General features: G+C 69.1%; 51 protein-coding genes, 2 tRNA genes and 6 pseudogenes (2 of these 59 running past the window's edge). 40 read left to right on the top strand and 19 right to left on the bottom strand.

Going from position 1 to position 56,922, the window contains the following annotated elements; translation table 11 throughout:
* Positions 1–142 carry the 5' end (the start) of a nicotinate phosphoribosyltransferase gene (locus tag AC2W7K_RS09190; RefSeq protein ID WP_198498238.1) on the bottom strand. Its footprint begins 1,178 nt before the window's first position, so 142 of the gene's 1,320 nt are visible here — the first part of the coding sequence; it begins with the start codon at positions 140–142; the stop codon falls past the left edge of the window.
* Positions 143–194: 52 nt separating this feature from the next.
* Here AC2W7K_RS09190 and clpS point away from each other — a divergent pair, with 52 nt between their 5' ends.
* The 11 genes and pseudogenes from clpS (at position 195) to AC2W7K_RS09135 (ending at position 10,081) form a co-directional block, all read left to right on the top strand.
* Entirely contained in the window at positions 195–500 is a 306-nt protein-coding gene (gene clpS, locus AC2W7K_RS09185; RefSeq protein WP_140955566.1) for an ATP-dependent Clp protease adapter ClpS, read from the top strand.
* A 3-nt stretch (positions 501–503) separates the two neighbouring features.
* Entirely contained in the window at positions 504–1,088 is a 585-nt protein-coding gene (locus AC2W7K_RS09180; protein WP_198498239.1) for a DUF2017 family protein, read from the top strand.
* On the top strand, positions 1,085–1,414 hold the full coding sequence (locus AC2W7K_RS09175) for an MBL fold metallo-hydrolase (RefSeq protein ID WP_486006033.1): 330 nt from the start codon (positions 1,085–1,087) through the stop codon (positions 1,412–1,414). The genes AC2W7K_RS09180 and AC2W7K_RS09175 overlap by 4 nt, the downstream gene beginning before the upstream one ends.
* 107 nt (positions 1,415–1,521) lie before the next feature.
* Positions 1,522–1,902, top strand: coding sequence for an MBL fold metallo-hydrolase (locus tag AC2W7K_RS09170; protein WP_486006032.1), 381 nt, complete (start codon positions 1,522–1,524; stop codon positions 1,900–1,902).
* A gap of 119 nt (positions 1,903–2,021) precedes the next feature.
* Positions 2,022–2,747 carry a ribonuclease PH gene (gene rph, locus AC2W7K_RS09165; RefSeq protein WP_198498241.1) on the top strand — a complete coding sequence of 242 codons (726 nt, stop codon included), beginning with the start codon at positions 2,022–2,024 and terminating at the stop codon, positions 2,745–2,747.
* Positions 2,744–3,349, top strand: coding sequence for an RdgB/HAM1 family non-canonical purine NTP pyrophosphatase (rdgB, locus tag AC2W7K_RS09160; RefSeq protein WP_198498242.1), 606 nt, complete (start codon positions 2,744–2,746; stop codon positions 3,347–3,349). Before rph ends, rdgB begins: the two co-directional genes overlap by 4 nt.
* A 145-nt stretch (positions 3,350–3,494) precedes the next feature.
* Positions 3,495–4,994: an ABC transporter substrate-binding protein gene (locus AC2W7K_RS09155; RefSeq protein WP_198498243.1), complete on the top strand. Its 1,500-nt coding sequence runs from the start codon at positions 3,495–3,497 to the stop codon at positions 4,992–4,994.
* A gap of 12 nt (positions 4,995–5,006) precedes the next feature.
* Positions 5,007–5,954, top strand: coding sequence for an ABC transporter permease (locus AC2W7K_RS09150; RefSeq protein WP_198498244.1), 948 nt, complete (start codon positions 5,007–5,009; stop codon positions 5,952–5,954).
* Positions 5,951–6,859 (top strand): ABC transporter permease, encoded by a 909-nt coding sequence (locus AC2W7K_RS09145; protein ID WP_198498245.1) that lies wholly within the window; start codon positions 5,951–5,953, stop codon positions 6,857–6,859. The genes AC2W7K_RS09150 and AC2W7K_RS09145 overlap by 4 nt, the downstream gene beginning before the upstream one ends.
* A 1-nt stretch (position 6,860) precedes the next feature.
* A complete protein-coding gene (locus AC2W7K_RS09140) occupies positions 6,861–8,639 on the top strand; it encodes a dipeptide ABC transporter ATP-binding protein (protein WP_198498246.1) in 1,779 nt (592 codons plus the stop codon).
* A gap of 24 nt (positions 8,640–8,663) precedes the next feature.
* Positions 8,664–10,081: pseudogene (locus tag AC2W7K_RS09135) on the top strand (amidase).
* A gap of 112 nt (positions 10,082–10,193) precedes the next feature.
* Here the strand turns inward: AC2W7K_RS09135 and AC2W7K_RS09130 are convergent.
* Complete coding sequence (locus AC2W7K_RS09130; protein WP_232623532.1) at positions 10,194–12,431, bottom strand: hypothetical protein; 2,238 nt, start codon at positions 12,429–12,431, stop codon at positions 10,194–10,196.
* A 59-nt stretch (positions 12,432–12,490) separates the two neighbouring features.
* On the opposite strand from AC2W7K_RS09130, the gene AC2W7K_RS09125 reads away from it, so the two are divergent.
* Entirely contained in the window at positions 12,491–13,768 is a 1,278-nt protein-coding gene (locus AC2W7K_RS09125) for a cell division protein PerM (RefSeq protein WP_486006031.1), read from the top strand.
* A 113-nt stretch (positions 13,769–13,881) separates the two neighbouring features.
* Here the strand turns inward: AC2W7K_RS09125 and AC2W7K_RS09120 are convergent, their stop codons facing one another.
* Positions 13,882–14,334 carry a hypothetical protein gene (locus AC2W7K_RS09120; protein ID WP_137826783.1) on the bottom strand — a complete coding sequence of 151 codons (453 nt, stop codon included), beginning with the start codon at positions 14,332–14,334 and terminating at the stop codon, positions 13,882–13,884.
* 94 nt (positions 14,335–14,428) lie between these two features.
* Between AC2W7K_RS09120 and purN the strand changes: the two genes are divergently transcribed.
* The 4 genes from purN (at position 14,429) to AC2W7K_RS09100 (ending at position 17,391) form a co-directional block, all read left to right on the top strand.
* On the top strand, positions 14,429–15,091 hold the full coding sequence (purN, locus tag AC2W7K_RS09115) for a phosphoribosylglycinamide formyltransferase (protein ID WP_198498249.1): 663 nt from the start codon (positions 14,429–14,431) through the stop codon (positions 15,089–15,091).
* Positions 15,088–16,635 (top strand): bifunctional phosphoribosylaminoimidazolecarboxamide formyltransferase/IMP cyclohydrolase, encoded by a 1,548-nt coding sequence (purH, locus tag AC2W7K_RS09110; RefSeq protein WP_486006030.1) that lies wholly within the window; start codon positions 15,088–15,090, stop codon positions 16,633–16,635. The genes purN and purH overlap by 4 nt, the downstream gene beginning before the upstream one ends.
* A 91-nt stretch (positions 16,636–16,726) precedes the next feature.
* Complete coding sequence (locus AC2W7K_RS09105; protein ID WP_232623533.1) at positions 16,727–16,978, top strand: hypothetical protein; 252 nt, start codon at positions 16,727–16,729, stop codon at positions 16,976–16,978.
* Positions 16,979–17,208: 230 nt separating this feature from the next.
* A complete protein-coding gene (locus AC2W7K_RS09100; protein ID WP_137826786.1) occupies positions 17,209–17,391 on the top strand; it encodes an antitoxin in 183 nt (60 codons plus the stop codon).
* Between the two features lie 115 nt (positions 17,392–17,506).
* Here AC2W7K_RS09100 and AC2W7K_RS09095 read toward each other — a convergent pair whose 3' ends face one another.
* Both AC2W7K_RS09095 and AC2W7K_RS09090 read right to left on the bottom strand, forming a co-directional pair.
* Entirely contained in the window at positions 17,507–19,894 is a 2,388-nt protein-coding gene (locus AC2W7K_RS09095) for a 3'-5' exonuclease (protein WP_486006029.1), read from the bottom strand.
* Between the two features lie 276 nt (positions 19,895–20,170).
* Entirely contained in the window at positions 20,171–20,599 is a 429-nt protein-coding gene (locus AC2W7K_RS09090) for a hypothetical protein (protein WP_486006028.1), read from the bottom strand.
* Positions 20,600–20,665: 66 nt separating this feature from the next.
* On the opposite strand from AC2W7K_RS09090, the gene AC2W7K_RS09085 reads away from it, so the two are divergent.
* The 7 genes and pseudogenes from AC2W7K_RS09085 (at position 20,666) to pth (ending at position 26,055) form a co-directional block, all read left to right on the top strand.
* Positions 20,666–20,737: transfer RNA gene (locus AC2W7K_RS09085), tRNA-Gln, on the top strand.
* A gap of 35 nt (positions 20,738–20,772) precedes the next feature.
* Positions 20,773–22,230, top strand: coding sequence for a bifunctional UDP-N-acetylglucosamine diphosphorylase/glucosamine-1-phosphate N-acetyltransferase GlmU (gene glmU / locus AC2W7K_RS09080; protein WP_137826788.1), 1,458 nt, complete (start codon positions 20,773–20,775; stop codon positions 22,228–22,230).
* Positions 22,223–23,193, top strand: a pseudogene (locus AC2W7K_RS09075) (ribose-phosphate diphosphokinase). The gene glmU and the pseudogene AC2W7K_RS09075 overlap by 8 nt, the downstream one beginning before the upstream one ends.
* 204 nt (positions 23,194–23,397) lie before the next feature.
* Complete coding sequence (locus tag AC2W7K_RS09070; RefSeq protein WP_486006027.1) at positions 23,398–24,201, top strand: alpha/beta fold hydrolase; 804 nt, start codon at positions 23,398–23,400, stop codon at positions 24,199–24,201.
* On the top strand, positions 24,159–24,449 hold the full coding sequence (locus tag AC2W7K_RS09065) for a hypothetical protein (protein ID WP_486006026.1): 291 nt from the start codon (positions 24,159–24,161) through the stop codon (positions 24,447–24,449). The genes AC2W7K_RS09070 and AC2W7K_RS09065 overlap by 43 nt, the downstream gene beginning before the upstream one ends.
* A gap of 136 nt (positions 24,450–24,585) precedes the next feature.
* Complete coding sequence (locus AC2W7K_RS09060; protein ID WP_198498254.1) at positions 24,586–25,233, top strand: 50S ribosomal protein L25/general stress protein Ctc; 648 nt, start codon at positions 24,586–24,588, stop codon at positions 25,231–25,233.
* 219 nt (positions 25,234–25,452) lie between these two features.
* A complete protein-coding gene (pth, locus tag AC2W7K_RS09055) occupies positions 25,453–26,055 on the top strand; it encodes an aminoacyl-tRNA hydrolase (RefSeq protein WP_198498255.1) in 603 nt (200 codons plus the stop codon).
* A gap of 101 nt (positions 26,056–26,156) precedes the next feature.
* Here pth and AC2W7K_RS09050 read toward each other — a convergent pair whose 3' ends face one another.
* The gene (locus AC2W7K_RS09050; protein WP_486006025.1) at positions 26,157–26,684 is read right to left on the bottom strand and encodes a rhomboid family intramembrane serine protease; all 528 of its coding nucleotides are present in this window, start codon (positions 26,682–26,684) and stop codon (positions 26,157–26,159) included.
* Entirely contained in the window at positions 26,618–26,872 is a 255-nt protein-coding gene (locus AC2W7K_RS09045) for a hypothetical protein (protein ID WP_486006024.1), read from the bottom strand. Before AC2W7K_RS09045 ends, AC2W7K_RS09050 begins: the two co-directional genes overlap by 67 nt.
* Positions 26,873–27,176: 304 nt before the next feature.
* Between AC2W7K_RS09045 and mfd the strand changes: the two are divergent.
* The 4 genes and pseudogenes from mfd to eno all read left to right on the top strand — a co-directional run bounded on the left by mfd (position 27,177) and on the right by eno (position 33,469).
* Positions 27,177–30,709: pseudogene (gene mfd / locus AC2W7K_RS09040) on the top strand (transcription-repair coupling factor).
* 7 nt (positions 30,710–30,716) lie between these two features.
* The gene (locus tag AC2W7K_RS09035) at positions 30,717–31,244 is read left to right on the top strand and encodes a MazG nucleotide pyrophosphohydrolase domain-containing protein (RefSeq protein ID WP_232623534.1); all 528 of its coding nucleotides are present in this window, start codon (positions 30,717–30,719) and stop codon (positions 31,242–31,244) included.
* On the top strand, positions 31,241–32,083 hold the full coding sequence (locus tag AC2W7K_RS09030; RefSeq protein ID WP_198498258.1) for a tyrosine-protein phosphatase: 843 nt from the start codon (positions 31,241–31,243) through the stop codon (positions 32,081–32,083). The genes AC2W7K_RS09035 and AC2W7K_RS09030 overlap by 4 nt, the downstream gene beginning before the upstream one ends.
* Positions 32,084–32,192: 109 nt before the next feature.
* Positions 32,193–33,469 (top strand): annotated as a pseudogene (eno, locus tag AC2W7K_RS09025) (phosphopyruvate hydratase).
* A 421-nt stretch (positions 33,470–33,890) separates the two neighbouring features.
* On the opposite strand, the gene AC2W7K_RS09020 reads toward eno, so the two are convergent.
* Entirely contained in the window at positions 33,891–34,994 is a 1,104-nt protein-coding gene (locus AC2W7K_RS09020; protein WP_198498259.1) for a DUF559 domain-containing protein, read from the bottom strand.
* 640 nt (positions 34,995–35,634) lie between these two features.
* Between AC2W7K_RS09020 and AC2W7K_RS09015 the strand changes: the two genes are divergently transcribed.
* From AC2W7K_RS09015 to AC2W7K_RS08990, 6 genes and pseudogenes are all read left to right on the top strand, one after another.
* Complete coding sequence (locus AC2W7K_RS09015) at positions 35,635–36,135, top strand: FtsB family cell division protein (protein ID WP_198498260.1); 501 nt, start codon at positions 35,635–35,637, stop codon at positions 36,133–36,135.
* A pseudogene (locus AC2W7K_RS09010) lies at positions 36,135–36,629 on the top strand (DUF501 domain-containing protein); the annotation flags it as partial. The gene AC2W7K_RS09015 and the pseudogene AC2W7K_RS09010, both read left to right, overlap by 1 nt.
* Before the next feature lie 123 nt (positions 36,630–36,752).
* Positions 36,753–37,691, top strand: a complete 939-nt coding sequence (locus AC2W7K_RS09005; protein ID WP_198498261.1) for a Ppx/GppA phosphatase family protein — start codon at positions 36,753–36,755, stop codon at positions 37,689–37,691.
* Positions 37,688–38,998, top strand: coding sequence for a S8 family peptidase (locus tag AC2W7K_RS09000; protein WP_198498262.1), 1,311 nt, complete (start codon positions 37,688–37,690; stop codon positions 38,996–38,998). Before AC2W7K_RS09005 ends, AC2W7K_RS09000 begins: the two co-directional genes overlap by 4 nt.
* Positions 38,999–39,064: 66 nt before the next feature.
* Positions 39,065–40,441: an NAD(P)/FAD-dependent oxidoreductase gene (locus tag AC2W7K_RS08995; protein WP_486006023.1), complete on the top strand. Its 1,377-nt coding sequence runs from the start codon at positions 39,065–39,067 to the stop codon at positions 40,439–40,441.
* 166 nt (positions 40,442–40,607) lie between these two features.
* Complete coding sequence (locus AC2W7K_RS08990; RefSeq protein WP_198498264.1) at positions 40,608–41,471, top strand: hypothetical protein; 864 nt, start codon at positions 40,608–40,610, stop codon at positions 41,469–41,471.
* A 10-nt stretch (positions 41,472–41,481) separates the two neighbouring features.
* On the opposite strand, the gene AC2W7K_RS08985 is transcribed toward AC2W7K_RS08990, so the two are convergent.
* Positions 41,482–42,102: an NAD(P)-dependent oxidoreductase gene (locus tag AC2W7K_RS08985; RefSeq protein WP_198498265.1), complete on the bottom strand. Its 621-nt coding sequence runs from the start codon at positions 42,100–42,102 to the stop codon at positions 41,482–41,484.
* Between the two features lie 92 nt (positions 42,103–42,194).
* Here AC2W7K_RS08985 and AC2W7K_RS08980 point away from each other — a divergent pair, with 92 nt between their 5' ends.
* Positions 42,195–42,578 carry a winged helix-turn-helix transcriptional regulator gene (locus AC2W7K_RS08980; protein ID WP_198498266.1) on the top strand — a complete coding sequence of 128 codons (384 nt, stop codon included), beginning with the start codon at positions 42,195–42,197 and terminating at the stop codon, positions 42,576–42,578.
* Between the two features lie 54 nt (positions 42,579–42,632).
* On the opposite strand, the gene AC2W7K_RS08975 is transcribed toward AC2W7K_RS08980, so the two are convergent.
* The gene (locus tag AC2W7K_RS08975) at positions 42,633–43,124 is read right to left on the bottom strand and encodes a hypothetical protein (protein ID WP_198498267.1); all 492 of its coding nucleotides are present in this window, start codon (positions 43,122–43,124) and stop codon (positions 42,633–42,635) included.
* Positions 43,125–43,164: 40 nt separating this feature from the next.
* A tRNA-Leu gene (locus AC2W7K_RS08970) sits at positions 43,165–43,238 on the bottom strand.
* A 131-nt stretch (positions 43,239–43,369) separates the two neighbouring features.
* Between AC2W7K_RS08970 and AC2W7K_RS08965 the strand changes: the two genes are divergently transcribed.
* Together AC2W7K_RS08965 and ppk2 are read left to right on the top strand one after the other, a co-directional pair.
* Positions 43,370–44,590, top strand: coding sequence for an MFS transporter (locus tag AC2W7K_RS08965; RefSeq protein ID WP_198498268.1), 1,221 nt, complete (start codon positions 43,370–43,372; stop codon positions 44,588–44,590).
* 96 nt (positions 44,591–44,686) lie between these two features.
* On the top strand, positions 44,687–45,589 hold the full coding sequence (gene ppk2, locus AC2W7K_RS08960) for a polyphosphate kinase 2 (protein WP_137824258.1): 903 nt from the start codon (positions 44,687–44,689) through the stop codon (positions 45,587–45,589).
* Positions 45,590–45,645: 56 nt separating this feature from the next.
* Here ppk2 and AC2W7K_RS08955 read toward each other — a convergent pair whose 3' ends face one another.
* The 8 genes and pseudogenes from AC2W7K_RS08955 to AC2W7K_RS08920 form a co-directional block, all read right to left on the bottom strand.
* Positions 45,646–45,924, bottom strand: a complete 279-nt coding sequence (locus tag AC2W7K_RS08955; RefSeq protein ID WP_198498269.1) for a hypothetical protein — start codon at positions 45,922–45,924, stop codon at positions 45,646–45,648.
* A 71-nt stretch (positions 45,925–45,995) separates the two neighbouring features.
* Positions 45,996–46,897: pseudogene (locus AC2W7K_RS08950) on the bottom strand (SDR family oxidoreductase).
* 310 nt (positions 46,898–47,207) lie between these two features.
* Positions 47,208–48,296: a TIGR01906 family membrane protein gene (locus AC2W7K_RS08945; protein WP_232623535.1), complete on the bottom strand. Its 1,089-nt coding sequence runs from the start codon at positions 48,294–48,296 to the stop codon at positions 47,208–47,210.
* A gap of 121 nt (positions 48,297–48,417) precedes the next feature.
* Positions 48,418–48,822 carry an AEC family transporter gene (locus AC2W7K_RS08940; protein ID WP_486006022.1) on the bottom strand — a complete coding sequence of 135 codons (405 nt, stop codon included), beginning with the start codon at positions 48,820–48,822 and terminating at the stop codon, positions 48,418–48,420.
* Positions 48,710–49,345: an AEC family transporter gene (locus AC2W7K_RS08935; protein WP_486006021.1), complete on the bottom strand. Its 636-nt coding sequence runs from the start codon at positions 49,343–49,345 to the stop codon at positions 48,710–48,712. Before AC2W7K_RS08935 ends, AC2W7K_RS08940 begins: the two co-directional genes overlap by 113 nt.
* Positions 49,346–49,382: 37 nt before the next feature.
* The gene (locus AC2W7K_RS08930; RefSeq protein ID WP_198498272.1) at positions 49,383–49,703 is read right to left on the bottom strand and encodes a hypothetical protein; all 321 of its coding nucleotides are present in this window, start codon (positions 49,701–49,703) and stop codon (positions 49,383–49,385) included.
* Positions 49,704–49,850: 147 nt separating this feature from the next.
* Entirely contained in the window at positions 49,851–50,174 is a 324-nt protein-coding gene (locus tag AC2W7K_RS08925; RefSeq protein ID WP_198498273.1) for a DUF202 domain-containing protein, read from the bottom strand.
* Positions 50,175–50,197: 23 nt separating this feature from the next.
* Entirely contained in the window at positions 50,198–50,578 is a 381-nt protein-coding gene (locus AC2W7K_RS08920) for a YidH family protein (RefSeq protein ID WP_137824252.1), read from the bottom strand.
* A gap of 131 nt (positions 50,579–50,709) precedes the next feature.
* Here AC2W7K_RS08920 and AC2W7K_RS08915 point away from each other — a divergent pair, with 131 nt between their 5' ends.
* From AC2W7K_RS08915 to AC2W7K_RS08900, 4 genes are all read left to right on the top strand, one after another.
* Positions 50,710–51,159 carry a DUF4186 domain-containing protein gene (locus AC2W7K_RS08915; RefSeq protein ID WP_198498274.1) on the top strand — a complete coding sequence of 150 codons (450 nt, stop codon included), beginning with the start codon at positions 50,710–50,712 and terminating at the stop codon, positions 51,157–51,159.
* Positions 51,160–51,305: 146 nt separating this feature from the next.
* Complete coding sequence (locus AC2W7K_RS08910; protein WP_198498275.1) at positions 51,306–52,613, top strand: Nramp family divalent metal transporter; 1,308 nt, start codon at positions 51,306–51,308, stop codon at positions 52,611–52,613.
* Positions 52,614–52,713: 100 nt separating this feature from the next.
* Complete coding sequence (gene hrpA, locus AC2W7K_RS08905; protein ID WP_486006020.1) at positions 52,714–56,718, top strand: ATP-dependent RNA helicase HrpA; 4,005 nt, start codon at positions 52,714–52,716, stop codon at positions 56,716–56,718.
* A protein-coding gene (locus AC2W7K_RS08900; RefSeq protein WP_486006019.1) for a DUF3418 domain-containing protein crosses the window boundary here: on the top strand, positions 56,715–56,922 show its 5' portion. It continues 119 nt past the right edge of the window; only the first 208 of its 327 coding nucleotides appear in the window; its start codon is at positions 56,715–56,717; the stop codon falls past the right edge of the window. Before hrpA ends, AC2W7K_RS08900 begins: the two co-directional genes overlap by 4 nt.

Below are 56,922 nucleotides of genomic sequence, written 5' to 3'. Positions count from 1 at the left end.
GTCCGGCGGGAAGGCTGCGGCCGAAGACCTCGAAGAGGCTGCGGCGGTGAGCAGCTCCGGATCTCAAGGCGGCCTGCACCATCGTCAATTCGTACTGATCGGTGAAGAACGCAGTGGAACCGGTGCGTGTGAGATCACTCATAGGCGCGATCTTACGTCACGACAGCCTCGGCGATCTGCCGTATTGTGGAAACGTGAGCAATCCAACGACCCCTGTCCTCGAGCCCGATGTCCGGGAGCGCACCGACCAGGACAGGGCCCGACCATGGAAGACCGTCGTCTTCAACGACCCGGTCAATCTCATGAGCTACGTCAGCTACGTCTTCCAGAGCTACTTCGGCTATTCCGCGGAGAAGGCGCACACGCTCATGCTCGAAGTCCACGAGAACGGGCGCTCCGTCGTCGCCACCGGCGGGCGCGAGGAGATGGAGCGCGACACCCAAGCGATGCACGAATTCGGTCTGTGGGCCGCGTGCCAACCAGATACAGGATCCGACTGACGCATGGCCGCGATAGATGCTCGAGGGGACGACGTCGTCCTCAGACTCGAGGACAACGAACGTTCCCTCATGCTCACCGTCTTCACCGACCTCGCCGCACTGCTGACCGAGGAGACCGAGGACGGCGATGAGGACAGCCGACCCGATTCGGAGAACTGGGAGGCCCGCCTCGGCCTCATCGAGCGGCCCCGACCCGACGACCCGGCCCTGCTCCGCCTCTTCCCCGACGTCGACCCCCTCGATGAGGAGCGGTCCGCGGAGTTCCGCCGCCTCACCGAGTTCGACCTCGCCCAGGCGAAGGCGCACAACGTGCGGATCATCCTCATGGGCCTGCGCCGCGGAGCCGCGATCACCCTGACCCGCGACGAGGTCCTCGCATGGATGAAGGGGCTCAACGACCTGCGGCTCGTCCTCGCCGTGCGCCTGGGCATCGACACCGAGGAGGCCCAGGAGGAGACGTACGCCCGCCGCGGCGACCTCGACGAATCCGAAGAGCTCACCCTCACCCTCTACGACTTCCTGACCTGGATCCAGGACCGTCTGACGACGACCCTGCTCGCGGAGATGCAGGGGGACGACGACGCATGAGACTCACCGCCCTCGGCACCGCCGGTTCGTTCCCCGGACCCGGATCCGCCGCCAGCTGCTACCTCGTCGAAACCGACGAGGAGTCCCCGACGAGGATCGTGCTCGACCTCGGATCCGGGGCGCTGACCCCGCTCCAGCAGGCCGTCGACCTCGACTCCGTGTCCGCGGTCGTGCTCAGCCACCTCCACCCCGACCACTGCATGGACATGATGGGGCTCTACGTCCGGCACTGCTACGACCCGCGTTTCTTCAGCGGCGATATCACCGACACCGGCACCATCAGGACCCGCACAACCGTCCTCGCCGCCGCGGCGAAGAGCGGCTGACCCGGGCCTACCAGACGCCGCCGGGCAAGTCCCCGGTCGCAGAGGGCTGCGAGGACACCGACTTCGGCCGGCCCTTCGAGTTCGTCGACCTCGACGACCGGGCCGTGATGACCATCGGGTCGCTCACCGTCGAGGCCTTCCTCGTCGCCCATCCCGTCGAGACCTACGCGCTGCGGATCACCGATGCCGCCGGCCGGGTGCTCGTCTACTCCGCCGACACCGACGAGTGCGACAACCTCGTCGCCGCTGCCGCAGGCGCTGACCTCTTCCTCTGCGAAGCCGCCTTCCAGGAGGGCCGGGACACCGTGCGCGGCGTCCACCTCACCGGTCGCCGTGCTGGTCGGGTCGCAGCGACCGCCGACGTCAAGTCGCTCGTGCTCACCCACATCCCGGTGTGGACGAACTGCACGATCGTCCGCGGCGAAGCCGCAGGCGAGTACCGTGGACCCATCGAACTCGCGAAGCCCGGAGCCTGGTGGACCGTGTGAGGCCGCCTCGCCGACTCCGCTGACGACCGACCACCGACCAGCCATCACCCACAGAGCCACCACCCACAGAGCCATCGAACACCGACCCACCACCCACCGAGACTGAGGACGGACGAACCATGACGCGTGCCGACGGACGACAGGCGGACGAACTCCGCGATGTGAAGATCACCCGCAACTGGATCACCACGGCCGAGGGCTCGGCGCTCATCGAGTTCGGCAACACCCGCGTCCTGTGCGCGGCCTCCCTCACCGAGGGCGTGCCCCGCTGGCTCAAGGGCCAGGGCCGCGGCTGGGTGACCGCGGAGTACGCGATGCTCCCGCGCGCCACGGACTCCCGCAGCACCCGCGAATCCGTCAAGGGCAAGCTCGGGGGCCGCACCCATGAGATCTCCCGCCTCATCGGCCGCAGCCTGCGCGCCGTCATCGACATGACGAAGCTCGGGGAGAACACCCTCGTCCTCGACTGCGACGTCCTCCAAGCCGACGGCGGCACCCGCACCGCGTCGATCACCGGCGCCTACGTCGCGATGGCCGATGCCATCGAGCGCGGACGCTCGAGCGGCATCATCCCGGCCGCGAACCGCCCGCTCATCGACTCCGTCGCCGCGATCAGCGTCGGCATCGTCGAGGGCACGCCCGTCCTCGACCTGCCCTACGTCGAGGACTCGACGGCCGAGACCGACATGAACGTCGTCATGACCGGGTCGGGCAAGTTCGTCGAGGTCCAGGGCACCGCCGAAGGCGCCCCGTTCGACCGGGACGAACTCGGTGCCCTCCTCGACCTCGCCGCGAAGGGCTGTGCGGACCTCACCGAACTCCAGGTCGAAGTGCTCGGCCGATGACGACGTTCGTCCTCGCCACCCACAACGAGAAGAAGAAGCGCGAGCTCCTCTCCATCCTCCTGCCCGTCCTCGGTGAGGACACCACGGTGCTCACCGCCGCCGAGGCGGGACTGCCCGATGTCGCCGAGACCGGGGTGACGTTCGAGGAGAACGCGCTCATCAAGGCCCGGGCCGCGGCGCGGGCCACCGGGAAGACGGCGATCGCCGATGACTCCGGCATCGCCGTCGACGTCCTCGGCGGGGCCCCGGGCATCTTCTCCGCCCGCTGGGCCGGCCGGCACGGAGACGACGCCGCGAACCTCGAGCTCCTCCTCGCCCAGCTTTCCGACATCGCCGTCGAGCACCGCGGCGCCCAGTTCCGCTGCGCTGCCGCCGCCGTCACCCCCGACGGACGCGAATTCGTCACCGAGGGCGTCATGCCCGGGCACCTGGCGACCGCTCCGGCCGGGGACGGCGGATTCGGCTACGATCCGATCTTCGTCCCCAGCGGGTCGGAGATCAGTGCCGCCGAGATGACGCCGGAGGAGAAGAACGCGCGTTCGCACCGGCGCATCGCCTTCGACGCGCTCGCCGCGATCCTCGGCGCCGAATCGGGGCTCTGAGACCGCCTCGGTGACGGGGTCCTGACTGTAGGCGGCAGTCCCGTTCCAGATCAGCCGCTCACGATGTGACCCCCGCCACGTTCACGGGGTCCGGGCTCGGATACACTGACAGAGCCGATGGGCATCCCGAACTACGAGGTGAACGATGAAGACTCCGCGCGCCACACTCCTGGTCGCGGCCGCAGCCGCTGCGACCCTGTTCCTGTCAGCGTGCTCCGCGGGAGCCTCGGACCCGGGGGAGGGGCAGAACGACTCGATGGCGATCGCGTTCACCGCCGAACCGGTCAACCTCGACTTCACCTCGACCTCCGGGGTGGCGATCCCCGAGGCGCTCATGGAGAACGTCTACGAATCCCTCGTCCGCGTCGACGAGCAGGGCAAGATCCAGCCCGCCCTCGCGCAGGAGTGGGACGTCTCCGATGACCGGCGGACCTACACGTTCACCCTGCGCGACGGTGTGACGTTCTCCAACGGCGCGGAGCTGACGAGCGAGGACGTGAAGTACTCGTACGAACGCGTGCAGAACGAGTGGCAGAATCCGCTGAAGTCGAAGATGGACATCGTCGAGGAGATCGCGACCCCCGATGACTCGACCGTGGAGATCACCCTGGCGAAGCCGTCGAACATGTGGCTGTTCAACCTCACCACCCTCGTCGGCGCCGTCTTCGACACCGCCGGCACCGACGACCTGGCGAACCAGGCGATCGGGACGGGCCCGTATGCCGTCGACGCGTTCACCCGCGGTCAGTCCATCGACTTCGTCGCCCGTGACGACTACTGGGGTGAGCAGCCTGCGGTGGCCAACGTCGAGTTCAAGTACTTCAAGGACGCCGTGTCGGCGGCGAACGCCCTGAAGTCCGGGGAGATCGACGTCGTCTCGAACCTGCAGGCCCCGGAGCTCGCGAGCGAGTTCCAGAGCGACGAGTACCAGATCGTGTCCGGGACGACGAACGGCGAAGTCGTCCTCTCGATGAACAACGCCGAGGGCATCTTCGCCGACAAGGCCGCCCGCGAGGCCGTGATGTACGCCGTCGACCGCCAGGCCGTGCTCGACACCGCGTGGGCCGGCTACGGGGAGCTCATCGGGTCGATGGTGCCGCCCACGGACCCCTACTACGAGGACCTCACTCAGGTGTGGCCCTACGACCCGGAGAAGGCGAAGACGCTCGTCGACGAGGCGGGCATCAGCGGCGAGGAGTTCGCCTTCACCGTGCCGAACCTGCCGTATGCGAAGGCGATCTCCGAGATCGTGTCCTCCCAGCTCGAGGCCGTCGGGCTGAGAGCGAGGATCGAGACGCAGGAGTTCCCCGCCGTGTGGCTCGACAAGACCTTCACGAAGCACGACTACGACATGTCGGTGATCAACCACGCCGAACCCCGCGACCTGCTCACGGTGTTCTCCTCCGACTACTACACCGGCTACGACGACACGAGAATCAAGGAGCTCGCGGAGAAGGCCGACACCGGCACCGAGGAGGAGTACATCTCCGGCATGAAGGACATCGCGCGCACGATCACCGAGGATGCCGCCGCCGACTTCCTCTTCCTCTTCCCCAACCTCGTCGTCGCGAAGGCCGACGTCAGCGGGATCCCGGCCAACCGCGTCTCCGACGCCTTCCGCATCGCCGATCTCAGCTGGGCGTGAGACCCGTCGCCCATGCTCGCCTACATCCTCGGTCGGTTCGTCCAGTTCCTCCTCTCCCTCCTCGTCGCCTCGGTGATCGTCTTCGCGCTGATGAGCGTCCTGCCGGGCAATGCGGCTCAGGTGGCGCTGGGGACGAACGCGACGCCGGAGGCCGTCGCCGCCCTCGAAGCCCAGTACGGTCTCGATGAGCCCCCGATCGTCCGCTACCTCGACTGGGTCGGCGGCATGGTCCAGGGCGACTTCGGCACCTCGTACGTCACGGGCACGCAGATCACCCCGGTCATCGTCGACAGCGTCCAGGTCACCGCGATCATCGTCGTCACCGCGATCGTCCTCGCCGTCGCCATCGCCGTGCCGCTGGGCACCTTCGCGGCCCTCGAGCAGCGCAACTGGGTGGGCGCGACGATCTCCGGTCTCAGCCAGATCGGGATCGCGATCCCCAACTTCCTCGCCGCCATCCTCCTCGTCATGGTCTTCTCCCTCACCCTGGGATGGTTCCCCTCCCAGGGGTGGACGGCGCCGATCGAGGGCTTCGGCGACTTCCTCGCAGGCCTCGTCCTCCCCGTCGTGGCGCTCGCTCTCGTCCAGGCCGCGATCCTCACCCGCTACGTCCGCTCGGCGGTCCTCGACGTCATGCGGGAGGACTTCATCCGCACCGCCCGGGCGAAGGGCCTGACCCGCACTCGGGCGCTCTTCGCCCACGGTCTGCGCAATGCCGCGATCCCCGTCATCACCGTCGCCGGCGTCCAGCTCGCGACCCTCCTCGTCGGCGCCGTCGTCATCGAGCAGATCTTCGTCCTCCCCGGCATCGGCTCGGAGCTCGTGCGGGCCGTGGCCAACCGGGACCTGCTCACCGTCCAGGGCATCGTCATGGTCCTCATCGTCCTCGTCCTCATCATCAACTTCATCGTCGACCTCCTCTATCCCGTCGTCGACCCGCGACTGAGGAATGCCGCATGAGCGAGCCCAACCCGCGCGACACCGTCGCCACCGACCCCGCCGCGGCAGCGCCCTCCGCCCCCGGCCGGCGGAGACGGCGCCGCCTCGGTGCGCCGCTGCTCATCGGGGGCGTCCTCGTCGTCCTCATCGTCGCCCTCGCGCTCGTCTCCTTCGTCTGGACCCCGTACGACCCGGGCGCCGTCGACCCCGCCGCGCGCCTCGAATCCGCGAGCCCGGCGCACCCCTTCGGCACCGACCGGTTCGGCCGCGACACCCTGACGTGGATCATGTACGGTGCGCGGATCACGCTCATGGTCGGCGTCGTCGCCGTCGGCATCGCCCTGCTCATCGGCACCCCGATCGGCATCCTCGCCGCCGTCTTCGCCCAGTACCCGTGGGGCGGGTGGATCGGCGCGGCGATCATGCGCGCCAACGACATCCTCCTCGCCTTCCCCGCCCTGCTCCTGGCGATCATCTTCGCCGCCGTCTACCAACCCGGCACCGGACCGGCGATGGCCGCCGTCGGCATCGCCTCGATCCCCGGGTTCGCCCGCGTCGCCCGCTCCGGCACGCTGCAGGTGCTCGGCTCCGACTACGTGCGGGCGGCCCGCGCCGCCAATCGCAGCCCCGGTGCGATCGCCGTCGTCCACGTCCTGCCCAACATCGCCGGCATGGTCATCGTCCAGGCGTCCGTGACGTTCGCCATCGCCGTCCTCGCCGAGGCGGGGCTGTCCTTCCTCGGTCTCGGCACCCAAGCGCCGGTGCCGTCATGGGGACGGATGCTCCAGGAGTCCCAGCAGTTCCTCACCACTCACCCCGAGCTCGCGCTGTGGCCGGGCCTGTTCATCGCGCTCGCCGTCCTCGGATTCAACCTCCTCGGCGACGGGCTGCGGGACCGCTTCGACCCGAAGATGGAGGTGCGCTGAGATGGCCGAGACCCTCCTCGACGTCGCCGGGCTGACGATCACCCCGGCCGATGCCGACACCCCCGTCGTCGACGGCGTGTCCCTGACGATGGCGCCGGGGGAGCGGGTCGGACTCATCGGGGAGTCCGGATCGGGGAAGTCCCTGACCGCGCTGTCGATCATGGGGCTGCTGCCCGAGGAGCTCTCCGCCACCGGCTCCGTGACCCTGGCGGGCTTCGACGGCAACGTCCTCGAGGCGAGCGAACGCCGATTGGCCCGGATGCGCTCGGACCTCGTCTCGATGGTGTTCCAGGAGCCGATGAGCGCGCTCAACCCGCTCATGCGCGTCGGAGACCAGATCGCCGAGGTGCTCCGCCTCCACGGCGGCGTGCCGCGGACTGAGATCCCCGCGCGGGTCCGGGAGCTCCTCGTCAGCGTGCGCATGCCCGACCCCGACGGGGCGCGGTTCGCCTACCCGCACCAGCTCTCCGGCGGCCAGCGGCAGCGGGTCATGCTCGCGATCGCGCTCGCGAACTCGCCGCGCCTGCTCATCTGCGACGAGCCGACGACGGCGCTCGACGTCACGGTGCAGAAGCACATGCTCGACCTCATCTCCGAACGCGTCGGAGCCGTGGGGGCGGGACTCCTCTTCATCACCCACGACCTCGCCGTCGTCGCCGGCATCTGCGAGCGGGTCATCGTCATGCACCGGGGCCGGATCGTCGAGACCGGCAGCGTCGCGGAGGTCTTCACCGATCCCCAGCACGCGTACACCCGCGGCCTCCTCGCCTCCTCGGATCTCGAGGCCACCGATGAGAACGGACGGCTCTTCACCCTGCGCACCGCGGGGGAGTACGCGGGGCCCGGCGGAACCGAGCGGGCGGACAGGTTCTCGAGATTCGCCCCGCCGCCCGCCGCTGAGGTGACGGAGGGGCCGGCGACCGCCTCGGCGCACGATATCGTCGACCGGGCACCGCGGGCACCCGAGGAGGGAGACCCGGACCCGCTCATCGACGTTGCCGGCGTCTCGAAGCTCTACCGCTCGGGCGGTCTCCTCTTCCGCCGCCGCAGGCCCGTCCAGGCCCTGGAGAACATCGACCTGAGCGTCGCCCGCGGACAGCGGCTTGGCATCGTCGGCGAATCCGGGTCGGGGAAGTCGACCTTGCTGAGCATCCTCGCGGGCCTCGACACCCCGACGACCGGGCACGTGCGCGTCGGCGACATCACTGTCGAATCGGCGTCCGCGGCAGAGCTGAAGACCCTGCGGGAGCACCTGCAGATCGTCTTCCAGGACCCGTTCGCCTCCCTCGACCCGCGCATGCGCATCGCCGACATCGTCGCCGAACCCCTCATCGCCAAGGGCATCGGCCGGGAGGAGCGGGAGGCCAGGGTCGAGGAGATGCTGCGCGCCGTCGACCTCGACCCGGCCACGATGCGCCGGTACCCGCACCAGTTCTCCGGCGGTCAGCGGCAGCGGATCTCGATCGCCCGCGCCCTCGTCTCCCGCCCGCAGATCCTCGTCGCCGACGAACCGGTCTCCGCCCTCGACGTCTCCGTGCGCGCGCAGGTGCTCAATCTGCTCAGCGACCTCGTCGACGACTACGCCCTCACCCTCGTCTTCGTCTCCCACGACCTCGGCGTCATCCGGCACCTGTGCTCGGACGTCATCGTCATGAAGGACGGCCGCATCGTCGAGGCCGGCACGACCGAGTGCGTCTACGCGCACCCGCGTGAGGAGTACACGAGAAGCCTCATCGCGGCGACGCCCAACCTCGCCGAGGCGCTCGCCGGCGCCCGCTGACCCCGAGAAGAGAGAAGGACGACGATGACCTTGGCCGACCGCTCAGCCGCGGAGATGACCGCGGGCTTCGCCGCCGGGGACTTCGATCCGCGCGACGTGTTGGCCGACGTGGCGGAGCGGATGGACGCGTGGGAACCGGTCATCAACGCCCTCGTCCACCGCGATGATGCGCGGTCGACAGCGGCCGCCGAAGCGAGTGCGAAGCGGTGGCGGGAGAACCGCCCGCTCAGTCGCCTCGACGGAGTGCCGGTGACGATCAAGGAGAACATCGCGCGCCGGGGAGTGCCGATGCCCTCGGGACATGCCTGGGTCGAGGTTCCCGTCGCCGACCACGATGCGCCGATCACCGCACGACTCGAGGAGGCCGGTGCCGTCATCGTCGGGTCGACGACGATGCCGGACTGGGGGATGCTCTCCTCCGGAGTCTCCTCCCTCCACGGGATCACCCGCTCCCCGCTCGATCCGAGCCTGACGACGGGAGGGTCGAGCGCGGGCGCGGAGCCGCGGCCGCGGCCGGGTACGGCCCGATCCACATCGGTTCGGACATCGGCGGGTCGATCCGCCTGCCGTGCACGTGGCTGGGGCTGGCCGGTCTCAAACCGAGCTTCGGTCGGGTTCCACTCGACGTCCCCTACCTCGGACGCTGTGCGGGTCCGCTCGCCCGGTCGATGGCCGATGTCGCAGCGGTGATGCCCGTCATCTCCGCGCCCGATGACCGCGACTACTCGCGGCTGCCGAGGTTCGCCGCCGATGCCGAGGAGGACCTCGGACCTGCCGGGCTGACCCCGGACGCGGCCTTCTCGCCGCAGGGACTGCGGATCGGTCTCCAGCTCGACGCCGGCTGCGGTGAGCCGGTGGTCCCGGAGGTCGCCGCGGTGATCGCCGAGGCGGGGCGGACGTTCGCCGCCGCCGGTGCCGAGGTCGTCGACGTCGACCCATTCATCGACGACGACCTGCTGGGGGACATGGACCTGTTCTGGCGGGTGCGGTCATGGAACGACCTGCGCGCTCTGCCGCTCGCCGAGCAGGATCTCATCCTGCCCTACATCCGCCAATGGGCGCAGGGCGGGGCCCACGTCACGGGCACGACGCTCATGGACTGCTATCACAGCGTGCAGGAGATCCGGCGCCGCACCGTCGCTGCCACCGACGGGTTCGACCTCGTGCTCTCGCCGGTCGCCCCCGGGGCGTCCTTTCCCGCCGAGTGGCCGATGCCGTATCCGGACGCGAGCGAGAAGATGGGGCACATCGGCTTCACGATGCCCTTCAACATGTCCGAGCAGCCGGCGGCCGTCGTCCTCGGCGGGTACACCGGTGACGGCCGGACCGTCGGCGTGCAGATCGCAGGTTGTCGGTTCGCCGACCGGCTCGTCATGGCCGCCGGCATGTGGTTCGAGGCTGCGGCGGGCATTCCCGCCCCGCAGCCGGCCGACCTCGGGTGAGGCCCCGCAGCTGATCGTCCTCCGGTAGCCGGCACCCGGATGCGCAGACGCTGAGGGCCGGGACTCCGCAGCGGAGTCCCGGCCCTCAGCGTCTGCGGCCGTCAGCGGCGGCTCAGAAGTCGAAGAACTCGACTGTGAGTGTGTCGCCCTCGATGTTCACGCTGCCGGAGACCGACAGCGGGTTGTCGTTGGAGAAGTACGAGGAACCGGCGGCCTTGCCGTCGACGCTGAAGTCGAACGTGCCGTTGGTCTCGGTGAAGAACGACCCGGTGTTCGTGTCACCCATGCCGAAGGAGGCCTTGACCTGCGGCATCTTCTTCATGGTCCACTTCGCGGTGTTGTCCTTCGCGAGGTCTTCGAGCTTGTCATCGGTGCCGCCGACGGGGATCTGCGTCGGATCGAACTTGATGAACTTGCACTTGGGCTTGATGTCCTTGTTGTCGAAGCACTTGTTGAGCTCCGCCTCGACCTGTTTCTGGACTTCCTTCTCGAAATCAGGCGTCGGGGACAGGGCGAGATTGAGGGTGAGCGGCGACACCTGGTCGGTGCTCGGCTGATCGCCCGGGGCGTACGCCTGCGGGAAGTTCGCCGCAGCCGTGTCGGAGGCCTCGGAGACCCACTTGCTCGCCGGGATCGAGAAGTCGTAGTTGCCCGGGTAGACGGCGAAGGCGGTCGTGCCTGCCTGCGCCGTGTAGTCGGTGCCGTTGATCTTCAGGCCGTCGGCCGCGGGCACGTCGAGCGAGATGACGTGGAGCGCCGGACCCGTGAGCGTCCACTTGTCGAAGAAGAGGTTCTGCTTGCCGTCCTTCTTCGCGGGCAGGTCGACGTTGTACGTGCTGCCGTCGAGCTCGTAGGTGACGGTGACCTTGCCGCTGTCGCCGTCGACCTGTGAGGTCTCGACCTTGGCGTTCTCGATCTTCGCCGAGGAGGCGTCGGTGAAGTTCTTCGACAGCAGGTCCATGTTCGTGCCCTCGGGGCGCGGGGACGGGGCGATCTTCTCCGCCGCGGCGAAGTCGCCCTTGTTGAGGGCCGCCACGTAGTCCTCGGCGACGGTGTCGGGACCGTAGTTGTTCTTGTTCACCGAGTTGATGACGAGGAACCCGACGAGCACGAGGACGAGGACGAGGAGAACCGAGCCGAGGGCGATGAAGAGGGGCAGCTTGCCCTTCTTCTTCGTCGGACGCGCCGCGGCCCGCGAGGTGGCTGTCGTGCCGCCTGAGAACCCGGGGGCCGGAGCCGGCTGGGGCAGCGCCTGCGACGATCCGGGTCCCGACCCGGTCCGGGGGCCCGACCCGGTCTGGGGTCCGGAGGCGGTCTGAGGTCCGGAGGCGGTCTGAGGTCCGGAGCCCGTCGGGGACTGGTACGGATTCGTCTGACCGTAGGGACCGTTGCCGTACGAGCTGCTGCCGTACGCGTTGCCGCCCGCCTGGCCGGGTCCGTTCTGGCCTGGTCCGGGCTGATAGGGGCCGGGGCCGTTCTGCGCAGGACCGCTCTGGCCTGGACCGTTCTGGCCCGGCCCATTCTGTGCAGGGCCATTCTGCGCAGGACCGTTCGGATACGCGGAGCTCGCGCCGACCACGCCGCCGGCTGCCGCGGCACCGAACGGAGCCGCGCCGCTGCCCTGACGGTCATCCGGTCGGGGACCACCGTTCGGTCGGCCGTCGCCCTGCGGTGCATTGCTCTGTGGGCCGTTGCCCTGCGGACCGTTCCCGGGGGAACCGTGACCCGCGGCGCTGCTGTTCTGGGCGCCGAACTGCGGGGCGGACGGCTGCGCATCGGCACGACCGCCGGTGCCGGGGCGCTCGCCCGGTCCGGAGGCACTCTGATCCCGGGGGCCGGACTGGCCGCCGGGCGTCTGCAGCGGCGGGGCGCTGTCGCCGAAGGACGATTCGCCGCCAGTGGCTGACTCCGGCCGGTTCGCGGACTCGGAACGATCCGCGGAGAAGGGGGCGGGCATCGCCACGGTGTCATCACTCGGGGCCTGTGCGTCAGCGGACTTCGCTGCGCCGTCCGATTTGTCTGTGCCGTCCGACTTCTCTGCACCGCCGGGCTTCACCGCAGCGTCCGACTTGTCCGCTCCGGCGGACGCGCCAGCGTCGGTCTTGCCGGCGTCACGACCGACCGGCCGGGCGCTGTCCCCAGTGGATTCGGTGCCCTTCGCTGGCCCGGCAGGCGTGCCCTTCGCGGACTCTGCGGGGCCGCCCGCCGAGGTCGCATCGGAACCCGAGCCTGCGTTCACCGCATCGCTGTCGGCAGGCGTCGATGGGTCCTTGCCGTCTCCGGCGCCGTTGCGACCCGGGGGCTGATTGGGTGGTGGCGGAACGTTCTGTTCGTCATTCCCATTGCTCATCGCTCGCTGCTTCCTTAACTTCCGACACGCGCGTTCTGGCGCAATTGTACGTCCCTGAGATGAGTTTCGCGCGGTCAATACCGGGAAGTCGACTGTCGGTCAGCGAAAATGGAAACGATGCACACTTCTCCACATCAGAGCACCACGCGCCATCCCGTCCTCCTCGGACTGGTCGAGGCCTTCCGCCTCGACCTCATCGTCATCCCCTCGGCGTTCGTCTCGCGACGGTCTTCTGGATCGTCGGGCTGGGCGCTCAGCTCGACTACTCGATCATTCCCGAGTGGGCGTTCGCCCTGTGGGCGGTCGTCCACGGTCTGAGCGTCTCGACGATCGGGTTCGACTTCTCGCTTGCCCCCGGGCTCGTCACCCTCGGCGTGTGGCTGCTCCTCGCCGCCGGAGCGTCCCGGCTCGTCTCGACCCTCTCGGACGCCGATCCGATCCGCTCCGACGACGGAGAGGAGACCCCCTGGTGGGCGATGTGCGCGATGGCGCTCGCCGGGTTCGCGCTCGCCTACGCCGGTCCGCTCGTGGCCCTGTCCCTCATCGTCGGCGAGGCGACGATGACCCCCCTCGGCTTCCTCCGACTGCTCGTGCTCCTCGTCACCGCGTTCGCCGCAGGCTACGTCCGGGCCCGCGGCGTCGTCGACATCCCATGGTTCGCCGACCTCGATCCCGCACTGTGGCAGACGGCCGTCGCTCTGGCCCGGCGCGTCCTGTGGGGTGCGGCCTCCCTCGCCGTCGTCGTCATCGGCGCCGCCCTCGTCCTGCGCTGGTCCGACCTCGCCGAGGCGATGGGATCCTACAGCTCGCCCCTGTCGGCGGGCATCGGACTCACCGTCCTCCAGCTGCTCTTCGCCCCCGGCGCCCTCTTCGGCGCCCTGTCGTGGATCGCGGGGACCGGGGTGAGCATCGGCGCCGGCGGGGTGAGCTCGGTGTTCAGCACGGTCTCCGGCCCGGTTCCGCCGGTGCCCGTCCTCGAGCTGCTCGTCGGCGACTACCCGGTGTGGACGAGGGCCGCACCGGCCCTGCTCGTCCTCCTCGGCGTCGGCAGCGTCGTCATCGGCCGCACCCACGCCCGGGCCGTTCACGCGGCATCGTGGACGGGACTGGCGATCGCGGGCGGGATCCTCTTCGTCACCGCCGAGACGATCGCCCTGTTCTCCCGGGGAGCGATCGGACCGCTCGGCCTGGCGGCCTTCGGACCCTCCCCGCTGACCTCGGCGCTCGCCGTCTGCGGGTGGATCGGGGTGGGGCTCAGCCTCGGACTCGTGCTCACGAAGCTCTCGCACATGCAGTTCGACGACGCCGTCGAGGCCGCCGACCACGAGGAGCTCTGAAACTCACAAGGTCGGATGCCGCCGCGGCCGGGTCAGCTCAACGCCGACCAGCGGCTCGGCGGGACGCGCGCGCCGCTGGTCGGGTCACCACTGCCCGGCGGCTCAGCGCCGGCTCAGTTCGAGCCGGGAAGATCGAGTTCCTGTCCGGTGATCTGCTGGAACCAGTCGCCGAGTCCGGTCTCGTAGTCGCTCGCGCACGTCAGCTCGGCCTGCTGGGTGATCGCATCCCGGACGCACTCCTCGTACGCCGTCTGGACGGGCCAGAGGACGACGGAGGACATCGTGGAGAAGATGAGGTAGATGCTCAGCAGTCCGCCGAGCACGCCGAGTGAGATGCTGCGACGCTGCTTCGCCCTGACCACGGCGATGATGTAGCGGATCGACCACACGATGGCGGCGATCGCGAAACCGGCCGCGGCGAGCTTGAACGGCAGCGGGTACGTGAACGTCAGCACGGCGGCGAGGACGAGGAGGACGAGGATGAGTCCGTGTCGCGCGGGCGCTGCCTGCCTCTCCTCTTCAGGAGTGGGGGCGTTCTTCTCTTCGGTGCTGTTCGGTGACGTCACCCCCACATTTTGTCACAGTCGACTGGCAAAACGCCTCGGCGCGGAGCAGCGCACCCGGGACGGGCACGGGCCGACGCGTGGATAGAATGGATCCGTGCGCATCGTTCTCCTGGCCTCCGGTTCAGGCACCCTCACCCAGGCCGTCATCGACGCCTTCGCCGGGCCCGCCCGCGCCGAGGCGGGTGTCGAGATCGTCGGCATCGGCTCCGATGCGGCAACCGCCGGTGTCCTCGCCCGGGCCGAAGCGGCGGGCATCCCGACCTTCGTCGTCCGCCCCCGGGACAGCGCGACCCGGGAGGAGTGGAACCGGACGCTGCGCGACACCGTCGCGGACTTCGCCCCGGACTGGGTCGTGTCCGCGGGATTCATGCGCATCCTCGGCGAGGAATTCATCTCCGCCTTCCCCGATCGCATCATCAACACCCACCCCGCACTGCTGCCCGCGTTCCCCGGGGCCCACGGCGTCCGGGACGCGCTCGCGCACGGGGTCAAGGTCACCGGGGGGACCATCCACCTCGTCGACGCCGGAGTCGACACCGGGCCGATCATCACGCAGTTCGCCGTCCCCGTGCACGACGGCGACACCGAGGAGACCGTGCACGAGCGCATCAAGACCCGCGAACGCGAGGAGGTCGTCCGACTGCTGGCGTTCCTCACGGACAACGACCTCGACATCGACGGTCGCCGCGTGCAGGGCTACCGAGCCCGACCGTCCGACCCGACTCCATCCACACCGCACCCCAAGGAGGATCAGTGACAGGAACCCGCGCGATCAGGAGAGCGCTCATCAGCGTCTACGACAAGACCGGTCTGGAGGAGCTCGCCCGTGGGCTCGCCGCGGCCGGGGTCGAGATCGTCTCCACAGGATCGACGGCGGCGCGGATCGCCGATGCCGGGGTCGACGTCACGACGGTCGAGGAGCTCACCGGCTTCCCCGAGACCCTCGAAGGTCGGGTCAAGACCCTCCACCCGCGCGTGCACGCCGGGATCCTCGCCGATTCGCGCAAGCCCGATCACCTCGAGCAGCTCGACGAACTCGAGATCGCGCCGTTCGACCTCGTCGTCGTCAACCTCTACCCGTTCGCCGACACCGTGGCCAGCGGCGCCGGCTTCGACGACTGCATCGAGCAGATCGACATCGGCGGTCCCTCGATGGTCAGGGCGGCCGCGAAGAACCACCCCACCGTCACCGTCGTCACCGACCCGGCCGACTACGCTGCGGTCGTCGATGCGGCAGCCGCCGAGGGCTTCGACGAGGGGGCCCGACGGGCCTTCGCCGCTCGCGCCTTCGCCCACACCGCGGCCTACGACTCCCAGGTCGCCGCCTGGTTCGCCGGGGAACTCGCCGCCGAGGGAACGCAGCCGGACTTCGCGGGACTGACCGGCGTCAAGCTCGACGACCTCCGCTACGGTGAGAACCCCCACCAGGGAGCCGCCGTCTACACCGACGGCACCCGGGGAATCGCCGGCGCGAGACTGCTCGGCGGCAAGGCGATGTCCTACAACAACTACACGGACACGGATGCCGCGATCCGCGCCGCCTTCGACTTCGACCGTCCCGCCGTGGCGATCATCAAGCACGCGAACCCGTGCGGCATCGCCGTCGCCGACACCCCCGCCGAGGCGCACCGGGCCGCGCACGCCTCCGACCCGCTCTCGGCCTACGGCGGAGTCATCGCCGTCAACCGCGAGGTCGACGCCGCGCTCGCCGAATCGATCAAGCCGATCTTCACCGAATGCCTCGCCGCACCGTCGTTCTCGCCCGAGGCTCTCGAGATCCTCGCCGCGAAGAAGAACCTCCGCCTCATCGAACTCGGCGACGTCGACTTCCCGGCCCGCGAGCTCACGCAGATCACCGGCGGCTTCCTCGTCCAGGACCGCGACGTCTTCCAGGCCGCCGGCGACTCCGCGGAGGCGTGGACGCTGGCGGCCGGACCGGCGGCGACGCCCGAGGTCCTCGCCGACCTCGAATTCGCGTGGAAGGCCTGCCGGGCGGTGAAGTCCAACGCGATCCTGCTCGCGAAGGACGGGGCCTCGGTCGGCGTCGGCATGGGACAGGTCAACCGCGTCGACTCCGCGAAGCTCGCCGTCGACCGTGCCGGGGCCGAACGCGCCGCCGGGGCCGTCGCCGCCTCCGACGCGTTCTTCCCGTTCGCCGACGGCCTCGAGATCCTCCTCGCCGCCGGGGTCACTGCCGTCGTCCAGCCGGGCGGATCGATCCGCGACGACGAGGTCATCGCCGCCGCCGAGGCCGCGGGCGTCTCCCTCTATCTCACGGGGAGCCGCCATTTCTTCCACTGAGCGCACCCGCACCTCTCCCCGCCATGCCCGGCGGGGGAGAGGGGCGGTCGCCAAGCGCTGGATCTACTGGAAGCGCCGGTACGCCCACCCGGTGTCGAAGGACTGGGTGCTGCTGGCCTGTCTCGTCGCCATCGTCATCGCCGCGGCCTCGGCGTTCATCGACTTCCGCCTGGCGGCCATCGTGCTCGCCGCCGTCCCGGCAGGACTCGCGATGCTGCGCGCGATGCCGGCACCCTGGGGCGAGTTCTGGGGCAACAGGTCGAAGACCGTCGACATTCTCACGTGCCTGATCTTCGCCGTCCTCCTCGTCGGACTCGCCTTCGTCGTCCCCCAGACCCGCTGAGCCGCGGCCCGGACACACCGTTGCAGTCTCCGCCGTGTGAGTGCCCCGACCTCGCACCGGAGTCCACCAGGAGCGACGCCTGACGGAGGCAGGCTACTGTAGTTGCGACCTTCGTCACTTTGTGAGGTGGCTGTGAAATCCGGCTCCCCACCTTGTCTCGGGCGCGGGAAGTGGCATCGTGGACTGCGTCAGGAGGTCCGAGAGGGCCTCTTCCGATGAAAGGAGACAGCATGGGATTTGATGACCTCACCAACAAAGCCAAGGACGCCTTGAATAGCGATAAGGGTGAAGAACTCAGCGACCAGGGCCTGGACAAGGGCGCTGACGCAGCCAACAACCTTTCCGGAGGCAAGTTCGAGGACCAGATCAACCAGGGCCGCGACGGCGCCGACGGTGCGATTGGCAACGAATGATCTTCAATCCATAGCCGCGTCCGGCATGGATGAGCGCCGAGGTGGAAGCGATTTCACCTCGGCGCTTCTTCGTGTCCGGGCACCGGTTTCGCGCCCGGACACCTGAGGAGTCGACTCAGCCGAGCTTTTCGACCGGCGCGTACCGGAGCAGGAGGCGCTTCGTGCCGAGCGAGCCGAAGTCGACGACGGCGACGGCCTTGTCGCCGACGCCGTTGACCTCGGTGACGGTGCCGAGGCCGAATGACTCGTGGGAGACCTTCTCACCCACGGACACGGAGATGACTTCGCGGTTGGGGCGGATGCGGTTGGGGAAGCCGCCCGCCGTCGACGAGGACGACCGGCTGCTGCGCGATGATCCGGAACCGCGGGTCGACCCGCCGCCGTAGCCGCTGCCCGAACCGTAGCCGCCGGAGCCGAAGCCGCGCGATCCTGAGCCGAAGCCCCCGCCGCTGCCGAGCGCCGAGGAGAAGCTGCCGGTGCTCTCCCACTCGATGAGGTTCTCCGGGATCTCCGTGAGGAACCGGCTCGGCGGGTTGTACTGCGGCTGGCCCCACATGCTGCGGGTCTCGGCACGCGTGACGATGAGCCGCTGGCGGGCCCGGGTGAGGCCGACGTAGGCGAGGCGACGCTCTTCGGAGAGCTCGCTCGGATTCTCGAAGGACCGCGCGTGCGGGAAGCCGCCGTCCTCGAGTCCGGTGAGGAAGACGACGGGGAACTCGAGGCCCTTCGCCGTGTGCAGGGTCATCAGCGTGACCTGACCGAGTTCGGCGTCGGGGATCTGATCGGTGTCCGAGGCGAGGGCGACCTGCTCGAGGAACGCATCGATCGACGAGCTGCCGGCCGCCTCGGCGGGGGACTCGACGTCGGAGGACTCAGCGTCGGCACCGGATTCGGCGGTCGCCTCGGCGAGGGCATCCTCCGGCTCTGGTGCAGCGCTCGTGTCGTCGCCCTTCGCCTCCACGGCGTCGGAGGGAACGGCGTCGGATTCCGCGGTCTCCTCATCATCGGCGGCGGCGATCGTGCGGGTGGCGGCGAAGTCCTCGGCCACGGCGACGAGCTCGGCGAGGTTGTCGACCCGCGACTCGTCCTGCGGGTCCGTGCTCTTCTGAAGGGACTCGAGGTACCCGCTCTGCTCGAGGATCGCCTCGATGACACGGGACACGGGAGCCGCCTCGGCGGTCGCGGAGAGATCCCTCAGCAGGTCGTAGAACTTCTGCACCGCGGTCTGCGCCCGCGAGGGCAGGTGGGGGATCTCCTCGAGGCGACCGAGGGCCGCGTAGAAGCTGATGCCCTCCCGGTCGGCGAAGTCGGCGATGATGCCCTCGGTGCGGTCGCCGATCGAGCGCTTGGGCACGTTGAGGATGCGCCGGAGGTTGACGTCGTCGTCGGGGTTGGCGATGACGCGGAGGTAGGCGAGGGCGTCCTTGATCTCCCGGCGCTCGTAGAAGCGCGTGCCGCCGACGACCTTGTACGGGATGCCCGAGCGGACCAGGGCGTCCTCGATCGCGCGGGACTGGGCGTTCGTGCGGTAGAAGACGGCGAAGTCGCCGTACGTGTACTTCTCGTCGTCGATGAGCTCATCGATGTGGTCGACGACGAACCGTGCTTCGGCCTGTTCGTTCTCCGCGACCCAGCCGACGATCGGCTTGCCTCCGCCCTCGGAGGTCCACAGACGCTTCTCCTTGCGGTCCTGGTTGTTGGCGATGACGGCGTTCGCGGCGTCGAGGATGTTCTGCGTCGACCGGTAGTTCTGCTCGAGGAGGACCACCTCGGCGGCGGGGAAGTCCTTCTCGAACTCGACGATGTTGCGCACCGTCGCCCCGCGGAACGCGTAGATCGACTGGTCGGCGTCGCCGACGACGGTGAGCTCGGCACCGCCGGAGCCCCCGGCGCCGTCACCGGCCAGGGCGCGGATGAGCGCGTACTGGGCGGGGTTCGTGTCCTGGTACTCGTCGACGAGGATGTGCCGGAACCGGCGCCGGTAGTAGTCGGCGACCTCGGGGAAGGCGCCGAAGAGGTGGACGGTCTCGGCGATGAGGTCGTCGAAGTCGAAGGCGTTGGCGAGCTTGAGGCGCGCGGTGTAGCGGCGGAAGACGTCGGCGAGCACCTCGTCGGCCGGATTGTTGGGACGGGGGACGAAGTCCTCGGCCGTCTGGAGCTCGTTCTTGAGGTTCGAGATCCGGTGGAGGATCGCCCGCGGGGCGTACTTCTTCGAATCGAGACCGAGCTCCTTGAGGATCTGCGCGACGAGGCGCTGCGCGTCCTGGGCGTCGTAGATCGTGAAGTTCGACTTCATGCCCAGCGTCTTCGCCTCGCGCCGGAGGATCCGCACGCACGAGGAGTGGAACGTCGAGACCCACATCGAGCGCGAGGCGGGTCCGACGATCGCCGAGACGCGCTCGGCCATCTCCTTCGCTGCCTTGTTCGTGAACGTGATCGCGAGGATCTCGCCCGGGTGCGCACGTCCGGTGGCCAGCGCGTAGGCGATGCGCCTCGTGAGCACCGTCGTCTTGCCGGACCGGCGCCGGCGACGATGAGCAGGGGAGAGCCCGTGTGGACGACGGCTTCGCGCTGGCGGGGGTTGAGTCCCGACAGCAGCTCGTCGGCGGGGGAGGCAGCCGTGATGGAGGAGTTCTCAGTCATGTCGGAGTCCACGATACCGGTCGCCGCTGACGCGAGGGGACGCCCTCACCGTCGGCAGACATCCGGGCGCCGTCAGCACAGCGATGAACAGCTCGGCGCCGGGTTTCCCCACGCCGCGGCGTGCTGAGGACGCGGGTCAGCCGACGAAGACCGCGACGAGGACGTTGATGATCGCGAACGCGAACGTGAGATGCGCCATCGTCGCCGAGGGGTTCTTCGTCGCCACGGCAGCACCACCGGCACCCGTGCCGGCCGTGCCGCCTGCAGCGAGTCCGCCGTCGTCGAGTCCCGCGGCGTACCGCATCTGCTGCCGGTTGCCGATGAAGGCGAAGACCGTGACGAGGATCGCGACGACGAGCTTGATGCCGATCTTCATGTGGTCGACCTGGCCGTCACCCATCTCCGCGAGCCCGACGAGGAGGAGTCCGGTGACGAGCTGGAGGTACGAGGCATGGAGCATTCCGGGCAGCACGCGAGGGGCGCGGATGACCGTGAAATAGCCTCCCACGATGATCGCCATGCCGATAAGATGAAGGGTGAGCAGTACCTCGCGCAGAATTTCCATACCGTTCATCGTAATGGCATGATGGTGTCTCGTGAGCGCGGGCCCTGATTGACTGGCGCACGCTGTTCCGCCCTGGTGTAATGGCAGCACGCCGGCCTTTGGAGCCGTGCAGTATAGGTTCGAATCCTATGGGCGGAGCTGGCCCCATCCGACTTGCGAAGGATTCTTTTCACATGCCGCAGACCCGACCCGTAGCCGTCATCGTCCTGGCCGCCGGCCAGGGCACCCGGATGAAGTCGGCACTGCCGAAGGTCATGCACCCCATCGGCGGTCGCTCCCTCCTCCACCACGCGATCGCCGCGGCGGCGGGGACCTCTCCCGACCACCTCGTCGTCGTCGTCCGGCACGAGCGCGACCAGCTCGTCGCCCACCTCGAGGATCTCTCGATCACTTCGACGCGCACCGTCCTCGTCGCCGACCAGGACGAGGTGCCCGGCACCGGACGCGCCACCGAATGCGCGCTCACCCAGCTGCCCGCCGACCTCGACGGCACCGTCGTCGTCACCTACGGCGACGTGCCGCTGCTGACGACGGAGACGATCACCGGCCTCGTCGAGGTCCACGAAGGCGAGCGCAATGCCGTCACCGTCCTCTCCGCCGAGGTGGGCGACCCCACCGGCTACGGACGCATCGTCCGCGACGGCGCCGGCAACCTCCTGCGCATCGTCGAGCAGAAGGACGCCACCGAGGCCGAGCGCGCGATCCACGAGATCAACTCCGGCATCTACGCCTTCGACGCCGCCGCCCTGCGGACGGGCCTGTCGTCCCTGACGACCGACAACGCCCAGGGCGAGAAGTACCTCACCGACGTCGTCGCCGTCTCCCATGACGCCGGCCTGCCCGTCGCGGCGACCGCCACCGACGACCTCTGGCAGGTCGAGGGCGCGAACGACCGCGTCCAGCTCGCGCAGCTGGGCAAGGAACTCAACCGCCGCACCTGCGAGAAGTGGATGCGCGCGGGCGTGTCGATCATCGACCCGGACACGACGTGGATCGACGTCGACGTCTCCCTCGGCCAGGACGTCACGCTCCTGCCCGGAGTCCAGCTCCTCGGCGCCACCGACATCGGGGACGGCGCCGTCGTCGGCCCCGATTCGACGCTCAAGGACACCGAGGTGGGGGCCGGAGCCCAGGTCGTGCGCACGCATTCGGAGCTCGCGATCGTCGGCCCCGGAGCCAGCGTCGGACCGTTCGCCTACCTGCGTCCGGGGACCAACCTCGGCGCTGACGGGAAGATCGGCACGTTCGTCGAGACGAAGAACGCGGAGATCGGACCCGGGGCGAAGGTGCCCCACCTCTCCTACGTCGGCGATGCGGAGATCGGGGAGGGCACGAACATCGGCGCCGCCTCGGTGTTCGTCAACTACGACGGCGTCGCCAAGCACCGCACGACGGTCGGCAAGCATGCACGGATGGGCTCGGACAACATGTACGTCGCTCCTGTGACGGTGGGCGACGGCGCCTACTCGGGTGCCGGCACCGTCGTGCGCAAGGATGTCCCTGCAGGGGCGCTCGCCATCAATGTGGCACCGCAGCGCAACCTGGAGGGCTGGGTTGAAGCCAATCGCCCCGGCACGCCCGCAGCGCGGGCCGCCGAGGCCGCATCCGAGGGGGAGCGGATCAGTGAATGAGATAACGACGGCGGGCGACAAGAAGCTCGTTCTGGTCAGCGGGCGGGCGAACCCCGAACTCGCTGAGCAGGTCGCGGAGAACCTGGGGACGGAACTGCTCCCCACCGACATCTACAACTTCGCCAACGGCGAGATCTACGTCCGGTTCTCCGAGTCGGTGCGCGGCTGCGACGTCTTCGTCCTCCAGTCGCACAGCGCTCCCATCAACGAATGGCTGATGGAGCAGCTCATCATGGTCGACGCCCTCAAGCGCGCCTCGGCGAAGCGGATCACGGTCATCGCACCGTTCTTCCCCTACGCGCGCCAGGACAAGAAGCACCGCGGCCGTGAGCCGATCTCCGCGCGCCTCGTTGCCGACCTCTACAAGACGGCCGGCGCCGACCGCATCATCACCGTCGACCTCCACACCGCGCAGATCCAGGGCTACTTCGACGGTCCCGTCGACCACCTCATCGCGATGCCGATCCTCGCCGGGTACGTCAAGGACAAGTACCCCGGCGACCTCGCCGTCGTCTCGCCCGATGCCGGCCGCATCAAGGTCGCGGAGAACTGGTCGAACGCGCTCGGCGGCGTGCCGCTGGCCTTCATCCACAAGACCCGCGACATCACCGGCCGAACGAGACGAAGGCCAACCGCGTCGTCGGTGAGGTCGAGGGCCGCACGTGCGTGCTCGTCGACGACATGATCGACACCGGCGGCACGATCGTCCAGGCCGCCGACGCCTGCATGGCGGCCGGCGCGAAGAACGTCATCGTCGTCTCGACCCACGCCGTCTTCTCCGGACCCGCCGTCGAGCGCCTCGAGAACTCCGTTGCCGAGGAGGTCATCGTCACGAACACGCTGCCGCTGACCGAGGACAAGCTCTTCGACAAGCTCACGGTGCTCTCGATCGCCCCGCTCATCGCCCGCGCCGTCCACGAGGTCTTCGAGGACGGGTCGGTGACGAGCCTCTTCGAGGTCTGAGCTCCCGCACCTGCGAACGCACCCTTGCCGCCGGCGGGGGTGCGTTCGGTATTCACCGACCGGTTTCTGCGGTCGTCGTGCTGCCGTCGGCATGCTGCGGTCGGCATGCTGGGTTCGGCAGGCTGCAGTCGGGGCGGCTGAGCGGCCAGCGGGGCGCTCGGGCGTTCTACACTGAGGAGTGAGCCGAGGAAGGGAGCCGTGACGATGTCGACCCACGACTACAACCGCTACCGGGTGGACGTCGCCGGAGGACAGCTCTCCGTCGGCGTCTGGGAGCCGGTCTCCGCCGAACCCGGGCCCGTGCCCACCGTCTGCGTCATCCACGGGATCACCTCGAACCACCTCTTCTTCGCCGGTCTCGTCCCGCTCCTGCCCGGTGTCCGCATCATCGGTCCCGACCTGCGCGGACGGGCCGACTCCCGGCTCCTCGGGGCTCCCTTCGGGATGCTCGCGCATGCCGAGGACGTGCTCGCAGCGATCAACACGTTCTCCGATTCGAGTGTCGTCACCCTCGTCGGCCATTCGATGGGCGGCTTCGTCGCGATGACCCTGGCCGGTCTGCCGGCCGCCCTCGACAGCGATGGCCGGGAGGCCGCCGAGGCGACCGTCCGCTTCCGCGGCCCTGTCCTCATCGACGGGGGACTTCCCCTCCCGCTCGCCCTGCCGGGTGCGGGGGAGGACCCGGCGTCCGCCGAGGGCTCCGACCGTGACGGCGACGATGGGCTCAACGCCGCGCTCGACACCGACGATCTCATCGCCGCGGTCCTCGGCCCGGCCGCCGAGCGGCTGTCGATGAGCTTCGACACCGTCGAGGAGTACCTCGCGTTCTTCGCCGCCCACCCCGCCTTCGTCGACGTCTCGACACGGTCGCGACCGAGAGCTTCGTCTACGACCTCGCGGCGAAGGACGACGACACGTTCCAGCCCTCGACGTCGGTCGAGGCGATGCAGGCCGACTCCGCGGACATGTACACAGGGACGGCCTACCCCGCAGCACTCGCGGCAGTGATGGGCGATGACGAACGCCAGGCCGACGTGACGTTCCTCTGCGCCGAACGCGACCTCGTCGCCGCCGAACCGGGACTCTACCCGCCCGCGGTCGTCGCGGGATTCGCCGAGGAGTGGCCGCGGATGCGGATCGTCGAGGTGCCGGGCACGAACCACTACGACATCCTGCTCACTCCCGAGGGCATCGAGGCGTGCGTGAGTGCGGTGACCTCGCGACTTGGAGCAGCCTCGGAGGGTGCCGTAGAATAGTCGGGTTGCCTCGGCGAGGGAAGCGGCTCTGCTTCCGTGATCGACGCGGTCCTGACCCACTCCTGCGGTGCCCGGCACCCGAGTGCGGCTGGCTGTTTCGCCGTGGTGCATGAGCAATCACCACGAAGGAGAGAAAATGGCTGACTTCAAACTCATCGCCGAACCCCGTGACGAATTCGGCAAGGGCGCAGCACGGCGCATCCGCCGCGCCGGTCGCATCCCCGCGGTCGTCTACGGCCACGGCGGCGACCCCGTCCACGTCTCGCTCGACGGCCACGCCACGATGATGGCCCTCAAGCACGCCAACGCGCTGCTCGAGATCGAGAGCACCGACGGATCGAAGAACGTCCTCGCGATCGCCCGCGACGTCCAGATCGAGCCCGTCCGCCGCGACATCGAGCACGTCGACCTCATCATCGTCAAGCGCGGTGAGAAGATCGAGGTCGACGTCCCCGTCCACGTCATCGGCGACGCCGCGCCCGGCACCATGGTCTCGCAGGTCGAGTCGACGCTCGCCGTCCTCGCCGACGCGACCAAGCTGCCCGAGCTCTTCGAGGTCAACGTCGAAGGCCGCCCGGCCGGCGAGCACATCCTCGCCGACCAGGTCGAGCTGCCCTCCGGCGTCGAACTCGTCGCCGACCCCGAGCTGCTCATCGTCAACATCTCCGAAGAGGTCGAGATGGACACCGAGTCCGACGCCGACGAGACCACCGACGAGGAGACCACGGACGAGGAGTCGACCGACGAGGCCGCTTCCGAGGACGAGTCCTCCGACGAGGAGTGACCGCGTTGGTCTGACCGCGCTGGTCTGAGACCGGCCACCGTCTAGTGAGTCGCTGATTCGGCGGGCCGCCACCATGGCGCCGCCGAACTGCATAGTGTGGGACGTGTTGGAGTGAGCGGACGCGGCCGGACTAGCGCGTCGCGTCGGTTCGGACGTGTGCGCAGCTGGCCGCTGCACGGTTCGCCGAGGCGGCGGGGGACGAATGAGGAGAGGACTGCGATGAGCAGCGAACCATGGCTGGTCTTCGGACTCGGCAATCCGGGCCCGGAGTACGCGGCGACCCGGCACAACATCGGTCAGATGGTCGTCGGCGACCTCGCCCAGCGGTGCGGGATCACCCTCAAGCGGACGAAGATGGCGGCGAACGCGGGAACCGGGCGGCTGCCGCACGGCCGCGTGCCCGGCGTCCCCGGCCCACGGGTCGTGCTGGCCACCTCGACGGGGTACATGAACAACTCCGGCGGCCCGGTCCGCCGACTCGCCGACTTCTACGGCATCGACCCCGACCGCATCATCGCCGTCCATGACGACGTCGACCTGCCCTTCGACACGATCAAGGCGAAGATCGGCGGGGGAGAGGGCGGCCACAACGGCCTGCGGTCGATGACCTCGTCGCTGGGCACGAAGGACTACGTGCGCATTCGCGCGGGCGTCGGCCGCCCGCCCGGACGCCAGGACACCGCCGACTACGTGCTCCGGCCCTTCTCGAAGGATGAGCGCACCACGCTGCCGATCTTCGTCTCCGACGTCGCCGACGCCGTCGAGATGCTCATCATCGACGGCCTGCTGCCCGTTCAGGAGAAGTTCCACGCCCGCAGCTGAACCGGGGCCGCGCAACGGGCGGACCGCCTCGGCGAGGTCGGTTCAGATCTGCGCGGACACCGCGCTCACGCCGACAGGACCGTTCACGGCAGCCGGACCACTCACGCCGTCGTGCGCGAGCCCTGCCTGCGGTGGATGAGCCACGCGGCGAGGACGCCGCCGATGAAGCCGAAGAGATGACCCTGCCACGAGACGCCGTTGGCCTGCGGGAGCATCCCGAAGACGAGGGAGGCCCCGTAGGTGATGAAGATGAAGAACCCGATCGTGAAGTAGATGATCTTGCGGAGGACGTCGTCGGTGAACCACGTCCGCACCGCGAGGTAGCCGAAGTAGCCGAAGACGATCCCCGAGGCGCCGACGATGTACGTCCCCGGCATCGTCGTCAGCCACGCCCCGACCCCGGCGACGACCGCGGTGACCGCCGTGACGAGCCAGAAGCGGCGTGCGCCCTCGGCGGCGATGAAGAGGCCGAGGACGAGGAATGGGAACGTGTTGGCGAGCAGATGCCCGAACCCGGCGTGGAGGAGCGGGGAGGTGATGACGCCGTAGAGCGAGATCGGATTCAGGCCTGGAGACCGAGGAGGTCGAGGTCGGCGGGCAGGATCGCATCGACGATCTCGATGATCCACATGAGGGCGAGGAGGACGAAGACCGGCGCGAACCGTGAGAGTCCGCCGCCGCGGCCGACCGCCGATCTGACGCGGTCTCGCAGCGACGGCTGGGCTCCCACCTGGGGCTGGGCGGGAGACGGTGAGTCGGTGCCGAAGAGGAGGCGGGACTCCTCGGCGGTGAAGCGGGGGGATTCGTCGGAGCTCATGTCCCGATTATCCAAGACGAAGTTTGGAGAACACCCAGAGACACCCGTGTGCGGAGGCAATCGTGACCGTTCCGTCACTGACCGTCCAGGGTCCGGGAGTGCGGTCATTGCCTGACCCCGCCGAGGCGGTTCGCTGTGAGCAGTGACCCTGAACTGGGCGTGGGGTGTGAGCCCGGGATCCGACCCAGTGCGCCGGCGGCGAACAGCAGGGTCCCGTGTCCGTGGGGTGGCCTAGAATTGTGGGGTGCTCACCGGACTCGATCTCACGCTGCAGAACCCCGCCGTCACGGAACTCGTCGAAGCCATGGGCGACCCGGCGACGACGCACGGCACCATCGACGCGATCCGCGGACTGTGGCCCTCGATCCTGCGCCGGACGGTGACCGCGGGCGAGGTCACCTCCCCGCAGCTCATCGTCACCGCCACGACCCGCGAAGCCGAGGACCTCGCGCGGTCGCTGGCCGACTGGGTCCCCGCGGAGTCGATCGCCGTCTTCCCGAGCTGGGAGACGCTGCCGCATGAGAAGCTCTCACCCCGGTCGGACACCGTGGGCCAGCGCCTCGAGATCCTCCGCCGCCTCGCCCACCCCAAGCCCGGCCGCGGTCTCACCTTCGTCATCGCCCCCGTGCGCGCGTTCCTCCAGCCCTTGGCCAAGGGCCTCGGCGAGATCCCGCCGATCGAGGTCGCCGTCGGCGACGAGACCGACATCGAGGAGCTCTCCGCCCGCCTCACCGAACTCGCGTACACGCGCGTCGACATGGTCTCCCGTCGCGGCGAGTACGCGGTGCGCGGCGGCATCGTCGACATCTTCCCGCCGACGGCCGATCACGCCCTGCGCATCGAGTTCTTCGGCGACGAGGTCGATGAGATCCGCGAGTTCGCCGTCACCGATCAGCGGTCGATCGCCGCCGAGGCCGACGCCGAGCCCCTGCGCCTCTCGGCACCCCCGGTCCGCGAACTCCTCCTCACCGACTCCGTGCGGGCACGCGCCGCCGAGCTCGCCCCGACCCTGCCGGCGGCTGCCGACATGCTCGAGAAGATCGCCGCCGGCATCGCCGTCGAGGGCATGGAGTCGCTCACTGCGGTCCTCGCCGACGGCATGGAGCCGCTCATCGCGCTCCTGCCGGCGGGCACGAAGATCATCATCGCCGAACCCGAGCGCGTGCGGGCGCGCGCGGCCGACCTCGTCGTGACGACGAACGAGTTCCTCGAAGCCGCGTGGTCGGGGGCCGCCGGCGGCGGTGAGACGCCCATCGACCTCTCCGCGGCGACGTTCCGCACAGTCGACGAGATGCGCGAGGGCGCCGAACTCATCGGGCTCGCGTGGTGGGAGATCGGGGGCTTCGCCGCCGACGCCGAGATCGCCGCTCCCGGTGACAACATCTTCTCCCTCCCGGCCCGACCCCCGAAGGGCTACGCCGGGGACGTCGAGGCGATCCTCGCCGATGTCAGGGGCCTCATCCACGACCAGTGGCGGATCCTCGTCCTCACCGAGGGCCAGGGACCGGGCAAGCGCATGGTCGAGGTGTTCTCCGAGGCCGGCATCCCCGCGACCTTCGTCGACGACCCCACCGATGTGCCCCCGGCGCTGGTGACGGTGACGACGGCCGCGCCGTTCGGCGGCTTCGTCTTCGACGACCTCAAACTCGCCGTGCTCACCGAAGCCGACGTCCTCGGTCGCGCCGCCGCCACCTCGACGCGGGACATGCGCCGACTGCCGACCCGTCGCAAGCGCAACCAGGTCGACCCGCTCAACCTCGCCCCCGGCGACTTCGTCGTCCACGAACAGCACGGGGTCGGCCGGTTCGTCGAGATGACCCAGCGGACGACGGGCAAGGGCGCGGCGAAGCACACCCGCGAATACCTCATCATCGAATACGCGCCCGCCAAACGCGGGCAGCCCGGTGACCGCCTCTTCGTCCCCAGCGACGCCCTCGACCAGGTCAGCCGCTACGTCGGCGGGGAGAACCCGAGCCTCAACAAGATGGGCGGCGCCGACTGGCAGACGACGAAGGCGAAGGCCCGCAAGGCCGTCAAGGAGATCGCCGGGGAGCTCGTGCGCCTCTACTCCGCACGCCAGGCCACCGTCGGCCACGCGTACGGACCCGACACCCCGTGGCAGCGCGAACTCGAGGACGCCTTCCACTACGTCGAGACCGGCGATCAGCTCACGACGATCGACGAGGTCAAGGCCGACATGGAGAAGTCCATGCCGATGGACCGTCTGATCTGCGGCGACGTCGGCTACGGCAAGACGGAGATCGCCGTGCGTGCGGCCTTCAAAGCGATTCAGGACGGCAAGCAGGTCGCCGTCCTCGTCCCGACGACCCTGCTCGTCCAACAGCATTTCGAGACCTTCGCCGAACGCTATGCGGGATTCCCCGTCACCGTCGGGGCGCTCTCGCGGTTCCAGACGAAGGCGGAATCGGAGAAGGTCGTCGCCGACCTCGCCGACGGCAAGCTCGACCTCGTCATCGGCACCCACCGCCTGCTCAGCGGCGAGGTGCGGTTCAAGAACCTCGGACTCGTCATCATCGACGAGGAGCAGCGCTTCGGCGTCGAGCACAAGGAGACGCTCAAGGCGATGCGGACCAACGTCGACGTCCTCGCGATGTCGGCGACCCCGATCCCGCGCACCCTGGAGATGGCGGTCACCGGCATCCGGGAGATGTCGACGCTCGCGACCCCGCCGGAGGAGCGCCACCCCGTCCTCACCTACGTCGGGAAGTACGAGGACCAGCAGGTCAAGGCCGCGATCCGGCGAGAGCTCATGCGCGAGGGCCAGGTCTTCTTCATCCACAACCGGGTCAAGGACATCGAGGCCGTCGCCGCGCATCTCGCCGAACTCGTCCCCGAGGCGCGCATCGCGATCGCCCACGGCAAGATGAACGAGAACCGGCTCGAACAGGTCATCGTCGACTTCTGGGAGAAGAAGTACGACGTCCTCGTGTGCACGACGATCGTCGAGACCGGCATCGACATCGCGAACGCGAACACGCTCATCATCGACCACGCCGACCGGTTCGGCCTCTCCCAGCTCCACCAGCTGCGCGGACGGGTCGGCCGCGGTCGCGAACGCGCGTACGCGTACTTCCTCTACCCGCCCGACACCCAGCTCACCGAGACCGCACTCGACCGTCTCACGACACTGGCCGCGCACACCGAGCTCGTGCGGGCATGCAGGTGGCGATGAAGGACCTGGAGATCCGCGGAGCCGGCAACCTCCTCGGCGGTCAGCAGTCGGGCCATATCGAAGGGGTCGGCTTCGACCTCTACGTCCGCCTCGTCGGGGAGGCCGTCGCGAACTTCCGCGGCGAGGACACCGAACCGGAAGCGGACATGCGCATCGAACTGCCCGTCGACGCGCACCTGCCCGCCGACTACGTCGACCACGAACGGCTGCGCCTCGAGGCGTACCGGAAGCTCGCGGCGGCGGCGAACGAGGACGAACTCCAGGAGGTCCTCGACGAACTCGTCGACCGCTACGGTCCCTATCCTGAGGCCGTCGGGGTTCTCGCCGATGTCGCCCGACTGCGCATCCGCGCCCGGGCCTCCGGTGTCAGCGACATCGTCGTCCAGGGCAATTTCGTCCGCTTCGGACCCGTCGAACTCGAGGACTCCCAGCTCGTGCGGCTCAAGCGCCTCTACCCGAAGTCCCTGCTCAAACCCGCCATCCGCTCGGTCCTCGTGCCCAAGCCGATGGCCGGTGACGGGTTCGGGGCCAAGGAGATGACGGACTCGGACATCCTCCGCTGGGCCCACCAGTTCCTCGACGCGATCGTGCCCGCCGCACCCGCCGAGGTCGTCCCCTCCGACGTCGTCGACGCGGGGGTGTGAGGCGGCCGTGGACGAGAACGCGGGGGTCATGGCCGAGCGCTTGGACGGTGCCGTCGAGGCGATGGCGGTGCTGCGCGCACGGTGCCCGTGGTCGTCCGAGCAGGACCATCGGAGCCTCATGCGGTACGCCCGGGAGGAGACCGAGGAGCTCATCGAGGCCCTCGAGGATCTCACCGCCGACCCGTCGCCGGGCAACCGCGACCACGTCGTCGACGAACTCGGTGACGTCCTCTACCAGATCCTCTTCCATGCCGCGCTCCTCGACGAGAGCGGCGGAAGCGACTACGGGACGACGCTCACAGACGTCATCGAGCGGCTCGAGGCCAAACTCATCCGCCGGCACCCGCTGACCTTCGACGGTCAGGGGCGCAGCGGACCCGTGCCGGCACTGGCCGACGTCGAGAGGGAGTACCGTCGGATCAAAGCCGCAGAGCGCGCACAGAAAGCCGCAGAGCGCGCACAGAAAGCCGCAGAGCGCGCACAGACGGCGGCAGCCGCAGACGCGGCACCACCAGCAGAGAGGGACGCAGAGTGAGCTTGGACAGGATCGACATCGAGGGCACCTTCAACTTCCGCGACCTCGGCGGGGCACCGGTGACCGGGGGAGCAGCGACAGCCGGGGCCATCGCCGGGGCGGCCGGCGCATCGTCGGTGGCGACCGGTCGGGTGTTCCGCGCCGACGGCCTCGCCCAGCTCACCGACCGGTCCCGGGAGGAGCTCGCCCGCCTCGGGATCACGACGGTGCTCGACCTGCGCGACATCGGCGAGCGGGCCAAGCACCCCGATGCGCTCGAGGGCCTCGACGTCGACTACATCGCCCTGCCGGTCTTCGAGGACAAGTTCTTCCCGGCCGCCCCGCTGTCGCAGGAGGAGATGATCGAATTCGCCGAGACCACGGGGATCGACCTCAGCGACCGGTCCCTGCGCCGCATCTACGACTACCTCATCGCCCACTTCGGTCCCCGGCTCGCCCTCGCCGTCGACACCGTCGCCGATCGCTGCGAGACCGGCGTCGTCTTCCACTGCTCGGCCGGCAAGGACCGCACCGGTCTCGTCGCGGCCTTCGTCCTCGCCCTCCTCGGGGTCGACCGGGACGACATCCTCGACGACTACACGGCCACGGAGGACCACCTCGGCGGATCCTTCCTCGAGAGCATCAGGCGCAACTATTCCGATGCCGGCATCTCCGGCAACCTCGCCGAGGCGGCGACCTCGGCCCCGCGCGACCTGCTGGCGGGGATACTGACCTCCCTCGATCGGACGTACGGCAACGATGCGGTGGAGAAGTACCTGCTCGAGAACGGCATGGATCCGCAGACTCCGGCGCGGCTGCGTGAACGGCTCCTGCAGGTCAGCGACGGGCAGGCGGCGTAGGCCCGGTTTCACGCATCGATCGGGGCCGGGCGGTGCCCGGTTGTGCACTAAGCTTGCGGGCAGGCACATGTTTCCCATGTGACACCGACTGCTAAGGAGTAATCAGTGGCTGAGATCGTTGCCGCAAAACGCCCGTGAAATCTTGGATTCCCGGGGCAACCCCACCGTCGAGGTGGAAGTGCTCTTGGCCGACGAGTCCGTCGGTCGCGCGGGAGTGCCCTCCGGCGCCTCCACCGGTGAGTTCGAGGCCGTCGAGCTGCGTGACGGCGATCCCGAGCGTTACCTCGGCAAGGGCGTGACGAACGCCGTCGAAGCCGTCATCGATGAGATCCACGAGGCCATCGTCGGCCTCGAAAGCGATGATCAGCGCCTCGTCGACCAGGCGCTCATCGACCTCGACGGGACGGAGAACAAGTCCCGCCTCGGCGCGAATGCGATCCTCGGAACCTCGCTGGCCGTGGCCCGTGCGGCAGCGGTGTCGGCCGATCTCCCGCTCTACCGGTACCTCGGCGGCCCGAACGCCCACGTCATGCCGGTGCCGATGATGAACATCCTCAACGGCGGATCGCATGCCGACTCGAACGTCGACATCCAGGAATTCATGATCGCCCCGATCGGTGCGGCGAGCTTCCACGAAGCGCTGCAGTGGAGCGTCGAGGTCTACCACGCGCTCAAGGGCGTGCTCAAGGAGCGCGGCCTCTCCACCGGGCTCGGCGACGAGGGCGGCTTCGCACCGAACCTCGAGTCGAACGCCGCGGCCCTCGACCTCATCCTCGAGGCCATCGAGATCGCCGGTCACCGTCCGGGCCGTGACATCGCGCTCGCCCTCGACGTCGCGTCCTCGGAGTTCTTCAAGGACGGCGCCTACGAGTTCGAAGGCGAGAAGAAGTCGGCCGAGGACATGGCCGCCTACTACGAGGACCTGCTGAGCAAGTACCCGCTCGTCTCGATCGAGGACCCGCTCGACGAGAACGACTGGGAGGGCTGGGCGAAGCTCACCGCCGCGATCGGGTCGAAGGTCCAGCTCGTCGGCGACGACCTCTTCGTCACCAACCCGGAGCGCCTCGAGCGCGGCATCGACAACGACACCGCGAACTCGCTGCTCGTCAAGGTCAACCAGATCGGCACGCTCACCGAGACCCTCGACGCCGTCGAGCTCGCGCAGACGCACGGCTACACGACGATGATCTCGCACCGGTCCGGGGAGACCGAGGACACGACGATCGCCGACCTCGCCGTGGCGACCAACGCCGGTCAGATCAAGGCGGGCGCGCCGCTCGGTCCGAGCGCGTCGCGAAGTACAACCAGCTGCTGCGCATCGAAGAGCAGCTCGGCGATGCCGCCCGCTACGCCGGCAAGCGCGCCTTCCCGCGCTTCGAAGCCTGAGGGGCTGGGCCGGCAGATTCCTGTCGGCGGGTCGCACCCACACCGAGGCGGGGGCCGAGTGATCGTTCGCGGTCACCCGGCCCCCGCCTCGGCGCTTGAAGGATTCTCCTCCCGCCAGGGACATCACGCATAACCCTGCGCTCGGCCCACTGCCCTGGGCTCGGTCCACCTCCCGGAACTCTGTGCACCACCCGGAGTTCTACGCACAACCCTGGGCGGTTCGTCCACCGTGCCCGTCCATGCACACCCCGTGGCTCGCCATCCCACCCGCGGAGCGCGACACCCTCCCCGTCCTGGGGTTGTTCATGCCGCTGAGCATGAGGGCAGGGGGAGTGCCCTCACGCTCAGCGGCTGCCCGATACGCCGCCGAGGTGACACCTCACCCCGCGCCGGCGGCACCCACGCCCTCCCCGGCGGCACCTCACCCCGCCGAGGCGGCGGACGCGGACGCCATGACGACGTGCTTGATCTCGTTGAACTTCGCCTCTTCGAAGAGTTCCTTCCAGCTGATGCGAATGACCCGCCACCCGCGCTCGCGCAGCCACTGCTCACGGCGGCGCTCCTTCTCGAGCTCCTCGCGGGGTACGCCGGATCCGAGGTAGAGCTTGCCGATTCCGTCGACCTCGACGATGAGCCGCGCGCCCTTGTGGCAGAAGTCGACGCGGATGTCGGGCCTCTGCCGCTCGGTCGGGAACGTCACTTGGGGCACCATCCCGACGATGCCGTGCTGGTAGAAGCGGACGGCGGCGATCGATTCTCCGGGCGATTCGCGACGTCCGTCGGCGAGGTCGAGGGCGCGCTCGACCCGCTTCGTGTTCCGCTTCTCGACCGCCTGCGCGACGACGGCGCGGATCCTCTCCAGCGTCGTCAGTGAGCGCCGGAGGGCGTCGTCGATCATCGCCACCGAGATCTCGAGACTGTACGTGCGGGCGACGTCGACGAGGGTGCGCTCGAGCGTCGTCACCCGCATCCCGCCCACGCGCTGCCAGTGCGCAGCGGGAATCGTCGTGCCGCGGACGTGGAGGCTCGGGTACCGGCGGTTGACGCCGGGACGCACGACTTCGACCTGGTGCGTGACCGGGTAGGCGACCGGCAGACCGTGGACGAGGGCGGCCGAGATGTGGGAGACGACCTCGACGTCGACCCCTGACTGCGCCTCGCGGTTCGGGTGGTCGGTCGTCTCGTCCGCACCGGAATCCCCGGATCCCACCGCGCCCGAATCCCCGGTATCAGTCGCCGAGGCGGTCCTCGCGTTCCGTCGCTGGAACTGGAGTTCGCGCCTGGCCATGACCTTGGCGCTGAGTTCGTTGATCGCGTCGCGATTGTCGCCATGCTCGACGAGCTCGTCATGCGTTCTCTCCGCGATGCCCGCCCAGAGCGGGCGATGACGCTCGACCGTGCAGACGCGCCTGGCCACATAGACCCCGCGCGAGAGTCGGAGCAGACAGCATGTGCGAGCGAATCGGATGTCCTCGTGGGTGAAGCCGAGCCGGTTGAGTTCCTGGGTCGTCAGTATTCGGTACATGGATACAAAGTGCATCAAACGTCAGTAAAGCGCAATAGAAACTTCCCGTCCTGTGGATAACTCTGGGGATGGCGTGTGGGCGGCTGTGGATAACGAGGGCGGGCGGGCGCGCAGTGGCAGGGGCGGGGTGAGGATGCGCGGGCGGGACGGGGGAGCGCTGCTGCTGGTCCGGAGCGGGGCGCGGTCGGCGGGCGGTTTCTCGCATCCCGCCCGTGGAGCGGCACAGACAACCCGTGCACGCGGTGGATCTGCGGCTCAGGGTTGTGCGCAGAGAGTTCCGCGGTGTTCGTGCAGCTGCGGGTTGTGCGTGGGCCTGCGGGTTGTCGCGCAGGCAGCTTGCGGGTCGTACGTGGGCTCACGGGTTGTGCGTGCGCTTGCGGGTCGTCGGTGAATCTGCGCGGTGTGTGAATCGCGGCTTGAGCCCGGTTGCTAATCGTCGCCACCGTCCCGCTCGCACCCACCTCGGAGGCCTGCCCGCGCTCGAGGATTCCCGCAGAGGCTCCCACGCCATCGCGACGCCTGCGGAATCCCCGACACCGAACACGCCACGGCGTGGAAATCCCGGCTCGCCCCGATGCGACCAGGCAGACTTATCTGTGTTGCGGCTGCCTTCCCAATCCCCGGCCGCAGAGGAAGAGTCATGGTTCCGAGCAAACCGAGAAGAACTGCCCCGAAGACGGCTCCCGGCAAGGCCGCTCCTCGGCGACGCCCGAAACCCGTCGTCGAGGCGACCGCGAGCCGTGATGCGCGCGGCCGCCGGATGTCCTGGCAGGCCGGAGTCTTCCTTGCCGTCATCGCCATCGTGCTCGTGACGTTCCTCCCCTCGATCAACTCCGCGCTCAAGCAGGCGCAGCAGATCGCTGCGCTGAACAACGAGATCGACTCCACCCGCTCCGAGGTCGAGGCGCTGCGGGAGAAGAACGAGAATCTCAAGGATCCGACCTACATCGCCCGCAAGGCCAGGGAGGACCAGTACTACGTCGAAGAGGGCAAGAACGCTGTCATCGTCACCAACCAGGACTCGGAAGACGATGACGATTCGGACACAACGCGCCCACAGCGCAGCCAAGCCTGGTACCTTGAGTTGCTGGAGTCGATCGAGGAGGTCGGCAATTCGAGCAACACGACGGGAACGGACTGATGATCACAGAGTGCACCGAGGCGGACTTCGCAACGCTGAAGGAGCAGCTCGGACGCATTCCCCGCGGGGTCGTCGGCATCGCCGCCCGCAGCACCACCGGTGAGCCCCTCGTCGTCGCGACCGCCCCGCGCCTCGAGGACGGCACCCCCTTCCCGACGACCTTCTACCTCACCCACCCGGCCTACGTCGCCGAGTCCTCCCGCCTCGAAGCGGCGGGGATCATGGCCGAATGGACCGCGGAGCTCGGCGCCGACGACGAGCTCGCCGCCGCCTATGCCCGGGCCCATGACTCCTATCTCGCCGTCCGGTCCGAGATCGGCCGCGCCGCCGGCATCGCCGAGGTCGAGGAGATCGCGGACTTCTCCGCCGGCGGCATGCCGACCCGGGTCAAGTGCCTTCACGCCCTCGTCGGCCACGCCCTGGCCGCCGGGCCCGGAGCCAACCCGATCGGCGACCGCGCGATCGGACTGATGACCGATGTTCCCACCCCTGCCGTCACCCCCGCCGAGGCGACCGCGGAGTCGATCCCGGGTGCGGGCTCGGAGACGGGGCAGGGATCCCCGGCCGCGGCGTCATCGGCCGACGCCGCCTCGCAGACGACGGACTAGGAGAGAACCATGCGCGTAGCCGCCTTCGACTGCGGAACCAATTCGCTGCGCCTGCTCGTCGCCGACATCGATGAGGCCGGCACGATGACCGAGCTCCTCCGCGAGACCCGCATCGTCCGCCTCGGCCAGGGAGTCGACGCCACGGGGGAGTTCGCCCCCGAAGCGCTCGAGCGCACCTTCGCCGTGACACAGGAGTACGCCGATGCCGCCGCAGAGTTCGCACCGGAGAAGATCCGCTTCGTCGCCACCTCGGCGAGCCGGGACGTGAAGAACCGGGACGAGTTCTTCGCCGGGATCTTCGCGATCCTCGGCGTCGTCCCCGACGTCATCACCGGCGATGAGGAGGCCCACCTCTCCTTCCTCGGCGCGACGGCGGGCCGCAGCGCCTCCGAGGGCCCCTTCCTCGTCATGGACCTCGGCGGGGGATCGACGGAGCTCGTCCTCGGCACCGAGGCCGTCGAGTCCGCGGTGAGCATGGACATCGGATCGGTGCGCCTGACCGAGCGCCACATGAGCACCGATCAGCCCGACGACGGCCAGGTCCGCGCCGCCGTGACCGACATCGATGAGCACCTCGATCGCGCCGCCGAGGTGGTCGACCTGGCCGCGGCCCGCACCTTCATCGGCGTCGCCGGGACCGTGACGACCCTGACCGCCGGCATCCTCGACCTCGACAGCTACCAGCGCGAGCGCATCCACGGGGCGAAGCTCACCGTCGCCGACGTCGAACGCCAGGTCGACGCGCTCCTCCGGATGGACCGTGAGGCCCGTGCCGCGCTGCCGTACATGCACCCCGGACGCGTCGACGTCATCGCCGCCGGCGGGCTGATCTTCGCCCGCGTCGTCGCCCGGGTCGCCGACGCCGTGCGCGCCGCGGGCGGCAAGCTCACCATCACCGTCTCCGAGACGGACATCCTCGACGGCATCGCCCTCGACCTCGCGTCATGACCGGGAGCAGCGCACCGCCGACGACGCGCACCGGGCGCCGACCCCGTGCGCTGACGAAGCTTGCGCTCATCGGCCTCGTCCTCGGACTCGTCGTCGGCACCGCGCAGCCGGCGCTGGCCGCCCCGAAGCCGGGGCCCGGGCAGTGGTTCATCGGCGACTACGGCATCGAAGAGCTGTGGAAGACGACGACGGGCAAGGGTGTCAAGGTCGCCGTCATCGACTCGGGTGTCAACAAGGACCACGAGGACCTCAAGGACGTCGTGACGGCCGCGAAGGACTTCAGCGGCCTCGGCAAGGACGGCACGACGCCGATCGGCGGCAAGGACACGATCCACCACGGCACCGCCGTGGCCGGCGTCATCGCCGGTCAGGGCGAGGGCGCCGGGCCGATCGGGGTGGCCCCGGACGCGGAGATCCTCTCCGCCTCGATGTGGCTCGGCCCCGACCGTCCCAAGGACTCTGGGTCGACGCGCGAGCAGGCGGCGGAGGCGATCCGCTGGTCCGTCGACAACGGCGCGAAGATCATCAACATGTCCCTGGGCTGGGACGACCCCGCGTGGCCGTCGAGCTGGGACGAGGCATTCAAGTACGCCTACGAGAAGGACGTCCTCGTCGTCGCCTGCGTCGGCAACGCCTCCCAGGGCGCAACCCAGGCGTGGTCGCCGTCGACGGTGCCCGGCGTCATCGGCGTCGGCGGACTCGGGAAGAACGGCCGGGTGCTCGACGCCTCGACGGCACCGGGCACCGCCGTCGACCTCATGGGCCCCGCCGCCGACATCCCCATCCCGTTCTACTCCGGCGGGTACGCCGAAGGCCAGGGCTGCTCGTTCGCCGCGCCCGTCGTCTCCGGGGTCGCCGCCCTGATCCGCGCGGACAACCCCGACCTCAGCGCCGACGAGGTGGCCGCGAAGCTGCTCTCGACCGCGAAGCCCGTGACCGGACACACGGGCCAGAGCACGGCCGACAAGCCCGACCCGACCGTCGGCTGGGGTCGGCTCGACCCGCAGGCGGCGATGGACTCCGATGTGCCGAAGACCGTGCCGAGCGCCGCCGACGATCTCGCCTCCTGGGTGACGATGCACCGGCGCGCCGAAGGCAGCGCAGCGGAGACCGAGACCGCCGCCCCCGCCGAGGGCGAACAGCCGAAGGCCGTCGCGCCGAAGGACGTCGTCGCCACCCAGTCGACGCCGACGCTCGGCTACGCCGCACTCGGCGTCGGCGGCGGCATCGGACTCATCCTCCTCGCCGTGGCAGCGATCGTCTTCGCCCGCCGGAAGCGGATGCGCAGGCGACTCGGCGAGCCGTGATACGCGTCTCATCTGGGACGTCGATGATGATTAGTGAAAGTTTTCACAAGGGCCTAGGATGGGGTCATGGCTCTCATCAGAAACTCGAAACTGCGTCCACGCATCCTCGTCGTCGGCGGCGGATACCTCGGTCTCGTCACGGCCCAGAATCTGCTGAAGAATCTCGGCCGCGGTGAAGCCACCGTGACCGTCATCGACCCCAACCCGTACATGACGTACCAGCCGTTCCTCCCCGAGGTGGCCGCCGGCTCGATCGAGCCCCGCCACGCCGTCGTGCCGTTGCGCCGCAATCTGCCCGGCGCCGAGGTCATCACCGGCAAGGTCACGTCGATCAACCACGCCGACAAGTTCGTCGTCGTCGAACCCGAGAACGATGAGCCGTTCGAACTCGACTACGACCACATCATCATGGCCGCCGGCTCCGTCGCCCGCACCCTGCCGATCCCCGGCCTCAAGGAGAACGCGATCGGCCTCAAGCGGATCGAAGAAGCCGTCGCGCTGCGCGACCACCTCCTCTCCCGCCTCGCCGACGCCGCCCTCATGGAGGACGACGACGAGCGTCGCAAGGCTCTCACCTTCGTCTTCGTCGGCGGCGGCTTCGCCGGCATCGAGCTCCTCGCCGAGCTCGAGGACGTCGTGCGCTCGGCGATCGCCCAGTACGAGACCCTCACCGAGGCCGACGTCCGCTTCGTCCTCGTCGAGGCCCTCGGCCGCGTCATGCCCGAGGTCGGCGAGGCACAGGCCCGCTGGGTCGTCGAGCACCTGCGCGAGCGCGGCATCGACGTCTACCTCGGGACGTTCCTCCAGGACTGCACCGACAAGCGCGTCAAGCTCTCGAACGGCGAGGAGTTCGACGCGGACACCATCGTGTGGTCGGCCGGCGTCAAGGCCAACCCCGTCCTCATCGACTCCGACCTGCCGATCGACGAGCGCGGCCGCGTGACCGTGCGCGCCGACCTCCGTGTCGAGGGCGAAGACGGCGTCGTCGAAGGGGCATGGGCCGCCGGTGACAATGCCGCGGTGCCCGACCTCTCCGGGGGCGGTGTCGGCGGCTACTGCGTGCCCAACGCCCAGCATGCGGTGCGTCAGGCGCCCGTGCTCGCCGCCAACGTGCTCGCCGCCCTGCGCGGAGAGACCGAGTTCAAGCAGTACTTCCACAAGACCATCGGATCGGTCGCCGGTCTCGGCCTCTACAAGGGCGTCTCACAGATGGGCGACTTCGAAGCCCGCGGTCTCCTCGCATGGCTCATGCACCGCGCCTACCACGGCTACGCGATCCCGAGCATCGACCGCAAGGTCAAGGTCTTCGGCAACTGGATCCTCAACTTCGTCCTCGGTCGCGACACCACGGAGCTCGTCGACCTCGACGTGCCCCGCAAGAGCTTCGTCGAGGCTGCGGAGTCGAAGCCGGTTCCCAAGAAGGAAGAGCCCGTCAAGGCCTGATCCTGACCGCGTCTGACGGATGAGAGTCCGCAGGCGAGACCGAAGCCCCGGGAGTGCGATCGCACTCCCGGGGCTTCGTCGTCGACAGGTGTCGGCGCCGAGGTTGTGATGAGGCCGTTATCGACCGACCGGCCCGGTCGCCCCGACCGCAGGCTACGGTGAGGAGATGAAGCGCACTACAGCCATCGTCAGCCTCGTCGCCGTGCTCGTCCTCAGCGGATGCACCCGGGGCGGTGAGGACACGTCGGCGCCGCAGCCGGGCCCCACCTCGGCGACGGAGGCCGGGAAGCCCGCCCCCACCGATGACGAGACGCTCGTCGACGAGGATTCCCTCCCGGTGGGGCACTGCGGAGTCGCTCCCGCACCGATGACCGACCAGGCGATCTACCAGGGCACGCAGGACACCGACTGCGACGAGGCGAGGACGGCACTGGAGGCACTGGCCCGCGGGGAGGGGGATGACTCCGAGCACGTCGCCGGGCACGGGACGATCGTCGACGGGTGGGAATGTCTCTTCCCGATGGACAGCGAGGTCGCCGACTACGACATCACGCTCTCGTGCGACAAGGACGAGCAGCGCTTCGTCGTGCGGCCGGCGAGCCTCGACGTGCCCGCGGGCTACCACGTCCTGCCGTGGGAGTACGAGGGGACGGCGACCGGCGCCGCGGGACTCTACTTCACGACGGAGTCCCGGAAGCACCACTGCAGCTTCCAGGAGGACCTGCTCGGGTGCGACAACCACAGCTTCCCCGAGGACCTGCCGCCTGTGACGTATCAGGGCCAGCAGCAGCAGCCGACGGCGATCGTCCTCACCTCCACGGGCGGGCCCCGCTTCGAGGCCTACGGCGATCCGACGTTCACACAGTTCTCCGATGCCGGGGAGTGGGGTGCGGACACCGCCGTCCTGCCCTACGGTGACCTCCTCATCGCCTACGGCATCGCCTGCACGACCGATGCGGACCGCGAAGTCGTGTGCACCAACGGTGACCACGGCTTCGCGATCTCCTCCCGGGACTATTCGCTCAGCTGAGGGTCAGAGGTCAGTTGACCTCGGAGTTCGCCACGGTGAAGCGCGCGTCGACGTGCTGGGGATCCTCGACGTCGTCGACGAGGGCGACGGCGAAGTCCTCGGCGGAGATCCGTTCACCGGCGGGTGCGTCGGTGCCGACGGCGTAGTAGCCGGTGCGTTCGCCCGGGGCGATCTCCGGGGCGGGGGAGAGCATCGTCCACGGCGAGTAGTCGCCTGCCCGGAGCATCTCGAGGGCGCGGGTGCCCGTCTCCGCCTCGGCCTTGTAGGCGCTGGGGAACCCGGGGGCGTCCTTGAGCATCGTCTCGCCGTCGACGAGCAGGGATCCGGCGCCGCCGACGACGTAGAGCGGGGTGTCGCCGCTGGCCTCGGCGAGGGTCTGCAGCGCCTGCAGCCATTCGCCGTGGTCGCCGCCGGTGCGGCTGGGGCCGGTGGCGGAGATGATGACGTCGTGGTCGGCGGCGACCTGCGCATCGAGGGCGGCATCGGCCATGTCGCCGGTGAGGCTGCGGGCGACGCCGGGGACCTCGGTGCCCGTGCGGGTGATCGCCGTGACCTCGAGTCCGCGGCCGGCGGCTTCGGCCGCCACGCGCGAGCCGACCATTCCCGAAGCTCCGAAGAGTGCGATTCTCATGATGAGTCCTTCCGTGGTGTGCGGTTCCTGATGCAGTGACGATATACTGAGGATACAAGGTACCTCAAAGAAACTATTGGAGTTCTCGCACAATGATCGACTGGGAAGGCGACGCGTTCGACCCCGACTGTCCCACGCGCATCGTCCTCGACCGCCTCGGCGACAAATGGACGGTGCTCATCATCGAGACCCTCGAGGAGGGGCCGCGCCGTTTCAACGAGATCCGCCTGGCCGTCGGCGGCATCACCCCGAAGGTGCTCACCTCGACGCTGCGGTCCCTGACCGCTGACGGGCTCATCGCGCGCGAGGCCTTCGCCGAGGTGCCCCCGCGGGTCGAGTACCGACTCACCGACCTCGGTCGCTCCCTGCTCGAACCGGTCGCGACGCTGCGACGCTGGGCCGAGCTCAACGTCGCGCGGATCGAACACAACCGGGAGGCCGCCGAGGTGGCCGCTGAGACGGCGCTGCTGAGCTGAGGGGGCGCGCGGTCAAGGGGCCTTCGGGCCTGCCGAGCAGAGCGGTGCGCCGGGTCAGGCGTCGGCGATGCGGGCGAGCACCTCGGCGAGATCCCGCAGCTCACCGGCGATCCGGTACTGCCGGGGATGGCCGGAGCGGACCCAGTTGTTCGTGATCATCGACGCGCTCGCGCCGTTCGTCGTCGCCTTGAACTCGTCGACGTCGAGGGGCGCGGTGCGATCGGCGAGGAGCCGGGCCCGGAGCGCGGGGGAAAGGTTCTCCCAGTGGTCGGCGGCCTCGTAGCCGATGACATGCCAGTCCCGGCCGCCCTCACGGTAGGCCAGCGGGCGCTGCGGAACAGTCACGGTGGGCGGTGCCGCTTCCGGAGCTGTCGCCTCGGAAGCTGCCGCGGCCCCGGACGGGCGTCCGGCACGCGGGTCGAGCCGGCCCGCCGGTGTGCGGTCATCGAAGAGCACGGCAGGTCCGGGGGCGGCGACCGTCATCGGGTCGTCGAGGCCGGTGACGGCCTGCGGGGGAGTGCCGGGGATGATGAGCGCTGAAGTCATAGGACGATCATGCCCGACTTCGCGAGCTCCGGCGACACGGTCCCCCCACTGGGACTCGAACCCAGACTGAATCGATTTTAAGTCGACTGCCTCTGCCGATTGGGCTACAGGGGGTGACGGTGCCGTGTCCGCAGTGGCGCTGCGCGGACAGCGTGCTCATCGCCAGCATCACTATATCGTCCCCGCCTGGGGCCGCGATCTGAGACACGACCGCGTCCGTGCTGACCAGGGACTAGCCTCACCCCATGACGATGCCCGCGCCCAGCCGACAGGCCTGGGTCATCCTCGTCGTCGGAGTGCTCGCGCAGATGGCGGCGACCGTGGCGATCACCGGTCCGGCATTCCTCATCCCGTACCTCCACACCGAGCTCGGCTACTCGCTCACGCGCGCCGGGACCGTCGGCGTCGCCCCGAGCTTCGGACTCATCCTCACGCTCATCGCCTGGGGTGCGTTCGCCGACAGGTTCGGCGAGCGGCTCGCGATGACGCTCGGCCTCGGGCTCACCGCGCTCGCCTCCGCGGCAGCCGTCCCGCTCTCCTCGTCGCCGGCCTGGCTCATCGTCACCCTTGCCCTCGCCGGGGCCGCCGCGGCCTCGGTGAACTCGGCGAGCGGACGCGTCGTCATCGGCTGGTTTCCCCGGCATCGGCGCGGCCTCGCCATGGGCATCCGCCAGATGTCGCAGCCCTTGGGCACGAGCGTCGCCGCCCTCGCCGTCCCGCCGCTCGCCGCAGCCGGCGGCATCACGGCCTACCTCTGGTTTGCTACCGCCGTCACCGCGGTGATGACGATCGTCACCGTCGCTCTCGTCCGGAACCCTCCCCGCGCCGAGGCGGTCCGCCCTCCCAGCGCACCGGAGCACGGACAGCCCGGCGCCGCCTCGGCGACGAACCCCTATCGCTCCGACGGATTCCTCTGGCGCATCCACACGGTCTCCGCCCTCCTCGTCGTCCCGCAGTTCGCGTTCTCGACCTACGGGCTCATCTGGCTCATCGCCAACCAGGGAGTGCCCGCCGCGGTCGCCGGCGGGATCGTCGCGGCCGCGCAGATCGTCGGCGCGCTCGGTCGCCTCATCATCGGCGCCGCCTCCGACGCCCTCGGCTCCCGGGTCGCCCTCATCCGCCTCGTCGCCGTCGCCGCCTGCGTCCTCACCCTCGCCGTCGCCCTCATCTCGCTCACCCCGCTGCCCGTCGTCGCCGCGCTCGTCTTCGTCCTCGCCTCGACGGTGTCGGTGGCCGACAACGGACTCGCCTTCGCCTCGGTGGCCGAGGCCGCGGGGCCGCGCTGGTCGGGGAAGGCGCTCGGGGCGCAGAACACGGGGCAGTTCGCGGTCTCGGCGCTCGTCGGACCCGGGCTGGGGGCGCTCATCACCGCCTTCGGGTATCCGTGGGCCTTCGTCATCGTCGCCGCCGCACCGCTGATCGGCGCGGCCCTGGTTCCGAAACACGACATCGATCGCATAACCTGATGTTCACCTCGCACCAGTACCGTCCGAGGCGCCGGGGTCGTGACCGGGTCGCGACGACATCCCCCACACCGGCAGCTGAGCAGTGAAGGAGTCTTCGTGTCCATCCTCCCGAACGAGAACCTGCGTGAGTACATCGACAAGCTCAGGGTCGAAGGCTACACGGTCGCCGACAGCCACACGACCGATCCGCAGCTCATCGACCCGATGGGACGGGCGGTCGAGACGTGGCGCGAGGGCTACCCGTACCCGGAGCTGATGAATCGGGAGGAGTACGAACTCGAGAAGTACCGGCTCCAGGTCGAACTGCTGAAGTTCCAGTACTGGGGGCAGGACACGGGCGCGAAGCACGTCATCGTCTTCGAGGGCCGCGACGCCGCCGGCAAGGGCGGGACGATCAAGCGCTTCACCGAACACCTCAACCCGCGCGCGGCCCGGGTCGTCGCGCTCAACAAGCCCTCTGACCGGGAGGCCGGGCAGTGGTACTTCCAGCGCTACATCAGCCACCTGCCGACGAACGGCGAGATCGTCATGTTCGACCGGTCCTGGTACAACCGGGCCAATGTCGAACGCGTCATGGACTTCTGCACCGACGATGAGTACGAGCGGTTCATGGAGCAGGCTCCCGTGTTCGAGAAGATGCTCATCGACTCCGGTGTCCACGTCACGAAGTTCTGGTTCTCCGTCACCCAGCGCGAACAGCGCACCCGCTTCGCGATCCGCCAGATCGATCCGGTCCGACGGTGGAAGCTCTCGCCGATGGACCTCGAGTCGCTGGGACGCTGGGACGACTACACGTTCGCGAAGGAGGAGACGTTCCGCCGCACGGACACTGATCACGCCCCGTGGATCACGATCAAGAGCAATGACAAGAAGCGCGCCCGCCTCAACGCGATGCGCTACTTCCTCAACCAGTTCGACTACGCGGGCAAGGACACCTCGATCGTCTACGAACCGGATCCGCTCATCGTCCGCCGCGGTCGCGACGCCGTCGACGACTGAGCGGCCGCGGCACGAACAGTCGGCCCCCGTGCGGTGCACGGGAGCCGGTGTCGTTCTCAGGCGGGCATCTCGGGAGGTCCGTCGTCGGAGGATTCGCCGGTGAGGACCTCACCGACGTCGACGAGGCCGTCGTCGTCGGCCGCGCTGCCGGGCGCGTCGGCGCGGTGCTCGTCCGTCGTTCCGTCGGTGCCCGCTGCGCTGCCGCGCACGGTGTCGCCGTCCTCGTCGGTCGACACCTGCGGTGCTTTCGTCACCGCGGCTGCAGGCTCGGAGCTCTTGTCGGGGCTTGTGTCGGGGCTTGAGGTCTCATCGGGCGGGGTGGTCTCGGAGCTCATGAGCATGTCCTTTCATCAGAGGTGCGGTCAGCGCGGTGCTCACCGCTGGGGGCTTGGAGGTGCCTCGACGGTCAGGGCGTCGGCTGACCGCCGTTGACGTTGAGGGTCTCACCGACGACGTAGCTCGACTCCGGGGACGTGAGGAACACGTAGGCGGGCGCCACCTCGGTGGGCTGGCCGGCGCGACCGAGAGCGGTGTCCTTGCCGAACTCGGGCAGGGCGTCCTTCGGCTGTCCGTCGGAGACCTGCAATGGGGTCCAGAACGGTCCCGGAGCGACGGCGTTGACGCGGATGCCGCGGGGTGCGAGCTGCTGGGCGAGGCCCTTCGAGAAGTTGTTGATCGCGGCCTTCGTCGAGGCGTAGTCGAGGAGGTGGGCCGAGGGACTGTACGCCTGCACCGAGGTGGAGTTGACGATCGTCGATCCCGGGGCCAGCACCTCGGCGGCGGCCTTGCTGATGTGGAAGATCGCAGCGATGTTCGTCTGGAACGTCTTCGCCCACTGCTCGTCGGTGAGATCGGAGATCGCCTCGACGGAGATCTGCGGCCGGCGTTGTTGACCACGGCATCGAGCCCGCCGAGGGCGTCGGCGGCGTCTGTGACGAGGTCCGCGCAGAACTGCGGGTCGGTGAGGTCGCCGGGGAAGAGGTGGACCGCGCGTCCGGTCGCCTCGATGACGCGCTTGACCTCGTCGGCGTCGGGCTGCTCGACGGGGAGGTAGTTGAGCGCGACGTCAGCGCCCTCGCGGGCGAAGGCGATCGCGATCGCCGCCCCGAGGCCCGAGTCGCCTCCCGTGATGAGAGCTCTGCGGCCCTCGAGCCTGCCCGTTCCGCGATACGAGTCCTCACCGCGATCGGTCTGGGGTTCGAGGTCGCGATCGAGACCCGGTTCGGGCTGATCCTGCCGGGGCGGGGTGATGCTGGGATAGCGGGTGACGGGGTTCTGGAACGTCAGCTGATCGGTGTCATTCGCCATGGTCGAGGCTCCTTCGATCGGTGCCGGGTTTCAGGCATGGTGCCTTGTCATCGACGTTACTCAGACCCGGCCGCCCGTGCAAGCGCGGGGAGAGGTTCGCCGGGGACTCACACCTGACGCCCACGGCACGATGCGGAACGGTGCAGACGTTCAACGGGGGATGATCGTCTGCGGGCGCGGAACGGCGAAGTTCAGCCACCTCGGCGATATGGGAGGGCGGAGAAAGCATGCGGCCGGGTGGAAGGGGAAAGACCACCCGGCCGGAACCGTGGAGCGCGTGAGCGCAGAGTGCCGCTACCTGCGGCGGGATTCAGATGCGGTCGGCGGACTCGCGCTGGGCCTTCTTCGCGGCTTTGCGTTTCTTGTGACCGGCGAAGCTGAAGAGGAAGAGGATGATGGTGAGGAGGAGGAAGATCCCGCCCGCACCGATGCCCGCGTCGACCCAGAACTGGGGCGGGAAGAGGCGGATGAGGGAGTCGTCGGCGTAGAACTCCCACGTCCCGTCGGCGAAGAAGACGCGGTGGAATCCGCGGAAGAAGCTCTCCCAGCCCAGCAGCGCGACGACGGCGAGGCCGGCCATCGCGATGAAGCTGAAGATCGCGCCGAGGCGGAACCCGATGCGCATGCCCATCCCGTTCCTGCGCGAGAGGTAGAGGGAGAAGAGGACCGTGCCGATGAAGCCGATGATCGCGATGAGGTAGAGGAGGGAGATGAGGCCCTTGACGTCGGCCATGTGGTCGAGCTCGGAGGAGATGAAGACGGGTTCGCCGTTGGGCATGACGACATCGGCGAGGTAGCGGCGCGAGTCGAGGTTGTGGAGGTAGTCGATGACGTACGTGCCGTAGTGCTCGCGGTCGGCGGAGCCGAAGCCGAACTGATCGGCAGGGAAGCCGGGGCGGAAGTACTCGAACTTGAGGAACATCCCCGAGGCGATCGCGCGCACGGAGAGCGCGAGGAGCATGAACGGCACGGACAGGGCGATCCAGATCGTGCCGATGATGTCGAGGGGGTTCCGGCGGCGTTCGGGGTACTCCGGCTCGTGCGTGTCGGTCGACGTCGCGGCCTTCGTCACCGCCGCCCAGTCCTCCTCGCTCATCACCGAGGGGCGGGAAGCGCTCCCCGGCGTCGTCGCGGCCGCACCGTTGGCAGGGACCTCGCGAGTGCGGGCGGTCTCCTGCGGCGCATTCGAGTGGGCGGGTGCCACGCGCACCGGGCCGGTCGACGGGCGGGGCTCCTCCTTGAGGATGGGATCCTTGATCGGATCGAACGCCTCGGTGTCGGTCGACGGGTCGTTCGCGGCCTCGAGAGGCGCCGAGGACTTGTCGGCAGCGCTCGTCGACCCTGAGCTCATGCGCCTGCTCAGGAGGTCTTCGGTCTCGTTCTTCTCGTCTCCAGCCACGCTCCCATTGTCAGTGACAGGGTGCGCCGAGCCCGGGAGGACACGCCACGGACCCCGATATCGCCGAGGCGGTCGGCCCCTGGCATTGTCACGGGCAGTCCTCACTTGAGGACGCCGCCCCTCACCCGAGGAGAGCGGCGACGATGACGAGGGCCGGCACGGCAAGGACCGTGGTGATGAAGACGGCATCGCGCATGAGCGCCTCGGATTGGCGATACTGCATCGCGTAGATGTAGACGTTCTGCGCCGTCGGCAGGGCGGAGGTGACGACGATGGCGAACAGGTCGATGCCCGTATAGCCCAGCAGCGGGCCGCCGATCGCCCAGGCGATGACCGGCTGGGCGACGAGTTTGCCGACGGTGATGTAGCTCAGCTGCGAACGGGTGCCCTTGATCGGCAGCGCCCACCCGTCCTTAAGAGAGATGCCGAACGCGAGCAGGGCGCCGGGCACCGCCGTCGCCCCGATCATGTCGATCGGCTCGAAGATGAACCGCGGGAGCTCGAATCCCGTCGCCGAGGCGGCCACTCCTGCCGCCGCCCCGAGCAGGATCGGGTTCTTCGCGACCTGGAGGATCGTGGTGTACCAGTGAGTGTCGTGCTTCTTCTTGCCCGCGCCGTCGAGGACGGTCATGCCGATCGGGGCGAGGACGATGAGCTGGAAGAGCAGGACGGGGGGCGACGTAGCCGACGTCGTGGAGGACGTAGGCGGCGATCGGGATCCCGAGGTTGCCGATGTTGACGTAGCTGACCGCCCACGCGGAGAACATCGCCTCGCCGGTGCTGCGTTTGCGCACCCAGCGGGTGAGGGCGAAGAGGAGGAGCCCGACGATGATCGCCGACCCGCCGGTGGCGAGCAGCGCCGTATTGAAGATCAGCCCGAGGTCGGTCTGGGAGACCGTGACGTAGAGCAGCGTCGGGGTGCCCGCGTAGAAGACGAGCTTCGCGATGACCTGCTGTCCGCTGGGCCCGAGGACTCCGGAGCGCCCGAGGAGGAACCCGACGAGGATGACCCCCGCGATGACGGCGAATCCTTCGAATACGGCCAGCATGGGCTACCGGTGATCCTCGTTTCTGTGAGTGGTCGGGTCAGTCCTTCGCCGGGACTGCGTCGACGGCGAAGTGGGCGGCCGCGGCACTCGCGGCGGTCACGGTGAAGACGGCGGGCCAGGCCCCGATCTTCTTCGCCAGCGGGTGCGAGAGACCGAACCCGCCGAGGTAGGCGAGGCTGAGGGCGGTCGCCGTGGGCCAACCGCGCTTGACGTACCACGTGCGTGCCGCGTATGCGCCGGCGGCGGCGAGGACGACCCCGCCGAGGGGGCGGATCCCGGTCTCGCGGGCGGTGAGAAACCCGCCGATGAGGCCGAGGCCGACGAGTGGGGCAGTGGAGACTTCCTGGGCATCCTTCATGCCCCCAGTCTAGGGAGGCCCCTGATGACTCGGGACGGCGGTCTCACGACGAGGAACGTCGATGTCGCGGCGGCAGTGGGAGCTGGCGGAGTCCGGTGGAGCGGAGAGGACCGGATCGACGCTCCCGAACGGAGGGGCCCGGGTCCCTCAGCCGAAGGTCAGCTGGATCACCGAGGCGATGCCGAGGGCGGCGATGAGACAGACGGAGACGGTGATGGAGATGACCGCCCACGGTGTGGGCTGACCGCGTTCGGCGCGGATCGACCCGGCGCCGATGCGGTATCGGTCGGCCTGCATGGCGATCGCCGCGATGGCGAGGCCGAGGCAGAGGACGAAGACGGAGACGGAGACGACGGGGAAGATCGTGATCCAGCGGATGAAGAGGAGACTGACGACGGTCATCGTCAGGCTCGTCCGCAGCCACGACTGGGTCGTCCGCTCCGGCTGCAGGCCCGGATCCTCGTGCGGCATGTACCGCGTCGACTTCGACGGGGTCACAGCACCCCGGAGAAGACGAGGACGAGGAGACCGGCACCGAGCGCCGAGGCGAGGCTGACGATGGGGATGATGAGCGGCAGGGGCAGCGACTCCTTGCGCCGCATCGCCGACTCGATGCGGAACCAGCGGAAGGCGGCTCCGGCGGCGAGGACGAATCCGATGGCCATGAGCACGATCGACAGCGTCGCGCGCAGCCCGGGGGAGAAGATCGCCCCGGTGAACGCCTCGACCGCGATGCCGCCGCCGATGAACGCCAGCGACGTGCGGATCCAGGAGAGGAACGTCCGCTCGTTCGCGAGCGTGAACCGCGGGTCGGGATCCTCCCCGTCGGGGAACATCCGCTGGGCGAGCCTGCTGCGCGTGTCGTCGTGTGCCACGTCTTTGAGAATACATCCGCGTCCCACTCCCGGGCCGTCACCGTTCACAGTGTGATGCGGCGGTGACCACCGTCTGCGGTCACCGCCGGTGTCCGCCGACCCGTGTCAGTGGCGCCGGATACGCTCCCCACATGACGGATCACCAGCAGTTGGACGAGCGGATCGGGCGCATCACCCGCACCCCTTTCCGCTCGCGCTTCCACCTCCGCGACTCCGACCTCGACTACATCGCCGCACGCGACATGGACACGATGAAGCGGCACGCAGAGGACTTCATCGCCACCCGACTGGCCCCGCGCAATCCGCCACGCGACGGCAAGCAGACCCCGTGGAAGGGCCACCCCGTCTTCCTCGCCCAGCACGCCACGGCGACGTGCTGTCGCACGTGCCTGCAGTCCAGCCACGGCATCGCCGCCGGTCGTGCGCTCACTGCCGCCGAACAGTCCGAGGTCGTCGCCGTCATCTGCCGGTGGATCGAACTCGAGCTCGCCTCCGCCCCCGCCCGACGGTCCGTGCCGAGACCGCCGACCGCGGCGTCGAGGAGATCGCAGAGGACGGTGAGGCAGCCCGCCCTCTTCTGATCCATCGCCTGCGTCTCTGCACCCGTGTCCCACCCTGTGAGGCAGCACGCGGTCGTGCCTCCGTGCTGACGTAGCATGAACGCAGACCCTGCCGACCGGACCGGTGACGTTCGCGTCGGCAGTGCCGGAGACGACGAAGGAGACGTATGACCGACGGACCGAGCCAACCGCCAGCACCGCCGCAGGACTCCGGTCACGGCACCGTCGGTGAGGCCGAGGGCAGACCGAAGTGGAAGGTCATCGGCCCGGGCCTCGTCGTGGCGGCCACCGGTGTCGGTGCCGCCGACATGGTCGCCACGCTCGTCGCCGGCAGCCGGTACGGCTATGCGCTGCTGTGGGCCGTCATCGTCGGCGTCCTCCTCAAGATCATCCTCGTCGAAGGCGCCGGACGCTACACCCTGGCCACCGGCAAGACGATCTTCGAGGGCTGGCGGTCACTGGGCCGGTGGACGACCTGGTACTTCGGCCCCTACATCATCATCTGGGGCTTCGTCTACGGTGCGACGGCGATGAGTTCGGCGGCCTTGCCGCTGGCCGCGCTCTTCCCCATGGTGCCGCTGACGGTGTGGGCCGTCCTCATGGGGCTCGCCGGCTTCACGATGGTGTGGCTGGGCCGGTACACGGTGTTCGAGAGGATCACCGCGGTCCTCGTCGGGATCATGTTCGTCACCGTCGTCGGCCTCGCCGTCATCGCCGTGCCCAATGTGCCGGAGATGCTCCGCGGCCTCATCCCGCTCATCCCCGACGGCGGGGTCGTCTACACGCTCGCGCTCGCCGGTGGCGTCGGCGGCACGATCACCCTGGCCGCCTACGGGTACTGGCTGCGGGAGAAGGGGTGGATCACGCCCAAGTGGATGCGCGTGATGCGCATCGACAACACGATGGCCTACGTCATGACCGGCATCTTCGTCATCGCGATGCTCATCGTCGGCGCCGAGGTGGTCCGCTCCGCCGGCGTCGCCCTCTCCGCCGGGGATGAGGGACTCCTCGACCTCACCGATGTCCTCAAGGCCCGCTACGGCGACGTCGTCGGCGTCGGCTTCCTCGTCGGATTCTGGGCGGCATCGTTCTCCTCGATCATCGGAGTGTGGAACGGCGTCTCGCTGATGTTCGCCGACTTCTGGGGCCACATGCGCAAGAAGCCCGCCGGGCACCCGGACACGCTGACCGGCGGCAAGTACTTCAAGTTCTACCTCCTGTGGCTGACGTTCCCGCCGATGATCCTCTTCCTCCTCGACCGGCCGATCGGGCTCATCCTGACCTACGGCGTGCTCGGGGCGCTGTTCATGCCGTTCCTCGCCCTCACCCTCCTCGGCCTGCTCAACGGCAAGCGCGTGCCGAAGGAATGGGCGAACCGGTGGCACACGAACCTTGCGCTCGGGATCACCGCACTCCTCTTCCTCATCCTCGGCGTCCAACAGCTCATCGATGCCCTTTCCCCGCTGTGGAGCTGAGATGCCGTGCTGAGGCGCGGCAGCGGCGCTGACGCTGCCGGCCCGGCCGCTCACCGGCTGCGCTGAGGGAGGGCAGGCGGACGATAAGCTGGGAGGTGAGATGGCAGACGAGAACTCGGCAGCACCCGAGCACCAGAACACCTCCCGGAACGACGAGCGCCGTACCGATGAGCGCCCGGTGAGCAGCGAGCGCCCGGCCGATGAGCGCACTCCCAGCGAGCGGTCCCGCGGCAGAAGAGGATCCCGCCGAGGCGGGTCGGCGAAGCGCCGCGGCCGCCGGGGCATGACCGGGGCCGAGCACCGCGAGCGCCGTGCCCGCCTGCGGGAGTCGCGGGCCGCCCACCCCGTGGCGGTGACATACCCGGAGGAACTTCCGGTCAGTGCGGCGAAGGATGAGATCGCCGAGGCGATCCGCGACAACCAGGTCGTCATCATCGCCGGTGAGACCGGGTCGGGCAAGACGACGCAGCTGCCGAAGATCTGCCTCGACCTCGGCCTCGGCGTCGAGGGCATGATCGGTCACACCCAGCCGCGGCGCATCGCCGCGCGCACCGTGGCCGAACGCATCGCCGACGAACTCGGCGAGGACCTCGGGGGCACCGTCGGCTATCAGGTGCGGTTCACCGCGCAGGTCGCCGACGAGACCCGGATCAAGGTGATGACCGACGGCATCCTCCTCTCCGAGCTCTCCCGCGACAAACTGCTGCGCGACTACGAGGTCATCATCATCGACGAGGCGCACGAACGCAGCCTCAACATCGACTTCCTCCTCGGCTACCTCAAAGAGGTGCGCCGGCAGCGGCCCGATCTCAAGATCATCATCACCTCGGCGACGATCGACCCCGAATCCTTCTCGCAGCACTTCGACGACGCCCCGATCATCGAAGTCGAGGGCCGAACCTATCCGGTCGAGGTCCGCTACCGGCCCCTGACCGACGACACCGCCGACGATGACGTCGATGGACCCGGCGAATCCGGGGACTACGAGACCGGGGTCGAGGACCAGATCGACGGCATCATCGCCGCTGTCGACGAACTCAGCGCCGAAGAACCGGGCGACATCCTCGTCTTCCTCTCCGGAGAGCGCGAGATCCGCGACACCGCTGACGCCCTCGAGGCGCATGTGCGGAAGAACCCGCGGATGCGCCAGTGGGAGGTCATCCCGCTCTTCGCCCGGCTCTCGGCCGGTGAGCAGCAGAAGGTCTTCCGACCCCATTCGCGTCCGCGCATCGTCCTCGCCACGAACGTCGCCGAGACGTCCCTGACGGTGCCGGGCATCAAATACGTCATCGACGTCGGCACCGCCCGCATCTCCCGCTACTCCAACCGGACCCGAGTCCAGCGGCTGCCGATCGAGCGGATCTCGCAGGCCAGCGCGAACCAGCGCAAGGGCCGCTCCGGACGGACGAGCGAGGGCATCACAATCCGTCTCTACTCGGAGGCCGACTTCGAGTCCCGGCCGGAGTTCACCGACCCTGAGATCCTGCGGACCAACCTCGCCAGCGTCATCCTCCAGATGGCCGACCTCGGGTTCGCCTCATCCGACGAGGAGATCCTCGGCTTCCCGTTCCTCACCCCGCCCGATGCCAAGGCAGTCCGTGACGGGCGCACGCTCCTCGCCGAACTCGGGGCACTGACGAGTGACAAGTCGGGCGCCATCACGGTGACCCCGACCGGCAGGAAGCTCTCCGTCCTCCCCATCGACCCCAGGCTGGCGCGGATGGTCATCGCCGGTGCCGAGGCCGGGGTAGGGGGAGAGGTCCTCGTCATCGTCGCCGCCCTGTCGATCCAGGATCCGCGCGAGCGCCCCACCGAGGTGCGGGCCGCCGCCGATGAGAAGCACGCCCGGTTCGTCCATCGCGGCAGCGACTTCCTCTCCTACCTCAACCTGTGGAACTACCTCGAGGACGCGCAGGCGTCGATGTCGTCGTCGAAGTTCCGTCGGCAGATGAAGGCCGAGTTCCTCAACTTCGTCCGGATCCGCGAATGGCAGGACCTCGTCGGCCAGCTCCGCTCCCTGCTCGGGTCCGCGGGCATCCGGGTCGACCGTCCGACCTGGCGTCAGGGCGACACCGAGGCGGCTGCCGGCGGAGATGACAGCCGTGCCGGACGAGACGGTGCCGGACACCAGGGGGCGAACCGCCGAGTTCAGGGCCGCGGTCAGGGGGCGGTCGCCTCGGCGAGGACATCGTCTGAGAACCGAAGCGGACAGGGCAAAATCGGGTTCGCCGAGCTCACGGCGGCGAAGAAGCAGGCGAAGAAGGCCCGCGGGGGAGTCGAGCCGGGCCGCGGAGCCGACGCCGCGGCGATGAAGCTCGACCTGCGAGCCGTGGCGATCCACCGGGCGCTGCTCACCGGGCTGCTGTCGATGATCGGGTCGCGCTCGGAGAAGCACAAGGACTACCAGGGGGCGCGCGGCACGCGGTTCGCGATCTTCCCGGGATCGGGGCTGTTCAAGGTCAATCCCGACTTCGTCATGGCCGCCGAGCTCGTCGAGACCTCGCGGCTGTGGGCGCGCACGGTCGCGGCGATCGACCCCGACTGGGTCATCGACGCCGCTGGCGACCTCGTGACCCGGCAGCATTCGGAACCGCACTGGTCGCGGACGGCGGGGGCGGCGATGGTGCACGAGAAGATCGCGCTCTACGGCGTCACGCTCGCCAGCGACAGACGGGTCGGCTACGGCACGATCGATGCGGCCGCGGCCAGGGACATGCTCATCCGCAACGGCCTCATCGACGGTGACTGGCGTGAGCGGTTCGGCTTCCTCGACCACAATGCCGCCGTCGTCGAGGAGGCGGAGGAACTCGCCTCGCGGACCAGGAACCGTCGGGTCCTCGACCAGGACGACGCCCTCTTCGACTTCTACGATGCCAGGATTCCCGCCACGGTCACCTCGGCGGCGGATCTCCGGTCGTGGTGGAAGGGGCAGAAGCGGCGCGATCCGCACCTGCTCGACCTCACGACCGCGGTGCTGCTCAGCGAAGACAGCGAGTCGCTGACCGCCTCGGTGGCTGAGGACTATCCCATGGAATGGGAGCTCGCCGACGGGACGGCGGCGAAGCTGCGCTACTCGTTCGACCCCGGATCGACGGAGGACGGGGTCACCGTCGAGATCCCGGCAGCGGCGGTCCCGCTCGTCGATCCCAACGAGTTCAGCTGGCAGGTGCCGGGTCTGCGCGAGGAGCTCGTCGCCGCCTACATCCGGTCGCTGCCGAAGAACAAGCGACGCTACTTCGTTCCCGCCCCGGACGTCGCGCGGGAGATCCTGCCCGCCCTCACCCCGTATCAGGGGAGCCTTCCCGAGGTGCTCGCCGCCCACCTCAGTGACCGCGCGGGCGGCGGAGGCCTCCAGGACCTCGTGCCGATCACCGTGTCGGCCGACGACTTCGATCGGGAGCGGATTCCCGCGCATCTGCGCATCCGCTTCCGCCTCGTCGACGGGACGAGGACCGTCGGCCTCGGTGAGGACCTCAGCGTGCTGACGAAGACCGCGAAGCCGCAGGTGAAGAAGGCGCGCGTGAAGGCCTCGGCATTCACCGAGAAGCGGGGGCTGACCTCGTGGAGCATCGGGCAGCTGGCGGATCCGGACACCGCCGATGCCGGTGTCGTGCCCGGGCTCGCCGATCGCGGAGAGAGCGTCGACCTCGTCGCCTTCGACACCGCGGTCCAGGCGCGCCTGGCCAGCCGGGAGGCGGTCATCACCCTGCTCAGCCTGGGTGCGGGTGAGGCGCTGAACTATCTGCGGGACGGGCTGACGACGGAGGAGAAGCTCGTCCTCGCCGGGCATCAGAAGCGCTCCGATGAGCTGCTCGCCGCCATCGTGCGCGCCGGCGTGCGCGGCATCGTCGAGTCCGAGCTCGGACCTGCCGAGACGTCGTGGGTCGGCGATGAGGCGGCATTCTCCCGGCTGCGGACTGCGGTGAATGCGCAGATCACCGAGGTCACGGCGACGCTGCTGCCTGCGGTCATCACGGCGCTGCGCCGCGCCACCGAGCTCGAGAAGCTGATGTCGTCGGCGTCGTCGCTGACGATCCTCGCCAATCTCGCCGATGTCCAGCCTGGACCGGATCACGGGTCAGTGCGGCGGCGATCGCGGCGATGACACCGGCGATGGTGAGCGCTCTGCCGCGGTGGGTCGAGGCGGAGACGGTCCGCATCGGCGCCATGCAGGACTCTCCGATGCGTGATCGTCAGCTCATGGATCGGGTGACCGGCAGCGCCGAGGCGGTCGCGAAGAAGCTCGCGACCCGTTTCCCGGGACTGGGATCCGAGCCGTGGAACCGGTGGCTCGTCGCGGTGCCGAGTG

This window comes from Brevibacterium sp. LAARM2_SD2 (assembly GCF_057364785.1).
Note: the sequence above shows the minus strand (reverse complement) of the source record. Positions and strands in the feature narration are given on the sequence as shown.

Bases quoted from the DNA above. Each gene is read 5' to 3' on its own strand.
- AC2W7K_RS09180 (WP_198498239.1), top strand. From the start codon at position 504: ATGGCCGCGATAGATGCTCGAGGGGACGACGTCGTCCTCAGACTCGAG.
- AC2W7K_RS09175 (WP_486006033.1), top strand. From the start codon at position 1,085: ATGAGACTCACCGCCCTCGGCACCGCCGGTTCGTTCCCCGGACCCGGA.
- AC2W7K_RS09170 (WP_486006032.1), top strand. From the start codon at position 1,522: ATGACCATCGGGTCGCTCACCGTCGAGGCCTTCCTCGTCGCCCATCCC.
- rph (WP_198498241.1), top strand. From the start codon at position 2,022: ATGACGCGTGCCGACGGACGACAGGCGGACGAACTCCGCGATGTGAAG.
- rdgB (WP_198498242.1), top strand. From the start codon at position 2,744: ATGACGACGTTCGTCCTCGCCACCCACAACGAGAAGAAGAAGCGCGAG.
- AC2W7K_RS09155 (WP_198498243.1), top strand. From the start codon at position 3,495: ATGAAGACTCCGCGCGCCACACTCCTGGTCGCGGCCGCAGCCGCTGCG.
- AC2W7K_RS09150 (WP_198498244.1), top strand. From the start codon at position 5,007: ATGCTCGCCTACATCCTCGGTCGGTTCGTCCAGTTCCTCCTCTCCCTC.
- AC2W7K_RS09145 (WP_198498245.1), top strand. From the start codon at position 5,951: ATGAGCGAGCCCAACCCGCGCGACACCGTCGCCACCGACCCCGCCGCG.
- AC2W7K_RS09140 (WP_198498246.1), top strand. From the start codon at position 6,861: ATGGCCGAGACCCTCCTCGACGTCGCCGGGCTGACGATCACCCCGGCC.
- AC2W7K_RS09130 (WP_232623532.1), bottom strand. From the start codon at position 12,431: ATGAGCAATGGGAATGACGAACAGAACGTTCCGCCACCACCCAATCAG.
- AC2W7K_RS09125 (WP_486006031.1), top strand. From the start codon at position 12,491: ATGAGTTTCGCGCGGTCAATACCGGGAAGTCGACTGTCGGTCAGCGAA.
- AC2W7K_RS09100 (WP_137826786.1), top strand. From the start codon at position 17,209: ATGGGATTTGATGACCTCACCAACAAAGCCAAGGACGCCTTGAATAGC.
- AC2W7K_RS09090 (WP_486006028.1), bottom strand. From the start codon at position 20,599: ATGGAAATTCTGCGCGAGGTACTGCTCACCCTTCATCTTATCGGCATG.
- glmU (WP_137826788.1), top strand. From the start codon at position 20,773: ATGCCGCAGACCCGACCCGTAGCCGTCATCGTCCTGGCCGCCGGCCAG.
- AC2W7K_RS09070 (WP_486006027.1), top strand. From the start codon at position 23,398: ATGTCGACCCACGACTACAACCGCTACCGGGTGGACGTCGCCGGAGGA.
- AC2W7K_RS09065 (WP_486006026.1), top strand. From the start codon at position 24,159: ATGTACACAGGGACGGCCTACCCCGCAGCACTCGCGGCAGTGATGGGC.
- AC2W7K_RS09060 (WP_198498254.1), top strand. From the start codon at position 24,586: ATGGCTGACTTCAAACTCATCGCCGAACCCCGTGACGAATTCGGCAAG.
- pth (WP_198498255.1), top strand. From the start codon at position 25,453: ATGAGCAGCGAACCATGGCTGGTCTTCGGACTCGGCAATCCGGGCCCG.
- AC2W7K_RS09045 (WP_486006024.1), bottom strand. From the start codon at position 26,872: ATGAGCTCCGACGAATCCCCCCGCTTCACCGCCGAGGAGTCCCGCCTC.
- AC2W7K_RS09020 (WP_198498259.1), bottom strand. From the start codon at position 34,994: ATGTACCGAATACTGACGACCCAGGAACTCAACCGGCTCGGCTTCACC.
- AC2W7K_RS09015 (WP_198498260.1), top strand. From the start codon at position 35,635: ATGGTTCCGAGCAAACCGAGAAGAACTGCCCCGAAGACGGCTCCCGGC.
- AC2W7K_RS09005 (WP_198498261.1), top strand. From the start codon at position 36,753: ATGCGCGTAGCCGCCTTCGACTGCGGAACCAATTCGCTGCGCCTGCTC.
- AC2W7K_RS09000 (WP_198498262.1), top strand. From the start codon at position 37,688: ATGACCGGGAGCAGCGCACCGCCGACGACGCGCACCGGGCGCCGACCC.
- AC2W7K_RS08995 (WP_486006023.1), top strand. From the start codon at position 39,065: ATGGCTCTCATCAGAAACTCGAAACTGCGTCCACGCATCCTCGTCGTC.
- AC2W7K_RS08990 (WP_198498264.1), top strand. From the start codon at position 40,608: ATGAAGCGCACTACAGCCATCGTCAGCCTCGTCGCCGTGCTCGTCCTC.
- AC2W7K_RS08985 (WP_198498265.1), bottom strand. From the start codon at position 42,102: ATGAGAATCGCACTCTTCGGAGCTTCGGGAATGGTCGGCTCGCGCGTG.
- AC2W7K_RS08980 (WP_198498266.1), top strand. From the start codon at position 42,195: ATGATCGACTGGGAAGGCGACGCGTTCGACCCCGACTGTCCCACGCGC.
- AC2W7K_RS08975 (WP_198498267.1), bottom strand. From the start codon at position 43,124: ATGACTTCAGCGCTCATCATCCCCGGCACTCCCCCGCAGGCCGTCACC.
- AC2W7K_RS08965 (WP_198498268.1), top strand. From the start codon at position 43,370: ATGACGATGCCCGCGCCCAGCCGACAGGCCTGGGTCATCCTCGTCGTC.
- AC2W7K_RS08955 (WP_198498269.1), bottom strand. From the start codon at position 45,924: ATGAGCTCCGAGACCACCCCGCCCGATGAGACCTCAAGCCCCGACACA.
- AC2W7K_RS08935 (WP_486006021.1), bottom strand. From the start codon at position 49,345: ATGCTGGCCGTATTCGAAGGATTCGCCGTCATCGCGGGGGTCATCCTC.
- AC2W7K_RS08930 (WP_198498272.1), bottom strand. From the start codon at position 49,703: ATGAAGGATGCCCAGGAAGTCTCCACTGCCCCACTCGTCGGCCTCGGC.
- AC2W7K_RS08925 (WP_198498273.1), bottom strand. From the start codon at position 50,174: ATGCCGCACGAGGATCCGGGCCTGCAGCCGGAGCGGACGACCCAGTCG.
- AC2W7K_RS08915 (WP_198498274.1), top strand. From the start codon at position 50,710: ATGACGGATCACCAGCAGTTGGACGAGCGGATCGGGCGCATCACCCGC.
- AC2W7K_RS08910 (WP_198498275.1), top strand. From the start codon at position 51,306: ATGACCGACGGACCGAGCCAACCGCCAGCACCGCCGCAGGACTCCGGT.
- hrpA (WP_486006020.1), top strand. From the start codon at position 52,714: ATGGCAGACGAGAACTCGGCAGCACCCGAGCACCAGAACACCTCCCGG.